The sequence below is a fragment of the Paenibacillus sp. CMM36 genome, from assembly GCF_053570945.1.
This window is the reverse complement of record NZ_JBSEDY010000007.1, coordinates 115343-173013: the sequence shown is the minus strand read 5'-3', so window position 1 is coordinate 173013 and position 57671 is coordinate 115343. Positions and strand designations below refer to the sequence as shown.

46 protein-coding genes and 1 riboswitch (3 of these 47 only partly in view) are annotated in these 57671 nt (G+C 46.8%); of the genes, 9 read left to right on the top strand and 37 right to left on the bottom strand.

Features of this window, described 5'->3' with window-relative positions:
• The 6 genes from ACWA2B_RS15860 to ACWA2B_RS15835 all read right to left on the bottom strand — a co-directional run.
• Nucleotides 1–469, bottom strand: the 5' portion of a protein-coding gene (locus ACWA2B_RS15860; protein WP_250270555.1) for a PP2C family protein-serine/threonine phosphatase. The gene continues 362 nt to the left of window position 1, outside the view; only the first 469 of its 831 coding nucleotides appear in the window; it begins with the start codon at nt 467–469; its stop codon lies beyond the left edge, outside the window.
• A 35-nt stretch (nt 470–504) separates the two neighbouring features.
• Nucleotides 505–1032, bottom strand: a complete 528-nt coding sequence (locus tag ACWA2B_RS15855) for an FHA domain-containing protein (protein ID WP_028542470.1) — start codon at nt 1030–1032, stop codon at nt 505–507.
• Between the two features lie 67 nt (nt 1033–1099).
• The gene (locus ACWA2B_RS15850) at nt 1100–1648 is read right to left on the bottom strand and encodes an FHA domain-containing protein (RefSeq protein ID WP_029515681.1); all 549 of its coding nucleotides are present in this window, start codon (nt 1646–1648) and stop codon (nt 1100–1102) included.
• A gap of 32 nt (nt 1649–1680) precedes the next feature.
• The gene (locus ACWA2B_RS15845) at nt 1681–2130 is read right to left on the bottom strand and encodes a DnaJ domain-containing protein (protein WP_449292381.1); all 450 of its coding nucleotides are present in this window, start codon (nt 2128–2130) and stop codon (nt 1681–1683) included.
• A 130-nt stretch (nt 2131–2260) separates the two neighbouring features.
• Complete coding sequence (locus ACWA2B_RS15840) at nt 2261–2686, bottom strand: hypothetical protein (protein WP_013311475.1); 426 nt, start codon at nt 2684–2686, stop codon at nt 2261–2263.
• 119 nt (nt 2687–2805) lie between these two features.
• The gene (locus tag ACWA2B_RS15835) at nt 2806–4974 is read right to left on the bottom strand and encodes a hypothetical protein (RefSeq protein WP_023989860.1); all 2169 of its coding nucleotides are present in this window, start codon (nt 4972–4974) and stop codon (nt 2806–2808) included.
• Between the two features lie 639 nt (nt 4975–5613).
• On the opposite strand from ACWA2B_RS15835, the gene ACWA2B_RS15830 reads away from it, so the two are divergent.
• Complete coding sequence (locus tag ACWA2B_RS15830) at nt 5614–7701, top strand: vWA domain-containing protein (RefSeq protein ID WP_449292380.1); 2088 nt, start codon at nt 5614–5616, stop codon at nt 7699–7701.
• A 43-nt stretch (nt 7702–7744) separates the two neighbouring features.
• On the opposite strand, the gene ACWA2B_RS15825 is transcribed toward ACWA2B_RS15830, so the two are convergent.
• From ACWA2B_RS15825 to gcvH, 15 genes are all read right to left on the bottom strand, one after another.
• Nucleotides 7745–8656 carry a serine/threonine protein kinase gene (locus ACWA2B_RS15825; RefSeq protein WP_029515684.1) on the bottom strand — a complete coding sequence of 304 codons (912 nt, stop codon included), beginning with the start codon at nt 8654–8656 and terminating at the stop codon, nt 7745–7747.
• Between the two features lie 177 nt (nt 8657–8833).
• On the bottom strand, nt 8834–10087 hold the full coding sequence (locus ACWA2B_RS15820) for an L-lactate MFS transporter (RefSeq protein WP_029515685.1): 1254 nt from the start codon (nt 10085–10087) through the stop codon (nt 8834–8836).
• A gap of 190 nt (nt 10088–10277) precedes the next feature.
• Nucleotides 10278–11042 carry a LytR/AlgR family response regulator transcription factor gene (locus tag ACWA2B_RS15815; protein WP_029515686.1) on the bottom strand — a complete coding sequence of 255 codons (765 nt, stop codon included), beginning with the start codon at nt 11040–11042 and terminating at the stop codon, nt 10278–10280.
• Nucleotides 11039–12700, bottom strand: coding sequence for an ECF transporter S component (locus ACWA2B_RS15810; RefSeq protein WP_449292379.1), 1662 nt, complete (start codon nt 12698–12700; stop codon nt 11039–11041). The genes ACWA2B_RS15815 and ACWA2B_RS15810 overlap by 4 nt, the downstream gene beginning before the upstream one ends.
• A gap of 36 nt (nt 12701–12736) precedes the next feature.
• Nucleotides 12737–12985, bottom strand: a complete 249-nt coding sequence (locus ACWA2B_RS15805; RefSeq protein WP_449292378.1) for a hypothetical protein — start codon at nt 12983–12985, stop codon at nt 12737–12739.
• A 189-nt stretch (nt 12986–13174) separates the two neighbouring features.
• Nucleotides 13175–14671, bottom strand: coding sequence for a methyl-accepting chemotaxis protein (locus tag ACWA2B_RS15800; protein ID WP_029515689.1), 1497 nt, complete (start codon nt 14669–14671; stop codon nt 13175–13177).
• A gap of 284 nt (nt 14672–14955) precedes the next feature.
• Entirely contained in the window at nt 14956–15597 is a 642-nt protein-coding gene (locus ACWA2B_RS15795; protein WP_029515690.1) for a 50S ribosomal protein L25, read from the bottom strand.
• A gap of 232 nt (nt 15598–15829) precedes the next feature.
• Nucleotides 15830–18364: a type I pullulanase gene (gene pulA, locus ACWA2B_RS15790; protein ID WP_449292377.1), complete on the bottom strand. Its 2535-nt coding sequence runs from the start codon at nt 18362–18364 to the stop codon at nt 15830–15832.
• 255 nt (nt 18365–18619) lie between these two features.
• The gene (locus ACWA2B_RS15785) at nt 18620–20275 is read right to left on the bottom strand and encodes an amino acid ABC transporter ATP-binding/permease protein (protein WP_449292376.1); all 1656 of its coding nucleotides are present in this window, start codon (nt 20273–20275) and stop codon (nt 18620–18622) included.
• On the bottom strand, nt 20268–22421 hold the full coding sequence (locus ACWA2B_RS15780) for a DUF454 family protein (RefSeq protein ID WP_208332641.1): 2154 nt from the start codon (nt 22419–22421) through the stop codon (nt 20268–20270). The genes ACWA2B_RS15785 and ACWA2B_RS15780 overlap by 8 nt, the downstream gene beginning before the upstream one ends.
• 214 nt (nt 22422–22635) lie before the next feature.
• Nucleotides 22636–23781 (bottom strand): mannitol-1-phosphate 5-dehydrogenase, encoded by a 1146-nt coding sequence (locus tag ACWA2B_RS15775; protein ID WP_165149649.1) that lies wholly within the window; start codon nt 23779–23781, stop codon nt 22636–22638.
• Entirely contained in the window at nt 23778–24212 is a 435-nt protein-coding gene (locus tag ACWA2B_RS15770; RefSeq protein WP_165149651.1) for a PTS sugar transporter subunit IIA, read from the bottom strand. The genes ACWA2B_RS15775 and ACWA2B_RS15770 overlap by 4 nt, the downstream gene beginning before the upstream one ends.
• Nucleotides 24209–26287, bottom strand: coding sequence for a BglG family transcription antiterminator (locus ACWA2B_RS15765; RefSeq protein ID WP_449292375.1), 2079 nt, complete (start codon nt 26285–26287; stop codon nt 24209–24211). Before ACWA2B_RS15765 ends, ACWA2B_RS15770 begins: the two co-directional genes overlap by 4 nt.
• Before the next feature lie 81 nt (nt 26288–26368).
• Complete coding sequence (locus ACWA2B_RS15760; RefSeq protein ID WP_340956525.1) at nt 26369–27847, bottom strand: PTS mannitol transporter subunit IICB; 1479 nt, start codon at nt 27845–27847, stop codon at nt 26369–26371.
• Nucleotides 27848–28274: 427 nt separating this feature from the next.
• Complete coding sequence (gcvH, locus tag ACWA2B_RS15755; RefSeq protein WP_069012484.1) at nt 28275–28667, bottom strand: glycine cleavage system protein GcvH; 393 nt, start codon at nt 28665–28667, stop codon at nt 28275–28277.
• A gap of 392 nt (nt 28668–29059) precedes the next feature.
• Nucleotides 29060–29159, top strand: a riboswitch (glycine riboswitch).
• Between the two features lie 176 nt (nt 29160–29335).
• Here gcvH and gcvT point away from each other — a divergent pair.
• The 3 genes from gcvT (at nt 29336) to gcvPB (ending at nt 33411) form a co-directional block, all read left to right on the top strand.
• Entirely contained in the window at nt 29336–30436 is a 1101-nt protein-coding gene (gene gcvT, locus ACWA2B_RS15750; RefSeq protein ID WP_340886200.1) for a glycine cleavage system aminomethyltransferase GcvT, read from the top strand.
• A 126-nt stretch (nt 30437–30562) separates the two neighbouring features.
• Nucleotides 30563–31918: an aminomethyl-transferring glycine dehydrogenase subunit GcvPA gene (gcvPA, locus tag ACWA2B_RS15745; RefSeq protein WP_342425132.1), complete on the top strand. Its 1356-nt coding sequence runs from the start codon at nt 30563–30565 to the stop codon at nt 31916–31918.
• Nucleotides 31915–33411: an aminomethyl-transferring glycine dehydrogenase subunit GcvPB gene (gene gcvPB, locus ACWA2B_RS15740; RefSeq protein ID WP_342425133.1), complete on the top strand. Its 1497-nt coding sequence runs from the start codon at nt 31915–31917 to the stop codon at nt 33409–33411. The genes gcvPA and gcvPB overlap by 4 nt, the downstream gene beginning before the upstream one ends.
• A 118-nt stretch (nt 33412–33529) precedes the next feature.
• On the opposite strand, the gene ptsP is transcribed toward gcvPB, so the two are convergent.
• The 10 genes from ptsP to ACWA2B_RS15690 form a co-directional block, all read right to left on the bottom strand.
• Complete coding sequence (ptsP, locus tag ACWA2B_RS15735; protein ID WP_029515702.1) at nt 33530–35242, bottom strand: phosphoenolpyruvate--protein phosphotransferase; 1713 nt, start codon at nt 35240–35242, stop codon at nt 33530–33532.
• Entirely contained in the window at nt 35235–35510 is a 276-nt protein-coding gene (locus ACWA2B_RS15730; protein ID WP_013372579.1) for an HPr family phosphocarrier protein, read from the bottom strand. Before ACWA2B_RS15730 ends, ptsP begins: the two co-directional genes overlap by 8 nt.
• Before the next feature lie 110 nt (nt 35511–35620).
• Nucleotides 35621–37666 (bottom strand): glucose-specific PTS transporter subunit IIBC, encoded by a 2046-nt coding sequence (gene ptsG, locus ACWA2B_RS15725; RefSeq protein WP_029515703.1) that lies wholly within the window; start codon nt 37664–37666, stop codon nt 35621–35623.
• Between the two features lie 238 nt (nt 37667–37904).
• Entirely contained in the window at nt 37905–38780 is an 876-nt protein-coding gene (glcT, locus tag ACWA2B_RS15720) for a glucose PTS transporter transcription antiterminator GlcT (RefSeq protein ID WP_029515704.1), read from the bottom strand.
• 189 nt (nt 38781–38969) lie between these two features.
• The gene (locus ACWA2B_RS15715) at nt 38970–40505 is read right to left on the bottom strand and encodes a flotillin family protein (protein ID WP_039272892.1); all 1536 of its coding nucleotides are present in this window, start codon (nt 40503–40505) and stop codon (nt 38970–38972) included.
• A gap of 48 nt (nt 40506–40553) precedes the next feature.
• The gene (locus ACWA2B_RS15710) at nt 40554–41072 is read right to left on the bottom strand and encodes a membrane protease regulatory membrane protein (protein ID WP_029515706.1); all 519 of its coding nucleotides are present in this window, start codon (nt 41070–41072) and stop codon (nt 40554–40556) included.
• A 174-nt stretch (nt 41073–41246) separates the two neighbouring features.
• Nucleotides 41247–42410, bottom strand: a complete 1164-nt coding sequence (locus ACWA2B_RS15705) for an iron-containing alcohol dehydrogenase (RefSeq protein ID WP_069012479.1) — start codon at nt 42408–42410, stop codon at nt 41247–41249.
• Between the two features lie 184 nt (nt 42411–42594).
• Nucleotides 42595–44238 carry a UDP-glucose--hexose-1-phosphate uridylyltransferase gene (locus tag ACWA2B_RS15700; RefSeq protein ID WP_165149657.1) on the bottom strand — a complete coding sequence of 548 codons (1644 nt, stop codon included), beginning with the start codon at nt 44236–44238 and terminating at the stop codon, nt 42595–42597.
• 17 nt (nt 44239–44255) lie between these two features.
• The gene (galE, locus tag ACWA2B_RS15695) at nt 44256–45245 is read right to left on the bottom strand and encodes a UDP-glucose 4-epimerase GalE (protein WP_029515709.1); all 990 of its coding nucleotides are present in this window, start codon (nt 45243–45245) and stop codon (nt 44256–44258) included.
• A gap of 1 nt (nt 45246) precedes the next feature.
• Nucleotides 45247–46425, bottom strand: a complete 1179-nt coding sequence (locus tag ACWA2B_RS15690) for a galactokinase (protein WP_029515710.1) — start codon at nt 46423–46425, stop codon at nt 45247–45249.
• Nucleotides 46426–46644: 219 nt separating this feature from the next.
• Here ACWA2B_RS15690 and ACWA2B_RS15685 point away from each other — a divergent pair, with 219 nt between their 5' ends.
• A complete protein-coding gene (locus ACWA2B_RS15685; protein ID WP_069012478.1) occupies nt 46645–47511 on the top strand; it encodes an AraC family transcriptional regulator in 867 nt (288 codons plus the stop codon).
• Nucleotides 47512–47637: 126 nt separating this feature from the next.
• Here the strand turns inward: ACWA2B_RS15685 and mgrA are convergent, their stop codons facing one another.
• The 4 genes from mgrA to ACWA2B_RS15665 form a co-directional block, all read right to left on the bottom strand.
• Nucleotides 47638–48636 (bottom strand): L-glyceraldehyde 3-phosphate reductase, encoded by a 999-nt coding sequence (gene mgrA, locus ACWA2B_RS15680; protein ID WP_039272878.1) that lies wholly within the window; start codon nt 48634–48636, stop codon nt 47638–47640.
• 84 nt (nt 48637–48720) lie between these two features.
• Nucleotides 48721–49461 carry an NAD-dependent protein deacylase gene (locus ACWA2B_RS15675; protein WP_039272876.1) on the bottom strand — a complete coding sequence of 247 codons (741 nt, stop codon included), beginning with the start codon at nt 49459–49461 and terminating at the stop codon, nt 48721–48723.
• A complete protein-coding gene (locus ACWA2B_RS15670; protein ID WP_069012477.1) occupies nt 49458–50228 on the bottom strand; it encodes an HAD family hydrolase in 771 nt (256 codons plus the stop codon). Before ACWA2B_RS15670 ends, ACWA2B_RS15675 begins: the two co-directional genes overlap by 4 nt.
• A 14-nt stretch (nt 50229–50242) precedes the next feature.
• Entirely contained in the window at nt 50243–51049 is an 807-nt protein-coding gene (locus ACWA2B_RS15665; RefSeq protein WP_039272872.1) for an alpha/beta fold hydrolase, read from the bottom strand.
• Nucleotides 51050–51362: 313 nt separating this feature from the next.
• Here ACWA2B_RS15665 and ACWA2B_RS15660 point away from each other — a divergent pair, with 313 nt between their 5' ends.
• From ACWA2B_RS15660 to ilvD, 3 genes are all read left to right on the top strand, one after another.
• On the top strand, nt 51363–52397 hold the full coding sequence (locus ACWA2B_RS15660) for an acyltransferase family protein (RefSeq protein ID WP_069012476.1): 1035 nt from the start codon (nt 51363–51365) through the stop codon (nt 52395–52397).
• Between the two features lie 176 nt (nt 52398–52573).
• Nucleotides 52574–52822 carry a KGG domain-containing protein gene (locus tag ACWA2B_RS15655; RefSeq protein ID WP_165149659.1) on the top strand — a complete coding sequence of 83 codons (249 nt, stop codon included), beginning with the start codon at nt 52574–52576 and terminating at the stop codon, nt 52820–52822.
• 345 nt (nt 52823–53167) lie between these two features.
• The gene (gene ilvD, locus ACWA2B_RS15650) at nt 53168–54856 is read left to right on the top strand and encodes a dihydroxy-acid dehydratase (protein ID WP_341039864.1); all 1689 of its coding nucleotides are present in this window, start codon (nt 53168–53170) and stop codon (nt 54854–54856) included.
• 99 nt (nt 54857–54955) lie between these two features.
• On the opposite strand, the gene ACWA2B_RS15645 is transcribed toward ilvD, so the two are convergent.
• A complete protein-coding gene (locus ACWA2B_RS15645) occupies nt 54956–56341 on the bottom strand; it encodes a polysaccharide deacetylase family protein (protein WP_449292374.1) in 1386 nt (461 codons plus the stop codon).
• Nucleotides 56342–56520: 179 nt separating this feature from the next.
• On the opposite strand from ACWA2B_RS15645, the gene ACWA2B_RS15640 reads away from it, so the two are divergent.
• Nucleotides 56521–57671, top strand: partial view of an AI-2E family transporter gene (locus ACWA2B_RS15640; protein WP_069012474.1) — the 5' portion only. 4 nt of this gene lie beyond the right edge of the window; the window shows 1151 of its 1155 coding nt (coding positions 1–1151); the start codon lies at nt 56521–56523; its stop codon lies off the right edge, out of view.
• On the bottom strand, nt 57663–57671 hold the 3' end of the coding sequence (locus tag ACWA2B_RS15635; RefSeq protein ID WP_318627535.1) for a peptidoglycan D,D-transpeptidase FtsI family protein. The gene runs 1767 nt beyond the window's last position; 9 of the gene's 1776 nt are visible here — the last part of the coding sequence; its start codon lies beyond the right edge, outside the window; the stop codon is at nt 57663–57665. The two genes, ACWA2B_RS15640 and ACWA2B_RS15635, sit on opposite strands and share 13 nt — an antisense overlap.

Here is a 57671-nt window from a genome sequence, read left to right as displayed (position 1 = left end):
AATGACCATTACGGTAAATCGTAATCAGGCTGTCGCCCACCGCTCCGTAATACAGCTGATAGCCGCACACAATGACCGCAGCCAGCGTCGTTCCTCCGCCCTGTCCATTCAAATTTTGCAAAATGCCGCGATTGCTTTGAGTTGCCGCTTCTGCAAAATATCCGTTCAAATTCGTTGCATCTTCCAGCTTGGCAAATGCCTTTGTAAAAGTCGTCACAGCCAAGGTACTGGACATACGTCCATTGGCCAGTCCACTAATACCGTCTGCGACAACAGCCAGCGTACCGACAGGTGTCGTCATACTGGAGAAATAATCATCCTGCTCGCTCCGGCTCCCGATCGTTTGACCATTTCCGATTTCAATTCCACTTACGGTACGGCTGCCGGAACTTCGCGTCAGTCGTATACGGATCATGAGAAGAACAGCGAATAGTACCGCAGCTCCACTTACAACAAAATAAGGCTGCATATCGTTACCTCCCTGCACCATTGCCCAATTCCATCCTAGTTTTCGTTATCCCACTCAAAATGGGCGCCACACAGCGGGATAAAGATAAATTTGCTGTGTCCCAGCTGAATCACGTCATAGGCAGCCAGCTCTGCTGGTGAATATACCGCCTCGTTATTGTGGTACGCCAAACCCGATGAATCGCCTGGCAGCAAGTAAAAGTTGCGTTTCTTCGGATCATACACAATAACCGCATGATTTCTGCGAGAAATCGTGTTGTCCCCGATAATGCGGACATGCATTTCCTCTGCGCGCCCGATAAAGTTCTTCTCCGCCATAATGCGATAGTCCTGACCCACCTGTGCTCCTTCGATGCATACCAGCCATCCAGTTACCGGATGAATCCCCACCGTCTCACCCAAATACGGCATTGTTTTGTCATTATCTCCCGCGACGTTTGTTTTCGCTGCTGGCTCCGCGCTCTTGGGTGCAGCTATATTTACTACCGTGTTGCAATAAGGACACGTATTTCCGTGCTTTCGTGTACTGAACATGTGTCCGTTCGGGCATCTTGTCAAACTCATAGTCGGTTCCTTCCCCCATTGTCATGATTGTCTTTTCAGCGATCTGAGGATTTTGCAGCATCCTCATCTATTTAACGAGCACCCTTGTATTGGCAATATATAACAAGTCACCTGAGTAAATCCGGTATGGCTCACCGCTTTCCAATTTCTTGGTTACACTTTCGTTGGCAGACCGCAAACCTGTACCATTACCGGAATCCACATCTTCCACAAACCAGTCGCTGTTCACCCGGTTGAGTACCGCATGTTCCACACTTACCAGGGAGGCATAATCTGTACCTGCCAAATCAATATCCGCCTCCGAACGTGACGTCGTTTTGCCGATTAAGAGCGACGTTTCGCCTTCGATATACCATTCTTTAATGGACTCGCCCTCTTCATCAATCAACACCAGCTTGGCAATCCGCTGACGTTGTGCCCTTGACTTGGCCACAGGTACAACGGACACCAGATTGCGCAGTATGTATACAAGCACGCCGATTCCAATACCTGTCGCGACCACGGTTTTCAAACCGCTGTAGCCTGTACGATTAAACACATAAAAGGCGATCGCCAGCATCAGCCCGAACATGGCAACATCTATGATGAAAACCCATCTGTTCTGCGCCGTTTTCACTGCTTGCTTCCCCCATTTCTATCCTGAAATCATCATTTTTTACGAATACCAAAAAATTGGTTAAACATCGCTGAGGTATCCGTCGGATCACCGGATTTTTTCGTTTTTTTCCCTGGTGAGCCTTCCTTCGTTTTCGGATGAAAACCAAAAAATTGCTCAAAATCAGTTCCTATATCAGCCGGATTGAATCCTCTGGCTGCCGTACGCGCACCGCCGGAAGATGTATCCCCTCTCCCTCTCTCTTGCTGTTTCCCGCCAGCTCCCTCGGTTTTTCGGATGAGCTCGGCATCGTATGCCTGCCGCAATGCTTCGTCACGCAATGTATTGTAAGCCTCGTGAATCAGCTTGAACTTGCGCGTTGCTTCCTCGCTTCCCTGGTTGGTATCAGGATGATACTTTTTGGCCAGTTTACGGTAAGCCTGCTTAATCTCTGCCTCCGAAGCATCCCGGCTGACACCGAGCAGCTCATAGTAGTTAGTCATTGTGTGATGTTCCCCTCTCCGAAAAAAATAAATATTAAGAGACCCGTAGGCCTCTTAATATTTATCCACCCTGCACTTGTGTGCCGGGTGAGTGTGTGTTTAAGCTGCACTTAACGTGAAGACGTTAAGCTTAAACCGGATATCCGCCGTCGATTGTAGCCAGCTCGGTTTTGTCTTTCTTTTGTTTGATGTAGAGTGTAAATGCACCTACACCTTCTGTGTCGCCGAAATGCTCGTTGTAGTCTACAACGAAAGCATTCGGGAAGTGGATTTTACGCACAACTTGATCAGCTGCGATAACTTCCAATGTTACTTTACGGTAGCTGTCTGCTTTTTCAGCAGGAACCAGAGACCACAAAGCCAGTTTCAGCGTGTCATCCGCGCTGTCACCGTCTACTGCTGTGATGATTTTGCCGCTGATGCGCAGCGTGGAGCCTACGTCAGTGGAGCGTGCATTGGAATCGTCCGGTGTATCGGTGTCATAAATAACCGTTTGGATGTTATCCAAGCCCAGCTCAATTGTTTCTTGTCCTTCTACTTTCAATCTGAATCCCATGTGTGTTGCCTCCTTGAAATTAGGTAATATGATGGCGGAAGAAGCAGAGCTTCTTCGCGATTTATGTATAAAGGCGGTTCTAGAAAGAAACGCCTCTAACATCTTTCGTAGGACTCGGATCATGATTTGACCGAGCTGGTTCCTTTAGTGATCATGACTTCCAGGTTCTTCACATTACCATTGAAGACCAGGTCGATATGGCACATATTGCTTTTCTCATCAATAATGAAGCTCATATCGTCTCCGTCCTGAATGATCGAGTTAACAGATCCTCTGCTGCTCAGCCACTTGCTCTTCTGACTGCTCGGATTGTTACTGAAGAAACGGACGATATTCTCGTGTTTGAAGTCCCCTGTCTGGTAGCGCAAAATACGTTCAATATACGTGCTGACCAGCGTCTTGTAGATGGAGTCAAAACCGTCCTCGGACATCGCCATGCTTCTCGCCTTGTAGACGGTAATCCGGCGGATATCCTTATCCTGGATCTGTGCATTCTCCGACGAAAATACAAAGCCGAAGTTTTTACGGTTGATGGCATCCTTGATCGTGTTAGTGAAACCGGTGATCTCCTTGGCCATCGTCGTTACCGTGCGCAGACTGTTGTCTCCTGCTTCGATGTCGAAGCGTACGCCAGGGAAGTTCTTATTGACCGTTTTGAACGTCTCACGCAGGTATTCAGGACACTGATAGGAAGCAACCAAGCCGGCGGCAACGTAGGCTGCACCTACATAAACGCCCTCGATCCACAGCTTGAGAATATCCTCTTTCTCCTTAGAGAGCTGTACACCATCTTCGGTCTGTAGCATTTTGCTGTCGATAATGACACCCGATTTGTCCTTCGGAATAATCGTAAAGTTCGGTACACAAGGAATTGCAAATTCGCTATATTCTCTGCGAACGAGACTGGCGCATTTATCGACATATTTATCGATGCCTGCTGTTGCCATACTGTTGAAAGTCGTTTCTTCACCGGATTCAAAATTAAAGAACATTTGAATTTTGTAATCTTTCACGACTTGCAGCAACATCGAGAGCGATTCCATAGAATTTCCGCCCTGCTTAACGACCTTCTCGTTGCCCTTGAAGCGTTCACGTGAAACCTTTACCTTACCGGCTGCTTCCAGCTCGACGGATGGAACGATACCGAACCAGATCGTGTCGCTGAATTCATTCTTAGCATTCACAGTGTTCAGGTACGTTTCCAGGCGCGGAATATTGCTACTTTTTACCAGCATGTCCAGCTTGTTGTTCGCCACCAGCATTGTCGGCAGCATGCCTTTGCTCTTCGTTGCATATTGATCGAAGAACATTTTGACACCGAGAATTTTTTCCACAAGCGGCTTAACCGCCTTTACGAAATCGTCCTTGGCATTTTTATAGAACTCCAGATACGTGTTGTAGTTCTGAACCTCAACTGCTGTATCCACCTTGGTCTGAACAGCTGGCAGTGGCACAAACGTGCGAACTACCAAATCCTTCACATAATCAGAAGGCGTATCTGTGATAGAGTTATAATCTTCTTCGAATACTTGAGAGAGATCGCCAGTGCTGTTCTCATCCAACAACATCAGCTCAGTGCTGTCGCTCTTCGGCGCTTCAATAATTTTCAGTTCGCCGCTTTCCCCAATGGAGAGCATGCCCACCTGGATCAGTTCACCGGAGTTTTCCTCTTGCGCGCCACCGAGCAGAAGGCGGGTTTTGATGTCCTCAATTGCCAGTGGAAGCATAGCCATAACGTTGTTGTAGTTTTGACTCGCTTCCTCGAACATGCCATTCAGCTTGTCCCCCATGTCGAGTTTCTTCGGGTCACCATCATCCAGCTTGTCGTATTCACCGTACATATAGTGAATTTCTTTGCGGACTTGGCGAATATCATCCATGACCTTTTTCGGTGAAATCATATCCAGCAGATTTTCAAATTTGAAATCTACATTAGTGATTCCTTGACTCCGCTTGGTATCGATGAGCGTAAACAACATTTTCAGAAAGTCATTACTTTGATTTACACGAATTTCAGAAATGCTATCCTCATCAATTCCTTCTGGCTTTTTAAGGGTGTAGACGACTTTTTGATTGGCCGCGTTAAAAAACGAATACACGGTCGGCGAAAACTTATCCAAAAATTCGTCAAAGCTGCGCACCAGAAGGTGCTGATTAATTTCCTTGATCTTCTCATCGCTCAAGCTGTCAATACCCTTCACATCACCTACTATGGTGATCAGGTCCAGCTTTTCCGGGTTAATCTCTTCAAAAAGCATTGTCCGGTTGGTTTGATAAATGATTTCCATCGCTGTCGGCAAATGAATAAAGTATGAGTTATAGGTCCATTGCTCCATATACGGACACGGGATGTCCAATTTGAAACGGACGAATACTCATTTTTAGTTCTTTTGCCTCCTCCCCCCTACTTAACATTTAAATTCGTCAAAGGATTGAGCTTATACCACATTTACGGTACAGGCATGTAACCTCGAAAATCGGTCCGAAGCGTTATTCGGCTTTTAACGACAAAGGATGCAAATGAGATGTGTTTCTAGAATTACAAAGTCAGATAACACAGAAATTTTAAATTTATGATTTCGTATTCCTAACTTCAATCCCAATTTTTGCCGTTGATACGAGAGCTATCATACAAAGCACCCTTCAGTTTTGTCAATTTCTGTAGTCTCAGATTGAAACAGGGCATTTTGACTCATTTTATGCGTGAATACGTAATTTTCATGATATGTTAGACCTGTTTCTTCAGGGAAATATTCACAAATGGAACTCAATTACCGATAGAAGTCCATTGGATATTTCTGATAAGCGTAAAAGAATCAAATTCATGGCTAATGTGAGGTTTATCAGCTGTTTTGATCCTTTATCCCTTATATCCCAAGGATTAGGAGAGTTGATCCCCCATGTTGGCCTCGGCGATGGAGGAGCTTATGTTCAGAATAAGGAAACTAGGAATTACCGTTTTCATGACTTTTGTACTATTTTTACAAATGGGCTTAAATGGGGGCATTTGCACTGTAAATCAGGCTAATGCAGCATCTTTAGGTGCTGTCCCGATCGAGGGTTATGATGCCGTTTTTGTATTGGATACCAGTTATTCCATGAGGGATACCGATCCTGAGGGCATTGCCGCCGAAGTCATCAATATGTTTATGGATTTGAGTGATGCAGACCGCACACGCGTCGGATTCGTTGCCTACAATCACCACGTGGTCGCCTCGAAACCATTGACTTCGATTGCCGTAGCAGCACAAAAATCCCAGATCCAGCAGGAAATCAGAACACTTAACCGTTCCGGTTATACGGATTTGGGACTTGGGTTGCGCAAAGGCTCAGAGCTTCTAGCGGCAGGAGCATCCCAAGGGCGTCAGCCTTTTATGATTCTATTGTCCGATGGAGAGACTGATTTTGGTGCCTCCTCTGGTTCCCGATCCAAAGGTGACTCCAATAACGATGTATCCTCTGTCATCAAATCTGCACAGACCAAAGGATATCCGGTGTACACGATTGGTCTGAACCATGATGGCACAGTGAACCGACAAGAACTCGAACGGATCGCTTCTCAAACGGGTGGAGCTTCTTTTATTACGAGTAGTGCCGAGGATCTGCCGGAAATTCTGAACCGTATTTTCGCCAGTCAAATTCGCTCCAAGCTCGTTCCAATTGCTGCAATTACGACCACTGGCGAGATGCAGGAATTAACTGTAACTCTACCTGATTCCAGTATGGAGGAAGCTAATCTGGTGCTTTTGTCGGAGCATCCCCTTCTGGAAACACAGCTATATTCCAATTCAGAAAATGTCCGCAGGTACAAGTCGAGCCGATATGCGATTTTAAAAATCGAGCATCCACAGGCAGGCAAAGTGAAGTTGAAACTACGGGGCATACGCGGGGATTTGGTGAAAATCAATTTACTTGGCAGCTACCGACTGGAAGCCGAAGCAACCATAGGAGGAAAGCAAGCATCGGCAACTCATGGCGACAAGCCTGTGCAGTTGCTGAAAGGTCAAGCCACACCGTTTCAAGCTCAGCTCCTGTTACCCGACAGTCAAAAGCTTACGGATGAAGCCGTATATACGTCTCTCCAAGCCCATATTATTGTTACTCCAAAGGGGGGCACAGCCAAAAAGGTGCCTATGACCTATAAGTCAGGAGCCTTCCATACCGAATATGCGTTCCCTCAAACCGGGGATTATACATGGCAGCTATCTCTGGATAGTCCGCAATGGTACCGTAAGGGAACTGTACATAAAGTTCACGCGGCCAATGCAGCGCCACAGGTCTTAAAAGACCTGACGATTCACCTGGTGAAAGAAGACGGTGATTCCCGTCGAAGTGTATCGGATTTTATTGTTGACCCGAATCATGACAAGCTGAACTATAAGTTGGATTCAGAAGCCTCTGGGGATGCGATCCATGCTGAGATTAACGGTAATGATCTGCTGCTATCCGAGCTCCGCACAGGTGACTCTCAGCTAAAGATTACTGCCACCGATCCGGAAGGAGCATCCAGCAGCGCTACACTAACCGTTACCGTACAATCTCGGTATACAGCCATTAAATGGACAGTAGCCATCAGTATCGTGGTAGCCGCTCTTCTGTATTGGTTCTTGCGGCCGAAGCCGCAGTTTGCCGGAAGAATCGAAGGATATTTTCTCGCTACAGCAAGTGGGCAGGAGATTCCGGTAAAATCCTGGCCGCTCACCTCCTTTCCGGGTCGTAAGGTCAGCTTGCAGGAGTTGTTCCGTACGCTTGACGTTCACGAACCGTTGCCAGAAGCGGAACGGATCCTATTTTCCGCAGGTAAAAAAGGGAGCCTGATCGTGAAACATGATACACGCTGTGCCTTACAGCATGGAAAGATCAGATTAGCTCGCAACAAAAAAGCGGTCATGGAGTACAGTGACAAACTGTACATTACATTCGAGGATGGTGTCACTGAAATCGAGCTGCGATACAAAGCGATTAAACCAAATACTTCAGTGTACACCGACCATATCCAAGCTCCGACAGGATAATGTCGGTCACAACGTAAAAAAAGAGAAGCGCCGTCTCTTACGATTAACGAACCGTAAGAGTAGGGCGCTTCCCTTTTTTTATCCAATATTCCGCACGTAGTGCGGCTTTAAACCATCGAAGTGAGCGGCAGCGCTTGTTAGCCTGTACCTCCAGACCACGCCGAATGACATACGGCAGCAGAGAAAGTCCCGCATTTTCAATCTGAATCCGCTCAGCATGATCTGCAAATAATCGGCCTGGCACATCTGGCGGAGGTGTTCCTTTTCGGCAATAATACAGCGTAGCGGCCAAACTATAGATATCCGACACAGGTCCCTGCTGCGAACGATTAGAGTAAAATTCCAGCGGAGAATAGCCCGCCGTGGTGAAAATCGGATGCTCTTTGCCTTCAAAATGCACAGCCGAACCAAAATCAATCAGCTTGACGTTGCCATTTTCCCCAATCATAATGTTGCCCGGCTTAATATCCCGATGAATAATTCCTTTGTCATGAATGTACTCCATGGCATCAATTAAAGGTAGCAGCGTATGGTACAAAAAAGTGGGGTCATACGTTGGCGCAGCCTCTTCTTTCATCATTCGATCCAGTGTCTTGCCTGCACAGTATTCCATGACCAGATAGGCAGTTCCATTTTCCTCAAAGTGATCTATATAACCGACAATTCCCGGGTGACTTAACTCCTTCAACATTTGCCCTTCACGCAAAAAATAATGCATAAACTCCACGTATTTGGATTGCATAGAAGCACCGCAAGTGACCGTTTTTCGATCCATCCCCCGCAAAGCCAGTGCATTCGGAAAAAATTCCTTCACAATGACCTTTTCTCGGTTATCCAACAGCCTTGCCGTATACACGATGGCCAGCTCACTGCGGGACAAGGCGCTTCGAATTTGATATGTATTTCGCAGCTTCGTATTGCGGGCAAGCAGATTCCCGCTTGTATCCACGATCATGACTCGTCCTCCTGTCAGGTTCTTAGCTTATGTCTTTTGTATATATCGGCTTATTACACATCTTTTTATTATACCGTAAAATAGATTATTGGAAAAACAAATAACCTGCCATAATCTCCCACAGAGAAATGATGACAGGTCTTTTGGCATTCATCTGGTCCTTTTTTCTCAAATCCTTTAACCCAGTTTTGTTCCGGGCTTCATGCTACGCACACTGTTCGTATTTTTCTTCCGTTCACTGCGCAGTTTGCCTTTACCTTGTTCCGGAGTGCGAATGGTGAGGGCAATTAGGAACGATACGACACACAGCACCGCAATCGTGGTAAAGGTCGGGATGAATCCGCCGAGCAAGGCTGCGATAAATGATCCCGCCAGCGCACCGAGGCCAAAGCCTTGATACACAATACCATAGTTTTTGCTTTGATTTTTCAGACCGAAGAAATCAGCTACGATGGCAGGAAAGACTGTAATGTTGCCGCCGAAGCAAAAAGCAATTCCTGCTACACAGGCAAAGAACAAACCATAATTCAGCGGTAATAGACTCAGCACTGTAACTGCAACCGCCGTTGTTAATAGAGCACCCGCTACTACTTTCAGACGACCTACTTTATCCGATAGCGCACCTAAAATGATCCGACCTGCCGTATTGAAAATAGCGACCATAGCGACCGCATTCGCGGCTGTTGCTACATCTAGGCCGGCCATCCGTACGCCGATATCTTTGACGACTCCAATCAGGTATAGACCACTCATACAAGCGGTAAAGAACATGACGAACAGCAGGTATGCCTGCTTGGTGCGCAGCATTTCTTTAACGGTGTAGTCCCGCTGTACAACCCCATTTTGTACCGAAGGCTTGTTCACGACTACAGCTTCTTTTACCAGGAAAGAACCACCCACAATCATGATCAGCACGATCATTCCCCAATATAAGAACGCTTGCGATACACCAACGGACTGAATCAACGAACCATTAATATACTTGAATATAAGACTGCCTGTTCCATATGCCCCAACCGAAATACCGGAAATAAGTCCTTTTTTCTCAGGAAACCATTTAATCAGATTAGAAAGTGATGTAATATATGCCGTTCCATCCGCAAAACCTACGACAATACCCGCCAAAATATATAGCAGGGATAACGAAGTTACCTGTGAACTGAGCATGAGCCCTGCTCCTAACACGACACCTGCACACAAAATCAAACGACGTAGTCCCCATTTATCCTGTAGTTTGCCTGCGAATAAGGTAGCAAACGCCAGTGCAAAACTGGTAATTGAAAATGTAATGGCAACCGAACTGAGGTTCCAGCCAAAGCGGTCCACCAACGGTTGATTAAATAAACTCCATGTGTAAATGGTTCCTAATCCCATCTGGACAATGATTGTTCCAAGTACGACAAGCCAACGATTTCCGCTGTTTGTTTTCATTTCAATCTCCTCTTTTCATTCCGGCTCTACAGCGTCAATTTGTGATTATGATAACCGGGAATCCAGTATACTTTGCGCCTGAGGAGGAGCAAGTCTGTAAGGATTCTCTCTACACGGGTTATTATAACCCTGCATGTCAGCCAGAAATCGTTTGAGGAATGAAATGCACATATAGCGGAATGAAATGCCTTTAAAGTCGCATAATTTGCCGAAATTCCTTGGCCTTGCTACGGCTTACTGGAATTTCAGCCTCTAGTCCACGCAAACGCAGGAGATACGTATGATTAAACCAAGGTACAATTTCACGGATCTGCGACAGATTAACTGTGTACGATCGGTGACAGCGGAAAAAGTCCTGCTGCGGCAACCGGCTATGAAATTCTGAAATGCTCATCGGCATCGTATATTCTTCGTGCCTAGTAAAGACACGGGTCACCTTTTCCTGCGCACACGCATAGTAAATATCGTTCGCATCCGTTACGATGATTTTGTCATTTTTCAGCAGATTAATACGACCTGGCGCAGCAACGGTGCTGGCTTCAGCAGCTCGGGGTTGCGCCGTCTGGACAGGCTCCTGTATTGGAACGTTCTGCTGCTCATAAGCATTTTCCAGCTTACGCAGCATAGATGCGATCCGTTTTTCATCATAGGGTTTGAGGATGTAGTCGAACGCCTCCAGTTCAAAAGCCTGCGCCGCATGTTCTTTATAGGCGGTCGTAAAAATAATATAGGGCTTTTTGGCAAATTTGCTAATGTTCTGTGCCAGCAGCATCCCGTCCAATGAAGGAATATTAATGTCCAGAAAGATCGCATCCGTCTCCTGATCTTGCAGAAACCGAAACACATCTAGCCCATCCTCGAAACTATCGGTCACCTCAATGTTGCTATGAGTCTGAATAAGATACTCCAGCTCTTCACGCGCCGGAAGTTCATCTTCTACAATTATGGCCTTCATGACTTCTCCTTTGGTATGTCAAAATAAACTTCGGTGCCCGGCTCATGCTTGAGAATAATAACTCCTTCGCCGTACATAAGCTTGAGTCGTCTGTGCACATTGTACAAGCCGATCTGTTTAGCCGGAACCCGATCATGATACAGGTTATCCACAACATCATCGCGTATACCCACCCCGGTATCTGCCACAGAAATACGCACCTTTTCTCCACGATCCTTTACAGAAATGGTTACTGTACCTGCCCCCTTTTTCTTGAGGATTCCATGATTAATCGCATTCTCAACCAGGGGCTGGATAATAAGGCTTGGAATACGCACAGACACCTCATCCATTACATACTCTACCCGAAGCCGGTTGCCGAAGCGTGCTTTTTCAATTTCTACGTAATCAGACACCTGCTGAAGCTCCTTATGAATTTCAATCAAATCATCATTCAGCTCCAAATTATAGCGCAGATAACCCGATAAATTAATGATCAGCTCTCGTGCCTTATCCGGCTTGGTGCGTGTCGTCGAGGCAATGGCGTTCAGCGCGTTGAACAGAAAATGAGGATTGATCTTAGTCTGGAGTGCCTTTAACTCGGCCTTATTCGCCGCTTCCTTAATTTGCTCCACACGCGATACTTCCATTAACGTGGAAATGATTTGAGACAAGCCAATCGCCATCGTCTGCAACGGATACGTGATTTTATAAGCTTTGCGATAATAAATCTTCAACGTTCCGGTTACTTCTCCGCGCTCCTCTAACGGGATAATGAGCAGGGACTGGATTTGGGGTGTTTTATCGTCTGCAATATGATTGCGGATCGTGATTTTACCGCTGCGGATCGTCGATTTAGTCACATCGCTAATGATCTCATCTCCGATGTGATAACGCTCTTCGCCAAAACCGACATAGGCCAGCACATCTCTGGTATCCGTAATCGCCACCGCGTCTGCCTTGATGTCTTCTTTTATGATCGAGCAAATCGTATGCAAGGATTCGGCATTAATGGAGCGAAAATAAGGTAACGTCTTATTGGCAATATCCAGTGCCAGCTTGGCCTGTCTGGCCGCGATATTCTCCTTTTCCCCCTCCACACTCTGGATCAACAGAACGATTAAACCGATACTGACTTCTCCGATAATCATCGGTAGACCAATCTTGGAAACGATGTCCACTCCAAGGCTATGGGGTTGTGCCATCACCATAATGAGCAGCATCGTCAACGCTTCGCAGACCATACCTGCGGCGATACCGACCAGCCATCTCTTGGAACGATTGACCCGGCGGCCGATGTATCCTGACACCACACCTGCCAGAATACTCGTAATCAGACACGGAATCGAGGTCACTCCCCCGATATCAATCAGATAACGATGGATACCCGATATAATACCTGTAACGATCCCAACCCAGGGTCCAAACAAAATACCGCCTGCCATAATTGCTATGATTCGAACGTTAACAAGCGAACCTTCAACTTCAATCCCGGTGTAGGTGCCGAACAGTGCAAACATGCAAAAAATCAATGTTAGTATGGCCAGCTCTGCCGGAGAATGACTGTTCTTTTGCAAGGTTTCCTTAAATCGGGGGATACGTGTAATAAAAAATAAACAAATCAGTAACAACGCTGCGCGCTCAAATAGCTGCATCAGCATTTCCAACAAGGCGTTCACCTGCGTTCCTCCCAAATAAAAACGAATATGCTTATGTTATCGTGTACGTCGTTCATACACACCATACCCAAGTATCATCAAGCCACATACGAATAAAATAATAACAAATATATTGTCAATAAAACTCGGCATATCAGGTTCTGACATAGAAATGCCCGAACTATTCAATTTAACAGGTACGGAATTCGCAGCCCATTGAATGACCGCTATAAAGCGCTCCATCGTATATATCACTCCGCTACCCAATAGGCTCAACACGCCGAATAACAAATATTTAAGCTCCATAAGAATTTATCCCCCCTTAGTTACAAAGCATTTAAACTGCCACAAATTATACCATCAACTTCCATCTAATTATAGCTTCTAGAAATCGCCTCTTCTTCATTTCCCTTCTTCAAACGCAGAAAAAAACCGGAGAGTACCGCTTGATAGCGATACTCCCCGGCTCTCTAGTCCGATGAAGAAGCTTGTCGGTTATTTGCTTTTGCTGATTTCGGTAGGACTGTTGTACTCCTTCTGATCATGTACCAGTTCTTTTAATTGGATAATCAACGCCTCTAGCTCACTAAACCCGGTCACCATATTGGAGGTTATATTTCGTTGTTCCTCTACTCCAGCCAAAATTTGTTCTGATGCTGCACTCGCCTGTTCCGTTACACTTGAAAATTCCGTCATCTCTTGAACAACCTGAGATGAATACTGCTGCATGCTATTCGTACTGTTTTCCACATCCACGGCCTGCATCAGCACTTTATTGGCGTTTTGCAGGATGTCTTCCAGTACAATTTCGGTCGAATGTGCCGATTCCATACTTTGCTGTAGCCTGTGCTGTCCCATGTCAAATTGGCTTACGACAGAATCCATCTGAGTTCTCAGTTGAGTCAAAATAGCTTCCATCGCCACCGAGGTGTTCCCTACCATTTCAGCCAAATTACGCACTTCGCCAGCTACGATGGCAAATCCTTTTCCATGCTCTCCCGCTCTGGCGGCCTCAATGGATGCATTCAAGGACAGCAAATTAGTTTGTTTCGAGATTTGAGTAATATCTTTAAGCATGGCAGACATGTTATCACTTTGTACTCTAAACTCGTCCAGTTCTTCTTTGGTACGACTCATGACTTGACCCAAATCCTTAATTTGAGACGTCAATGCAAGCAGTTGACTGCTCCCTCTGTCCCCGGCATTTTTCGTATCTTCGGAAAGCTGCTTCAGTTCTCGGGAATGATCAGCTACCTCTCGCACGTGCTGGTCAGATTGAGCCAAGTTATCCGTAACCTCGGTGATATTCGAAGCTTGCATTTCTACCCCTTTGGCAACCTCCTGAAATCCGATAGCGACTTCATTTGTCACGCTGCCCGTCGCATCTACTTGATTCCTGAATCGTTCTGTAAAGCTATGCAATCCAGCCACTGCTTGTCTAACTTGCTCAAACAGAAATTCAATTCGTTGCCTTGTAGCATCGATATCTTTATTTTGCTCTTCACTTTTCTTAAACTGCTTTTGATTTAACACCGATACCACTAACAGTAGCAAACCAATGAGTAAAACAATAATAAACTCATGCACATAGCGCAAAGAACCGGTAGCCGGGGGAATTGGGGGCGTACCGATTGTTATTTGCACAAATATATTACAGAGATTTAAGGTCATAGCTACCAGAAAATACCGGTAAGACGGATACAGCAAAAACAAAGAGCAAATTAATATGGTGGTCCCTACCTCGACGTTAGATAAGTTCAAAAATATACACATTAATACGCTAAAAAACGTAGTAATCCACGGAATAAGGCGGATTCCTTTCTTTTTCACATTCAGGATCGTTAAAACTGCCGCGACTACAAATCCTACACCATTAGATACCCACATCGAGGGATTAGATAATGCCGGGACGATGCCGCTCAAGGCCATAATCCAAAAAATAATGATCACCAATTTGTTTCTTTGCCACAACAATTCACTCGTTCTGTCCATGATTGTGTACGCGCTCCTTAGAATATATATTAGGTATTTATAAAATAAAAATGTAAATACCATACTTTATATATCGTCATATCAGAACACGTAGTGAATGAAAATCATGCAAACACTCCACATTCCCTTTAATCGTCAAATTACAACAGGACAACTCTTAAAGGGAAAGAGTATGTAATTGTAAATAAATGAATGCAAAGAATCGCCCCCCTGACAGGGAGCGATTTTGAATTCATTTTTGATGATCTTTGCAATTGGAAAAGGTTCATGTACCACTGATAATATTAGGATTCCTTGTTTTCAGAAGCCTCTTCAGCGCCTTCGGTTGCCGCTGCATCACCTTCCACAGCAGCATTTTCTACTTCAACTGCACGTGGAACGATAATAGAAGCAAGCAGTTCTTCTTCAGGGACGTGCAGTGTTACTCCTTTAGGGAGTTTCAAGTCGCTAGCGCTCAGCTTGTCGCCAACATCCAGCGCGGATACATCCACCTCAATGGTAGATGGCAAATCAGCCGGAAGACCTTCGACCTCAACTTCCGTTTCCTGAACTTGCAGAATACCGCCTGTTTTTGTACCTGCAGGTGTACCCTGATAATCAATAGAAACACGCACGCGAAGCGGTTTGTTTTTGGAGATTTTCAGAAAGTCGGCATGCAACCATTGGTTATCACGCTGTTGATAATCTTTAATAATAACTGGAATGGTTTCTCCACCCTCTACTGTGAGGTTAAACACCTCTGAACGTCCGGTTTTGACTACTTTATTAAATTCCTTGGCATCGACATGTACAGGGGTTCCTTCAAGCTCAGAGCCGTAAACCACAGCTGGAATCCGTCCTTTTAACCTCAATCCACGAATGGCCGAACCCTTCTTCTCTGTTCTCGGCTGGGCGGTCAGTTGAATACTTCCTCCATTAGAACTCATGATATACAACCTCCTTCAGGTTACCTTACAAATGATTTTCCTCCAAGAATCTTGCCTGTTTACCAGTCGTACTACAGGATGTAAGCCAGCTAGCTGGCAAAACTAAACAAGTCCATAATTCTATTTTACCCCTTTTTTCTGAAACTGACACACGTTTGCATAAAAAAATAGCATTTCTCGAAATGATCGAAAAATGCTATTTTTGTGTATATACGCAACCAAGCACGCAAGTCTAACCGGCCCGATTATCATTTACCAGTAACAAATATTCTTCTCTGCCACTATGAATCAGTACCTGCATCACAGACTGGTTCTGGTCTATATCAATATATCGATCTGCCTCAACATCCTTGGCATCCCAGTGATTAAGCCGGACAATGTAGCCAATTCGCTGTATATCAGGAGCCACCTGAATACGCGCTATTGCACGACCGTCATCCAAATCCCGAAATTCGACATGTCCGTCGCGATGCCCAGTTCCCCATACCCATACGTTCCAGCCAGTGTATTGCCGATCCGTACGCTCGTAGATCAGTTCAATCGTACGAAATGGAGCGACTTCATTATCGTTTCCAAGCTGCACATCTGTCAAAGCCATGGCTGTACCTGCAATTTCTTGATCTGTTCCCTCATCCGAGTCTTCCAATTCGTTCTCCGCCTGACGATTAGCCTGATCTTGTTCAGTCAAAAAGGAGACTCGTGCAGGTTCTTCCTGATCATATAACACCATCATTGACCAGCGCGATACAGTTACACGATGGCCTACGACTTCATACCGTGTCTCATTACCAGCCCCGTGTGCGTCCACGACCACATGCCAACGATCCGATTCCGCAGGCAATACTATCGTCTGCTCCGTATCCGAGCCGTTATAAATCACCACAATATGATTCCAGGCATCGCCGTTAGCATGGTGCCTCAAAGCAAAGGCCACCACATGCCCACTGCTTTGCAGCACTTCCATGTGCTGCTCCACCAGCTCACGTTGGTCCATTCGGAATGCTGGGTGGCTGCGTCGCAAAGCAATTAAGCCTTGGTAGTAATCAAACACGGGGCGAAACCTCGCCTTGTTATCCCAATGAATGGCATTGACCACATCTGAGCTCCGGTAACTATTGTGGTCTCCATATTTGGAGCGCAACAGTTCATCCCCTGCATGAATAAAAGGAATACCTTGAGATGTGAGTACCATGCCGTTGGCCAACAGGGACTTGCGCACGGTTTCGTCCTCTAGCAGGTTATTTTCATCCAGTTCCCCATACGGATCTGCTTCGGCAACAGCATGTTCAGGTGTCCTCCCATCCTGTGGCTTCCCCTGCTCCCATTGTGGAAAACGACAGTGCTCCCGCAAATGTCTTACCGTCAAAATTTTATCCCACAGATTGAGATTATCGTGGGCAGTTACATAATTGACGGTCTCCGATGGCTGAGCTGTGAAATCATGAATAGCCCCAAAAGCACCTTTGAGCACCTGCTCCTCCTGATGTTCTGCCCCCGTGGCAAACCCGCTTCCAGTACCGTCGCTATCCCCCTTAATAGCAGAACGGTAGTTGTCGTTAAAAACAGCAAAGCCTTTGTCCCGTTGTGTTCCTTTTAGCGTAAGCAAGGGTTGTGGAGATTCTCCTCCCGTCCAAGGCTCACCATAGATCAGCAGATCTGGACGCACTTCAGAGCGAAGTTCTTGCGTAAGCTGCACCACGGTTGGTGTATCAATCAGACCCATCAGATCAAATCGAAAGCCGTCTATATGATATTCCTCTGCCCAATAGCGTAGTGAATCCTTGATATACTTGCGCACCATCGGACGTTCGGTTGCCACCTCATTGCCTACACCTGATCCATTGGTGAGCTGCCCTTGTTCATCCGTGCGGTAATAATATCCAGGTACAACAGGCTCAAATGGCCCCTGTTCCACCGAATACGTATGGTTGTATACAACGTCCATAATGACACCGATGCCGGCAGAATGCAAAGACTGTACCAGCAGTTTCAGCTCTCGTATACGTGCCTCCGGATCAGCCGGATTGGAAGAATAAGACCCCTCCGGCACATTATAATGCTGGGGATCATAGCCCCAGTTATATTCAGTATCTAATTCCGCAAAGTCATTCACCGTATGAAAATCAGCTACTGGAAGCAAATGAACATGTGTAATGCCCAGTTCCAGCAGATGATCCAGCCCGATACTGTTCCCCTCAGGATCCTTCAATCCCGTATACGTAAAGGCCTCAAACCGTCCCTGAGCAGCAGATAAGTCTTTTTTCCCTGTATTAAAATGGGTATCCATCGAAAAATCACGCACATGAACCTCATAGAGAATGGCATCCGTCGGCCGCTTAAGGGTAGGCCCCGCATCCAATTCCCATCCATCCGGGTTGGTTTGAGCCAAATCAATGATCGCTGTACGTTGCCCGTTGGCTGATACCGCTGTGGCATATGGATCGGCAGCATAATGAACAGTGTTGTCCGCCCACTCCAGCCTGTACATGTAATAATATTTGTTCCAGTCACCTTCCAGCTCTATAGACCATACCCCTTGATCATCACGGATCATGAGAAATTCCTGACCCCCGCCGTGCTCCTGAACGTTCCCCTCCTGATCGTACGCCCCCGCATCGCTATACAACGCTATATGGACCTGCTTCGCAGTCGGGGCCCATACCTTGAACTTGGTGCCCGCAGGCGTATAAGTAAGACCCAAATCATAGCCTTCATATATGGGATATTTTGTGTGCTCAAGCTCCTTAAGCTGATTGAAATCTGACATTTCTGTTCACCACCCATTTCTGTACATCGGCTTACAGCCTCTGTTCATCCATCATTTATGATGTTTATGACTTGTCAATATACCTTAGGATTTTATAAAATCTTTACCTAATAGGCTATCAAAATAAGACAAGCTTGAAAAGCTGGATGATTTAAACAAGGATGACGCTTCCATTTCAACACACACTCCATTTTATGACAATACCATGAACAGGCTACAACTTTTGCCCTTAGGATATAACAATAGTTAGAAAAGTCAGGACAGTCTTCGATTATCCATTTGAAAAATATCATCAGCAATCCGCATGGTAGAACTTCGGTGCGAAACAAGGACAATCGTTTTATCTTGCTGCTGTTCCTTTAACGATTTTAAAATAATCGCCTCGTTCAGGCTGTCCAAATTGCTGGTAGGCTCGTCGAGCAGTAAGAGAGGCGTATCATGGACAAAGGCTCTGGCCAGCCCCAAGCGTTGACGTTCTCCACCAGACAGCCTGTCCCCCAATTCTCCAACTCGGCTGTCATACCCCTGAGGCAAGGTCATAATAAAATCGTGCACGGATGCCTTACGTGCTGCTTCCACCACCTGCTCATGTGTAGCATCAGGCTTTCCGATTTTGATATTAGCTGCAATGGAATCATCAAACAGGAACGTATGCTGGTCGACATAGCTCTGTAAGCCTCTCAAATGTCGGGTTCCAATTTCCTTCAAATCGTGTCCGGATAGCAAAATTTCACCTTGCTGCGGGTCCCTAAATCGCATCAGCAACTTCAGCAGTGTAGACTTGCCAGAGCCGCTTTTACCCTGAATGCCTAAAATCCGCTTATGCGGTATCATGAGACTTACATCATTCAGCACCGTTTGACCATCGTATGAAAAAGTCACCTTGTCTACTCGTGCCCCAGTAAAGGCGACACTCATCCCGTCGATATTTTCCTCTACCTCCGGAGTTTCCTCCAATAGACTCAACACTCGTTCCCCGCTCGCCAGCGTTTGAAGCAAATTGTTGGACAGATTGCTCAGTGCGATGACCGGACCAAATGAACTAAACAGGGCAATGACAGAAATCAGCATACCTGTAAAGTCAACCTGACCATTAGACATACCGTACAATCCAGCCAGCAGCATCAAGAATGAGAATCCAACTACAGCCGCATCTGTGATGGCTCTTGTGATGCCTTCATGATGCTTTAAGTCCTTCTGCTTGGCATCCAACTGATCCGTACGACGGTTAATCTCATTTAATCGTTGTTCCCCTTGCCCATATTGCACAATTTCCTTCATCCCACGTAAGCTGTCCAAAAAATAACTGCTCAGCTGGCCGAAGCTGCTCCGGTATTCCATCCCTTGGCGCTTGCCCATACGTGTCGTAAGTAGGGGAATAAACAAACCGACGGTTATGTAAGCAAGCGCAGCAAGCCAGCCTAGCAGAGGCTCATAAGAACCGATAAAAAACACCATGAGCAGTGAGGTGATGATGCCAATCATAACAGGAGCTATCGTATGCGCATAAAATACTTCCAGCAACTCAATATCACTTGTAATGAGTGAGATCAGATTTCCCTTGTCCTTGCCTTCCAATTTGGCTGGAGCGAGTCTTCGCAGGGCTTGAAGCATCTTGTCACGTAGTACAGCCAGCAGCTTGAAAGCGAGATAGTGACCACTCATTTGCTCGCCATAACGGAATACCCCGCGCAGTACGGCGCAAACCACGATCGTTGTCAGCAAAAACGATAGGGTGTAGCCTGTCGTGATGCCCGTTGCTGTAAGCAGAGCCAGGGCTCCAAACACTATAATGCCAATAGCACAAACAAAACCAAGCACTCCTGTAACAATCGTGATGAGCAGCACAGGTAAAAGAGGTCCCGCCAGTACCAATAATTGGCCCATGATCCGTAATCCGTGTCTACGCATATACAGCCCCTCCTTTTCCAAACTGCTCTACCCGGTGTTGACTGAGATACATCTCCGCATAATGCCCCTGCTGGCTCAACAGCTCATGGTGCGTCCCGGATTCTGCCACCAAACCGTTTTGCAGCACATAGATACAGTCGGATTGGACTACGTTTTCCAGTCTGTGAGAGATAAGAATCACTGTTTTTTGACCTGCCAGCGCATGTATAACCTCCATAATGCCTTCCTCACTTTCACTGTCAATGTTAGAGGTGGCCTCGTCAAAAATGTAGACACGACTATCATGTAGCAATGCTCTGGCTAGTGCTAGCCTCTGGCGCTGTCCTCCTGACAGATTGGCTCCCTGCTCTTCCAGTTCTGCTTCCAGACCTCCTTCTGAGAGGATAAAATCATACAGCTTCACTTGTCGCAAAGCTTCCAGCATGTGTTGCTCATCCGCGTGCTCATTGCCCATTTTTAAATTTGCTTCCACGGTGCCTTTAAAAATATAGCTGTTAAAACCGATCCAGGTCATATGACGCATGCGGCTTTCTTCCGAAATATCGGTAAGCTCGGTTCCTCCAATCGTCAGGCTTCCTCGATACCCCTCGTGATGCCCAACAATCAATCCGGCTACCGTACTTTTACCAGAGCCTGATTCCCCAACAATGGATACAAAGCTGCCCTGGGGAATATCCATGGATACATTTCGTAAGGTATCTCTTTCGTCGTAGGCGAAACTCACCTGTTCCAGACGAATATCTGTGGTTTCTATGCTTTTTTGTCCTTGGATAAGGTCCTCTGTGCTCAACATTTGGAATATTTTGTCACTTGCAGCCATTCCGTTCATGGCGATATGAAAGTAAGAACCCAGAAGACGCAGAGGAATAAAAAATTCTGCCGACAGCAAAACAATGATGATTGCTCCTGCCAAGCCAATTCGTCCAGAAGAATATTCGCTTACCGCGACCAGTACACCCGCAGCGGCACCACCAAATGCGATAAGATCCATAATGGCCACGGAGTTAAGCTGCATAGTCAGCACTTTCATCGTCATTTTGCGAAAATCTTCAGCTGCTGTGTTCATTTCCTGATGTTTATCCTGGTCTGTTCCGTACATTTTGAGCGTAGTCAGACCTTGCACATTCTCCAAAAAGCTGTGGCCCAAATTGACGTAACTACCCCAATATTTCCGAAAAAGCTTTTTAGCCATCCTCATAATGACAATGATCGACACTGGAATTAAGGGAACGCAGATCAATAGTATAATGGCTGCTTTGAAGCTGACAAAAGAGAGGGTAATGAATAACGTTACGGGGGCAAGCAGACTGTAAAATAGCTGAGGCATATATCTACCGAAATAGGTTTCAAGCTGCTCTACCCCTTCTACAGCAACCTGAATAACCCCCGAGGTGGAGGTATGATCTGTATATGCGGGCCCTATCTTCAGCAACTTGCTGTAAATTTGCGAGCGCAGCGTTTTTTTAGCATTTACCGAAGCACGATAGGATAACATACTGGCTGCATAATTGCTCAGGCAGCGAACTGCAATAGCAGCAATAACAATGACCGTCATAGATAGAATCAGCTTGCGAGTCACTTGTCCTTCCCATGCCTGCTGCATAACAAAGGCCATAGACAACACAGCGGCTATACTCCCCAAAAGACCGATCCACTGCACAAGCACACCCCATACGATATATTTTCGAGAATGTTCCACTAGACCGAGCAGACGGCTGTCGACCATTTTAGACTTTTTTTTTGGAGTAGGTGCAGGTGAAGATGATGGTGTTATTTTTGCTGCAGCGTTTCTCACTGTTCCGATTCGGAATATAAAGTAATAATATTTAAAAAGGATGACCAAGACGATGAGCGTTTTGCCCCACACATTAGGGGTGAAAATAAAGCCTATAATCAGCATCGTTGACGCTAAGCCCAATGTCGTGATTTTCGTAGACAGCTTCAACGACCTTGTTTGAACAAAACTCTCTAGATGCTTTTGGTACAGAGAGGTATTCGAAAACCACTGGTGAATCCTTTCGGACCCCCGCATAAAGAAAAAGGTCGCGAGCAGCAGAAACGGTGTAGTCGGTAGCAACGGTAGCACTACACCAATAACTCCAAGCGCTAAAAATAAAAACCCTAAGGTAATATAGATCGGTTTCACTATAATCCTCCCTAATAGTTATAATAGTAATGGTTTCATTTTATAGATAATGATAATCATTATCAATATAAACAATTTAAGCAGGTTGTTATGTGATGTAAATCACGCATATAAAAATCCTCTTGAAGCACATCTCTACAGAACACGCTAGTGTTGATGTGGATGCTTTGTCTTCAAGAGGATTATCGAAATTTAATGTTAGTAATCCGTTGTTTTATGAATTTATAATATCATATTGCTCCAATATCTGCCGATGTAACGGGTGGTCTGCGGTTATGGAAGTATAACGCGTCAGCGCCACACCCAGCCCTTCGTTGCGGATCACCTGCTGAAGCTCGACTGCCTCGGGGTCTTCCGTAATATCAAATTTACAGGCAGCAGCCATTCCTAACGCCAGATGATCCGTCGGAATGCCATACTCCTGCGCTTGGAGCGCGGGACGTACAAGACGGTCATTGGGAGACAGCTTGCGTAATGGTGAACGTCCGACCCGAGTAACATCGTCTATTAGATTAGGGTTGCGGAAGCGATCCAAAATTTTAGAGATGTACTTCCTATGCTCCTCTTGATCCAAACCGAAGCGCTTCACAAGCACCGCTCCCGTTTCCTCCAGTGACCCTTGTATCGAATCCACCACCTTGCTATCCTTCATGGCCTCCTGAATGGTAGCATAACCTGCGGTATAACCAAGATAAGCTGCCACGCAATGTCCCGTATTTACCGTGAACAGCTTTCGTTCAATGTAAGGCTCTAGATCCTGCACGTACAGGATACCTTCGATTTCTTCATGCTCAGATGCCATTTGCGAACGATCCACCACCCACTCATAAAAAGGCTCTACCTGCACATGTAACGGGTCCTCGTGTTGCTGGATCGGCACAATCCGGTCTACGGCAGCATTTGGAAAATACACCGAAGCCTCAGCCTTGGCACGGGTCGCCTCATCCAATAGCGCAAAAACATGCTCTTTCAGTTGCGCACTGCCTCCGATTGCATTTTCACAGGCAATCACATGCAGCGGCCTCGCTCCTCGCTCTACCCGCCGCTTGATGCCCTCCGCAATGCCTGCTGCAATGTGCTTGAGGATGCTGACACCTACTGCGGTCGTTACCAGATCAGCGTGGTCTACCGCATCGGCTACAGCCGCTGCATCCTTGCCGTCAATCGCCGTCACATTCATGACCAGCTCCGTATCCTTTGTATCATTGGCTAACTCTACGGTGTATTGTTTACGACGGCGTAACTCGGATACAAGGGTGTCATTGACATCTGAAAAGACAACCTCATAGCCTGCACGCGACAGAATCAATCCGATAAAGCCGCGACCGATATTTCCTGCTCCAAAGTGGACGGCTCTCATAGCTCCAGCTCACTTTCGAACAGATCTATAATTTCCTGTGGGGTCACCGCGTTGCGAAGTTTCTCCATGTTTTCTTCCTCTGCACACACCACAGCAATACTCGTCAAAATCTCCATATGATCGCCGCCTTGTGCTGCAATGCCGATTACCATGTATGCTTTTTCTTCCCCAAAATCTACGCCTTGCGGAAACTGAACGATGGAGATGCCTGTGGATTGAATAAGCGTCTTGGATTCCTTGGTGCCATGTGGAATAGCCAGCCCGTTCCCGATATAGGTGGACACGATCTCCTCGCGTTCCAGCATCTTGTCAATGTACTCACTTGAAATATGTCCTGCATCCAGCAGGATTTGTCCAGCCATACGAATCGCCTCATATTTGTCTTTGGCGGTTGCATTCATTTTTACTTTGTCTATCGTCATAATACTCACGGTAGGTTCCTCCCTGTCCCTAATTTACTGTGGAAAAATCCAGCTAGCTCACTCGATATATAATTGACAATATGATCCCTGCTACCGTGTTCCAGTAGCGTAACCATGTCTTCCTGCAAGAGTAATGCACTAATCTCGCTCAATACCTCCAAGCTTTCTCTCGGCAGCTCACGAGGTCCCAACATGAGCAGCACGCATTCTACCTGTTCGCCTGTATCCGCCAACAGCGGCTCTGCCAGCTTATACAAGGTAAGCGAAGGTTTGCGAATATAGTGGCTACGCGTATGAACTAAAGCAATGGAGGTATCAGAGATCACCTGACTACCTTGGCGCTCTCTTTCCATGAGTTGTGCAGCAACCGCAGAAGGCTCTGTAACATTCCCCCGCCCCGCCTCCAACATGCATATAGCCTCTACGGTCGCCGCCATATCCATGCCCTGATTTTCCAGCGGGTACACTTGAAATTGCTGTACAATGTGTACAATTTCATCGAGACTTTTCCGCAGACCGGTAAGCCACTCCATGTCCTGACCGGGCTGAACGACGTGTTCCTGCTGATGGTCATCAGGATGATTGAGTGTAATATGCTGGATAAATTGACGCAGGCGATCACTCTCCTCCTGCGTCAGCAGCGGGCTGATCTTAAGATAGCGATCTGGTTCAAGCGGTAGCTCTACTGTCGAAATGATCAGATCATAATCCTCCTTGGGGATCCGCGCCGCCTCGTACCATGAGGCCCTATCCACAATTTTGATCTGTGGCAGCTCTTTGGCGAGCCTTGTTGCCAGAAGTCTGGATGAACCAATGCCGCTCGTGCAGACTACGATGGCCCGCACCTCCCGCCGCAATTGTCGCAGCCGCTCCAGCGAAGCGCCGAAATGCATGACGAGAAATCCGATCTCTTCATCAGGGACTTTCATTTCTGTCATGTCCGCCGCAGCCTTTTTCACTGAGTCGAATAAGCTGCTGTAATCCTTGCGGATTTGCTGAAGGAGGGGATTACGAATCGACTTGCCTTCCTTCAAACGTTTGAATACCGGAGCCATATGGGCAATCAGTCCTTCACGCAGAACACGGTCCTCTTCCAATGGCGTGCCTGTTTCTTCCTCCACACGACGAATCAACTCATGAACCGACTCCAGCAGTACAAGATCATCGAGCGGCAGCAGCCGGGTAGAATGATCCTCGGCATCACGGAACAGCAGCCTGAAATAAGATCGTTCCGGGTCCGGAAAGTTAATATCCAGCGCCGCTGACAATTCTGCGCATATGCGTTCTACCATAGCTGTACGCAGCATGATATTCTCATCCGAATCTGTTTTTAAATAGGAGAGAAGAGGATCCATAACATACCCGAGTCGTAGACGTGCCAGCGAAACGCAAATCTGAATCAGCAACTCCATATATTTGCTTTCCACCATGTTTTCCAGCCACTTTTCATGGGGCTGCCAGAGGGCCTTTTCCACGATCAGCAAGTTCCCTCTGCCAATCATCTCCAGCAATTTGTCGGAGACACGAGTCACAGAACGAACCTCTCCCTGGCTGGAAAACAGATCAGATTCATCCAAATGTTCGAGGGCCAGCTCGGAAATCGCCCGTCTTTTGTCTATCTCCCGTCCGGTAATCTCGACACCATATCCCCGTCTGCGGACAAGCACGAGCCCTCGATCTCCGATCCAGTCTTGTAATTCGTCCAGATCATGACTGACCGTAGTTACCGTGACTTTCAGATCTGAAGCCAGCGCCAGCAGCTTGATCGGCTCCCGTGTATCCAGCAGCATGCAGAGAACCACGATCTTTCTCTCCTCAGCCGAATATTCGTCTGGATTCGTATACAGCAATTGCTTTCGCAGGCATACAAGCTGAGCTGGGTCTGCATCTATACAGATACCAATCCCTGACTTTTTCTCCAGCTTCACCTCATGAGTTGCCAGCCAATGCTCGACTGCGCCCAGTTCCCGATGAACCGTCCTTGTGCTGACATTGATCTTCGTGGCAATTTCCCCGGCAGTAACCTCTTTGGACTGCTCCAGAAGATATTCCACGATGTCACGTTGTCGTTTCGTAATATTCATAAGCGCATACCGTTCCTTCCCAAGCTCATCCCTCCAGCAGGAGACGTACACTGCATACAGTCCGCCTGACTATGACGGGGATTAAGAATCGGATTTCAGACGTTCAACCAGCGCTTCGTATTCAGGACTCTTCAGAAAATTGTCAATGGAAATGTGTTCAGCATTCGGGACTACTGTTTTAGCCCGGTCTGTCAACGTTTTTTGCGTAATGACAATATCCGCATCCTGTGGAATTTCACTGATTGCCGTATTCGTAACTGTTACGCCTACGCCCGCCTGCTTCATTTTTTTGCGTAAAATCGAGGCACCCATCGCGCTTGAACCCATACCTGCATCACAGGAAAAGACAATCTTGTTCACTTCGGATTTATCCTTGAGCGTTCGATCTGCGACAATCTCGGCAGCACGATCAGATTCGTGGTTATCTTCCATTACAGTGGCGTTAGCACTGGCACTCTTGCTTTGATTTTTCATATCTTTCAGGCGAGATGCAGCTTCCTCCAGCCCCTCTTCTTGTTGCTTACCTGTCTTGAGTAACACTGCTGCAACAGCAAAGGATACGACCGCAGCAGCGATCACCCCGCTCAGCATTGGCAAATATCCACCTTTTGGCGTCATTAGAAAATAGGCGATGATACTACCCGGTGAAGGAGCAGCAACCAGTCCGGCACCTGTCAACATGAAACAGAAGGTTCCCACAACACCGCCAGCTATAGCTGCAAGAATCAGAATCGGCTTCATCAAAATATAAGGGAAATAAATTTCATGAATCCCGCCGAAAAAATGAATGATGACTGCGCCAGGAGCTGACGACTTCGCAGAGCCTTTGCCGAACAGACAGTAGGCCAGCAAAATACCAAGCCCCGGCCCAGGGTTGGATTCCAGCATGAACAGTACGGATTTGCCTGTTCTTGCAGCTTCCTCCAACGCAATCGGACTCAATACTCCGTGATTCAGCGCGTTGTTTAAAAATAATACTTTTCCGGGCTCAATAATGAGGTTGACAAGCGGCAATAGCCCCGCGTTCACGAGGAACTGTACCCCTGCCGACAACACTTGACTGATCATTTGTACAACCGGGCCGATCGCCACATGGGCAAGCAGTGCTAGAATGGCACCGATAATCCCGGCCGAAAAATTATTGACCAGCATTTCAAAGCCTGATCTGACTTTGCCTTCAATGGCCTTGTCGAACTTCTTCAATATCCACGCAGCCAGCGGACCAGCTACCATCGCGCCCAGGAACATCGGGATATCGGCTCCTACTATGACACCCATCGTCATGATGGCACCGATCACACCTCCACGCTGTCCGTGAATCATCGTGCCCCCTGTATAACCAATCAGCAGCGGCAACAAATAATTTTTCATCGGATCAACCAACTGTGCAAAACCTTCGTTCGGGAACCATCCGGTCGGAATAAAGAGTGCCGTAATCAACCCCCACGCAATAAAGGCTCCCATATTGGGCATAACCATACCGCTAAGAAAACGGCCAAAACGCTGTACGGCGACACGAGTGCCTCCTTTTGAACTTGGCTTTGCGTCCAATGTACTCATATTCAAATCCTCCTTGTAGGTAAGCATCACTACCTTTTCTTAAAATTCATACTAAATGACAGCGCTATCTTCATCAACGAAATGAAAACGTACTTTCGTCATGAACGTTGATGACAACATTTAAATTTAAATTATCCAGGAAGATATTATACCTGCATAATTCTTCTTAATATGACCTGTAGCTATAGAAATTAGTCGAAAAACCGCGCTGGATTATGTATGATTCCTATATGGGGACAACCCACTATATCAGAACAACACACGTAATTACGTTTTCATAAAAAAGACAAAAAAATAGCCGCTACGTCAAATCATAGCGACTATTTTATACAAAAATCGAGCAAACTAACGATGCTCTTATTCAATTAAAAATCAATATAAAATTCCGAATAACACGCTATTATTTCATGCTGCATTGCTCTATTTATTACTCCGAAATCAACTGCTCATACTGATCCGCCGACAGTAGTTTGCCCAATGATTCCTCCACATCTTTATCCATCTCTACTTCTACCATCCAACCTTTGTCATATGGAGATTCATTCACTAGCTCAGGTGTACCTTCCAGCGCTTCATTCACTTTTAATATGGTTCCCGTCACCGGAGCAAAAAGGTCGGATACCGTCTTCACCGATTCAATCGTACCGATCTCCGCTCCCTGCTCAATCGTTACTCCCGCCTCAGGTAATTCTACAAAAACAATATCACCCAGTTGGTGCTGTGCAAAGTCTGTAATACCAATCCGCACCGTTCCATTCTCTGTCCGCTGAACCCACTCATGTTCGTCTGTATACCAAAGTTGCTGCTTCACTTCACCCATTCTGTTCCCCTCACTTCCATATGAATAAAATCGCATTTGCTCACCTGTATTAGACAGGTTAAGATTATGACAATAAGAACACTCATGTCAATAATACTAACAAAAATACTTCATATTACCTCCTATAGTGCTCTATATAAAAATATAATAATTTATAACAAACGCTTACATATCCTTATTTATATATTAAATGTTTTTTCTATTGTTTTTGATGACATTTTTATTGACATTTTGAATGAATTTGCGTATTAATGGGTTATAGCAAATACTTTGGGAAACACCCGACAACTGCAAACGCGGATGAACGCAGAGGGAGAGACTGCCAAAAAGATTCGCATAGCTGTTGCCGCTTGTGAGACAGTTGTGCACGCGAATCGGATCAAGTTGTTATCTGCAAAGCCAGGTAATATACTGCTGATCCCGAAGGTAGCGCCGAAGGAGTAAGCCTGCATTGCAGGTGAATCTCTCAGGCAAAAGGACCTCTGCCGGACGCATCTCTGGAGAGCATTCGCTATTGGAGCGGATCACCCAAGAGGAAACCCGGTACATACCGGGGTAACTTTCTGGTATCAAGGACAGAGCTGAAAAAAGAGTATAGACTGCTGTCTATACGTTTTTTTCGGCCTGTCTTTTTTGTTTAGCCGATTACACCGGATAGGAGTGGAAACATGACTAATTTGCGAAAAACACCGCTATATTCATCCTACGGGACGCAGTCTGGGGTTCGTTGTATTGACTTTGGAGGCTGGGAGCTCCCCGTTCAGTTTAGCGGCATTCAAAAGGAGCATGAGGCCGTCCGGCAACGTGCGGGTTTATTCGATGTATCGCATATGGGTGAGTTTTTGGTTGAAGGCAAAGAGGCCGAAGCTTTTCTACAAAGGGTGACCACGAATGATGTCAGCCAGTTGGAACCAGGTCAGGCACAATATTCACTCCTGTGTTACCCCGATGGAGGTGTAGTAGACGACCTGCTTGTTTACTGCAAAGGACCGGAACGCTACATGCTCGTTGTGAACGCCTCCAACATTGATAAGGATTGGGATTGGTTACTTCGTCATGTGCCTGCATCCGTTCACATGGAGAATGTGTCTGATGCAATAGCATTGCTGGCATTGCAGGGACCGGAAGCAGCACGTATTGCCGCAGCCGTGGCAGATACGGATATTACGAATCTGGCATCTTTCCACTTTCATGAGAACGTGCCATTGTTCGGAGCAAAAGCACTCGTCTCACGAACCGGATATACGGGCGAAGACGGTTTTGAATTTTACGTACCTGCCGCGGAAGCACCCGCCGTATGGGAGGGTTTGCTTCGTTCCGGTGAGTCGTATGGGCTGATTCCCGCTGGACTTGGTGCTCGGGATACACTACGCTTTGAGGCTCGGTTGCCGCTATACGGACAGGAGTTATCTGCCACAATTTCACCACTCGAAGCCGGTCTGGGTTTCTTCGTCAAGCTGAATAAAGGAGATTTTATCGGTAGAGAAGCACTTCAGCGTCAAAAAGAACAAGGGGTTCCTCGTAAATTGATCGGGCTAGAAATGATGGACCGCGGTATCCCACGCGCCCATTATCCGGTATTCGCAGAAGGACAACACATCGGTGAGGTCACAACGGGGACTCAGTCGCCCTCCTTGAAGCGTAATCTGGGCCTCGCCTTGGTGGACAGTCGTTTTAGCGCCCTCTCCACACCACTGGAGGTTGAGATTCGTGGCAAACGCCTGCGTGCCGAGGTGGTGGCAGCCCCCTTTTATAAGCGCCCACGCTGATCTTAAACTCTCCTTATTTCTATAAAGCAAACATGTCAGATATGTATTTCCGGGTTTTCATCTCACACTTTTTTATTAGCTCATTTACGGATTTAAAATTTTGCTTTTCGAAAGGAGCCAGAACCTATGAAGCAGCATCGTTATCTCCCTATGACTGAACAGGATCAAACCGAAATGCTGCGTGTGGTCGGTGTATCATCCATTGATGATTTATTCAGTGACATTCCAGAGGCCATTCGATATCAAGGGGAACTCCCTCTTTCTTCTCGACTCGATGAGAAAGCCTTAACCCGTCACTTGACCGAGCTGGCCGGACACAATGCCAATACAGACACACATGCCAGCTTTCTTGGCGCAGGAATTTATGATCATCATATTCCGTCCGTCATCCAGCACATCACTTCACGCTCAGAATTCTACACTGCCTACACCCCCTATCAGCCGGAAGTAAGCCAAGGCGAGCTACAAGCCATTTTCGAGTTTCAATCGTATATTTGCGAATTGACGGGCATGGCTGTAGCTAATGCCAGCATGTACGACGGAGCGACTGCACTGGCGGAAGCGGGCTCACTGTCCGCCGCAGCTACCCGCCGTAAACAGCTTATCGTATCGAGGTCCGTCCATCCAGAGGCACGTCAGGTATTGGCAACCTATGCACGCGGATTGAATTTGGACATCGTGGAGATCGGCTGTTCGGACGGTGTAACGGATGCTGATGCGTTAGCGGCGGCCGTATCGGAACAGACCGCGGCTGTTTTGGTCCAAAGCCCCAACTTTTTCGGAGCCGTGGAAAATCTACAGCCGATGGCTGACCTCATCCATGCACACAAAGGTCTTTTGGTCGTCAGTGCCAACCCACTGGCACTTGGCTTGCTGGAGACACCCGGCAAACAGGGCGCGGATATTGTGGTAGGAGACGCGCAGCCACTTGGCATCTCCTCTTCTCTCGGCGGTCCGACCTGTGGATACTTTGCCGTTTCTCAGGCACATATGCGCCGTATCCCCGGCCGTATTGTGGGTCAGACCACTGATCGCAATGGTAAACGCGGCTTCGTGCTGACCTTGCAAGCGCGCGAACAGCATATCCGCCGCGAAAAGGCCACCTCTAACATTTGTTCCAATCAAGCGTTGCTAGCTTTATCTGCATCTGTGTACTTGTCCGTCATGGGGAGACAGGGCATCCAGGAAGTAGCCGAGCTGAATTTGCATAAAAGCCGCTATGCGTTAGAACAATTGCTGAGCTTGAAAGGCGTAACTGCCTCATTTCACGCACCGACCTTTAACGAGTTTGCCCTTAGGCTGCCTGAAGGTACGGATGTGAGCAAACTTCAGGACAATCTGTTAGCTGCTGGATTTATCGCAGGCTATGATTTGGGCCGGGACTATCCGGAACTTGCGGGTCACATGCTGATTGCCGTGACGGAGCAAAGAACCAAAGAAGAGATCGACCAATTTGTACACACCTTGGAGGGATTGCTATGACACACACCGGACCGGACCAGAAACAAGAGCTGTTGAAGGAACACGATCAAGCGCTCATTTTTGAATTGAGCCGTCCGGGTCGCATCGCTTATTCCCTTCCCGAGTGCGACGTTCCTCGTCGCCCGGTGGCAGAGCTTTTGCCGGATTATGCGCTGCGCAGCGAACCTGCGGCATTACCCGAGGTATACGAAGTAGATGTTATTCGCCATTATACCGCCCTGTCCCAGCGCAACTTCGGCGTCGACAACGGATTTTATCCGCTTGGCTCGTGTACGATGAAATACAATCCAAAAGTGAATGAGGATGTCGCCCGTTACGCAGGCTTCGCTAAAATTCATCCATATCAGCCGGAGAATAGCATCCAGGGGGCTATGGAGCTGCTGCATACGCTCCAAAACGATCTGGCTGCGTTGACCGGCATGGATGCCGTCACGCTCCAGCCCGCTGCTGGCGCCCATGGCGAATGGACCGGGCTGATGATGATTCGCTCGTACCACGAGGCACGTGGTGAGCGACGTACCAAGGTGCTCGTGCCGGATTCCTCGCACGGTACGAACCCCGCCAGTGCAACCGTCGCGGGCTTCGAAACAATCACCCTTCCCTCCACCCCTGAGGGGCTGGTGGATCTGGACGCGCTCCGCCAAGCGGTAGGCAACGACACCGCTGCGCTCATGCTGACCAATCCGAACACGCTGGGCTTGTTCGAGAAGCAAATTACTGACATTGCCGCGATCGTGCATGACGCAGGTGGTCTGCTCTACTATGACGGGGCAAACTCCAACGCCATCATGGGGATTACCCGCCCCGGGGACATGGGCTTCGATGTGGTGCATCTCAATTTGCACAAAACGATGAGTACTCCGCACGGTGGAGGCGGCCCTGGCGCTGGACCCGTCGGCGTAAAGCAGCGGCTGATACCCTATTTGCCCAAGCCGTTTGTCGTACGTGATCCGCAGGGTGTGTACCGCTGGGATCGGGAGCAGGGAGATTCTATTGGGCGGGTCAAAGCCTTTTACGGAAACTTCGGCATTCTCGTCCGAGCCTATGCCTATATCCGCAGCTACGGTCCTGATGGCTTGAAGCGAGTGTCCGAATGCGCTGTACTCAATGCCAATTATATGATGCATCGGCTCGCTCCACATTTTGATCTGCCCTACCCTGGACATTGCAAACACGAATTCGTGATGTCGGGGCGAGGCTTGAAAAAATTTGGAGTGCGCACGCTTGATGTAGCCAAACGGCTGCTTGATTTCGGCTACCATCCACCTACAATTTACTTTCCGCTGAATGTAGAGGAGTGCATCATGATCGAGCCCACGGAAACGGAAAGTAAGGAAACACTTGATGCTTTTGTCGACACTATGATTCATATTGCGCGGGAAGCAGAAGAGAACCCTGAGCTGGTGCTCAATGCACCATATACTACTCCAGTCACACGATTGGACGAAACTACCGCAGCCCGCAAACCTGTACTGAATTGCTCATGCAGTTAAAACAAATTCTACTTAAAGCATGCAAAAAAGCCGGTATCTAATTAGATACCGGCTGCTGTATGTACACAGCAATTTTTTGTTGGAAAAAGATATAACCTTTGAAATGTAATACCCTTCCTTAGCCTTCGATGCTTTGAACCAATTCAACAACCTGTTCTGCTGTTTGCATGTCCAGAGCTTTTGTAGCCAGTTTTTCCATGTCCGCACGGGACAACTTGGAAATTTGACTACGTGCTGGCAGAATGGAAGTGGCGCTCATACTGAACTCATCAAGTCCGAGACCCAGCAGCAACGGAATTGCTGTTGTATCTCCTGCCATTTCGCCACACATACCAACCCAACGTCCTTCACGGTGAGCAGCATCAATAACCATTTTCACCAGACGCAGAATGGATGGATTGTATGGTTGATACAGGTAAGAAACCCGCTCGTTCATGCGATCCGCTGCCATTGTGTATTGAATCAGATCGTTTGTACCGATACTGAAGAAATCTACTTCTTTTGCGAATTGGTCAGCCAATACCGCTGTAGAAGGAATTTCTACCATGATGCCCAGTTGAATTTCTTCGGATACGGATACACCCTCAGCTACCAACTTTTCCTTTTCTTCCAACAAAACAGCTTTAGCTTCACGGAATTCGTTCAGCGTAGCAATCATTGGGAACATGATGCGCAAGTTACCATGCACACTCGCACGCAACAAAGCACGCAATTGAGTGCGGAAAATATCCTGGCGATCCAGACACAGGCGAATAGCACGGAATCCGAGGAACGGATTCATTTCTTTCGGCAGGTCCAGATAAGGAAGTTCTTTGTCACCACCGATATCCAAAGTACGGACTACAACCGGTTTACCTTCCATTCTTTCCAGAACGGTTTTGTACGCTGTATACTGTACTTCTTCGGATGGAAGCTTATCGCGTCCCATGTACAAGAACTCCGTACGGTACAAGCCAACGCCTTCACCACCGTTGTCCAGGACACCAGCTACATCATTAGGCGTACCAATATTGGCTGCCAGTTCGACATGGACACCATCGACAGAAACCGTAGCTTCGCCGCGCAGCTTGCGCCACTCTTCGCGTTGCTTGTCGTATGCCACTTGTTTAGCACGGTATTCTGCAACAATCTCTTCGGTAGGGTTCACGAATACGTGACCATCCAAACCATCAACGATAATCAAATCGCCGCTTTTAGCTTGAGACAATATATTTTTCGTTCCCACAACTGCAGGAATTTCAAGTGAGCGAGCCATAATAGCCGAATGCGAAGTACGTCCGCCGATATTCGTTGCAAAACCTTTAACAAATTCACGGTTCAGCTGAGCTGTGTCGGAAGGTGTCAAATCTTCTGCAAGCACAATCGTTTCTTCGGCAATTTCTGCAGGACTAACAAAATGAACACCAAGCAGGTGATTCAGGATCCGCTTGGTTACATCACGCATGTCCGATGCGCGTTCTTGCAAATAGGCACTTTTCATGTTTTCAAACATGGAAATGAACTGTGTAGCTACTTCATTCAAAGCATAGTCAGCATTAAGCTGCTCGTCTCTGATTTTAGCTTTAACCGGATCGATCAATTCAGGGTCATTCAAAATGAGCAGGTGAGATGCAAAAATTTCTGCTTTTTTCTCTCCCAGTTCCTTAAGCGTTTTCTCCTTAATCGATTCCAATTCGGTTTGAGATTGTGCCAAAGCCGCATCCAATCTTGCGATTTCAGCTTCAACATCACCAACCGCGCGTCTCTCTACAGCGTAATTCGGATGCTCCAAGATAAACGCCCGGGCAATGGCTATGCCTGCCGAAGCGGCAATCCCAGAAATCTTAAGCATGAACTTCGCCCAGCCCTTCGTTGACGATTACATTTTCAAGAGCTTTCAGTGCTTCGGCAGCTTCAGCGCCTTCGCAGATAATGTTAATAGTATCGCCTTGTTCCAGACCCAGAGACAATACACCCAGAATGGATTTCAAAGTTACTTTTTTACCGTTAGCTTCGGCAAAAGATTCAGCACCGCTGAATTTGTTAGCTGTATTTACCAGCGCAGTTGCAGGACGTGCATGGATACCGTCTTCATCCGTAATTCTAAAAGTTGTTTGCATAATTTGTTCCTCCCACTTTCCTAAAGATAATATTTGTTTACACGCAGTATACCGAATAATTGATCAGACGGCCTAAGCCGCCTAATCAACTAATCCGAAACACATAGAGTTTATTTTATCGTAATTATACCATCTTCGCCAGCCTTCAATACTCCAGTTTTGTTTAAAGTTACCGAAGAACCTTCAGGAAGGTTAGTAAAAATGACAGGTGAGATGATGGATTTAGCGTTTGCCTTCACGTATTCCAGGTCTACTTTCATAATAGGCTGGCCAGCTGACACAAGATCGCCTTCGTTCACCAAAACGTCAAATCCTTGACCTTTAAGCTTCACTGTATTCACCCCGATATGAACAAGCACTTCTTTACCGCCATCGGATTGGATACCAACCGCATGCTTGCTCGGGAATACATTGAATACTTTGCCGTAAACAGGGGACACAATCGTTCCATCATTTGGCACGACCGCAAAGCCGTCACCTGTCATACGTTCTGCAAATACCGGATCGGGAACCGTCGAGATATCAACCAATTCGCCGTTAACAGGCATTACAATATCTTCTACAATAATGGTTTGTTGTTCTTCTCCAGCTTCCTTCTCCTCTTGTGGAGCAGGTTGCGCCGGAGCTGGTGCAGGTGTACGTCCAGCCATGATATCAGCCATTTGAGATTTAATGGTGTCGGAACGTGTGCCGAAAATTGCCTGTACATTGTTACCGACTTCAAGGACACCCGATGCGCCAAGTTGTTTCAGACGAGCTTTGTCAACGTTTGATTTCTCATTAACCTCGATCCGAAGACGTGTGATACAAGCATCCAGATGCTTGATATTCGATGAACCGCCGAAAGCTGCCAAAATGTTGTGTGGGAGCTCATCACTACTACCAGTTGCTGCGCCATCCACATTTTCTGTGGCTTCTTCACGCCCTGGTGTTTTCAAGTTGAATTTCCGTATGATGAATCGGAATCCGAAGTAATAAATAACTGCCAAAATCAGACCGACGATGATTACATACCACCAAGGCGTACGGGTTGGAATAATCCCGAAAATCAGGAAGTCAATAAATCCGCCTGAGAAGGTCATACCGATTTTGACATGTAAAATTTGCATGGTCATAAATGACAGACCTGCGAATATACAGTGTACTGCAAACAGCAGTGGAGCTACGAACAGGAAGGAAAATTCCAGTGGCTCCGTAATACCTGTCAAGAACGAAGTCAATGCTGCTGAACCCATAATACCTGCTACATATTTTTTGTGTTCTGGTCTTGCTTCATGGTACATCGCAAGCGCTGCTGCTGGCAAACCGAACATCATGAATGGGAATTTACCCACTTGGAACGTACTTGCTGTCAAAGCCACTCCGTCGCGAAGCTGGCTGAAGAAGATCTGCTGGTCACCGTGAACGGTTTGACCTGCTTTGTTAACATATTCACCAAACTCAAACCAGAACGGTGAATACCAAATGTGATGCAAACCAAATGGAATCAGCGCGCGTTCGATAACCCCGAACAGGAACGCCGACAAAGTCGGGTTGGAATACACCATAAAGTGAGATACTGCGTTAAGTCCTTGTTGAACTGGAGGCCAGATCAGAACCAGTGCTAGTCCGACAATAAGTGAGGATACCGCCGTTGCAATTGGAACGAAACGCTTACCCGCGAAAAAGCCCAGATACGAAGGAAGCTCAATTTTGAAAAAGCGGTTGTACATGGCTGCGGCCAGTATACCGATGATTATCCCGCCGAACACCCCGGTTTGAAGCGTTGGAATTCCCAACACGTTCGCATAACCCGGTATTTTTTGAGCAATCAGACCAGGTGTGACACCCACGGCTGTACCCAGAGTAATGTTCATAACGAGGTAACCGATGATGGCAGCCAAACCTGCTACACCTTCACCGCCCGCCAGACCGACGGCTACGCCGACTGCGAACAACAGTGCCAGATTATCAAAAACGATTTGTCCGGCATTCATCATGATCGTCGCAACCGATTGAACCCAGCCCGCATTTAATGCCGGAATGTACTGGAGAAAATCAGGATTGACCAGCATGTTACCGATACCCAATAAAAGCCCCGCAGCTGGCAAAATCGCTACAGGAAGCATTAATGCTTTACCGACACGCTGTAAAACGCCGAAAAGCTTTTTAAACATACCTTCCACATCCTTCTCTGAAATTTAGAACAGAGGCAAAACAACAAAAAAGGCATGAGCCGATTTAAGTATGTTTGAAAACAACCTTGGGATATAGCTTACCCCAGTAGGCTGTAAACAATCATAACTTAAAGCAACTCATGCCTGATCGAATCAGTAACACGTTAAATGTTCAGTTGTTGTCTTCCTCATTGCAGAATTGATTATAGCACCCCGCTAAATGCGAGGCAATACTTTTTTATTCCGGTTTTATCACTTTTTGTTGCTCCCCCTGCTCTTTGCGTTGGGACAACCGCTGCAGATGCATTGTCAAATAACTAACCTCAGCCGGATAAACAGGTTTACGTAGCCTTTTTTCCATAATCTTCGTCAGTTTCCAGGACAGCATATACATTTCTGGATATTCTTCATTCAAAAGCTTGTCCAATCGATAAATTTCCTGCACAATCTCTCCCCGGCGCACACGTTCAATCGCAAACCTCAGATGAGTCAGCAGTCGAGAATAATCAAGGGATTGGAGAGGAATTCGATAATCCAGTGTCGTCTCGACAACCTGAACCATATCAGCAATCAGACGAGAATCCTTCCTAACCTCGGAAATATGCTGGTTTGTCATGGCGCTATAAATATGCAGGGCCACGAATCCGATTTCATCTTCTCCCAGATCTACATTCATCTTATCCCTGATTAAAGCAACAGCCTGCTCAGCCATCTTGTATTCCTGAGGATATATTTCCCTAGTCTCATACAAAAACGGATTATGAATCGTAATTCCCTGTTTATGACGGTTGATGGAAAAAGCGATATGGTCAGTTAAAGCAATCAGAATGTGCTCATTTAGAGGCTTCTTTGCTTGAAGCTGAACAAGATGAAGCACCTCACCGATGACCTCGATGAGCTTTTCATCCAGCTCAGGAAGCAACCGTTTGTATTGCTCCTGTTCTTCATGGCTTTTTAATATAAATAATTTTTCAACTGAATCCAACGGCATAAGATCGCCGGGTCTGCGATTGAAACCGATTCCTTTTCCAATCACGACAACCTCATCATGCTCGGGGTGCATTCCTATAATCACATTGTTATTCAGCGCTTTGGCCACTTTTAGGCTGCTCACATCCGCACCTCTTTTATCAGAACCTTGATCCTAAGAATTATAGCATGAAGCTCAGAGGAATCCACGTTAAAGTACCAAATATTCGGCTAAAGGTCAATAAAAAGAAAACGCTTTTCATCACATTGCCGGAAAATGCTGTGATGAAAAGCGGTCTTTTGGTTAGGGATAGAAGCTCCCAAAGACTTATCGTTATTCTTTATCTGTTAGTGCTGCCTCCACCGAGGCTGGAAGAGGCTGCTTGTTCGCTTCACCGGAGGACGGCACGGAATGAAGGCCTTTTTTCCCAGTGGTCAGCCCCTTGATTAACTGCTCCACATCAATACCAGATACACTTTTCAGCATCTCGGGCGCCGTAGCCATCAATTCGGTGACATAATTGCTGACACGCGCTGCTCCTTCTCCTTTTCCCGTATCAACTACGGTGAGTTTATCGATGGACGCAATCGGTTCGGCAATACGTCCAGCCAGCTCAGGCAGCATTTTTACGATAATATCGAGCACGGCAGCCTCTCCAAACTTCTGGAACGCCTCCGCCAGTTTTTCCTTGGCCTCCGCTTCTGCAAGTCCACGCAAACGGATGACATCTGCGTCTGCCGTACCTTTGGCGCGTTCGGCATCCGCTTCTGCTTGCCCGTTTAGACGTTTTTGTTCAGCTGACGCTTTAGCCTGTGTCTCAATCGAGTATTGCAGTGATTCAGCCTCACGCATTTTACGCGATTTATCTGCTTCCGCCGCTTGTTCGACCGCATACCGATCGGCTTCTGCCTTCTTTTTCACTTCCGCATCATATTGCTTTTCACGTACCTGTATTTCCTTGGATTGAAGGTCAATTTCCCGTTCTTTGCGCACCAGCTCGACCTTCATCTGCTCCTCGACGGCAGTCTGCTTGGCACGGGCCTCCTGGATGTGATAAGCCTGATCGGCTTCTGCCTTCGCTGTATCCTGTTCTTTTTTAAACGAAGCCACTTTCAGTTCTTTCTCTTTGGCTGCCTCGGCAATGTTGGTATCTCGCAGCAGTTCGGCCTTCTGGCCTTCCTGTTCCGCACGCGCCTTCTGAATCCGGGCATCCCGCACAGCTTCGGCTTCCGCAATCTCAGCATCCCGTTTCACAGCGGCAATTCTCGGCTTACCAAGCGCATCCAGATATCCGTGCTTATCACGCACATCTTTGATGGTGAATGAAACAATTTGCAAGCCCATTTTTTTTAGATCACGAGCAGCCACGCCCTGTACTTCCTGCGCAAACCGATCCCGATTACGATATACTTCCTCCACTGTCATCGAGCCGAGGATTGCGCGTAAATGCCCTTCCAGCACTTCCTGAGCCTCTCCCCTAAGAGCCTCCAGTGGCTTCCCGATGAACTGCTCGGCTGCTGTAGCCACATCTTCAATAGAACTGCCGACCTTGATGATCGCCACACCATCCGCAATCACGGGAACTCCTTGCTCCGTATACACTTCCGGTGTGGTTACGTCCAGTTTATGGGACAACAGAGAGATGAATTCGGACTGCTGGAAAATAGGCCAAATGAAGGCCCCCCCGCCGCGTACAATTTTAATTTTACGTCCAGAGTCATCCTCGGAAATATTTTTATTTCCCAGAAAAGAACCCGTCACGATCATCCCTTCATCCGGCCCTACCGTTTTGTAGCGGGCCCAAAAAGCGATCCCTAATATGACGATAACGATAACAACAATCCCAGGGACCAGCACAATATCTTGCAAATTTGACACTCCCGATCACGCTCCCTTCAAGTTAAGCGATTGCGCCGTCTAGGTGTCCAGGTACGCTACGCGGACGACGCCCTCTGCGACCTCAACCACGACGATACGGGTTCCCGCAGCAAGCGGTTTGTGATCAAAGCTCGATGCTGTATGTATGGTGTTGCCTGCACCCAAGCGGATCATAACCTCCCCGTAACCAACCTCAGGAACAGGAATGGTGACCTCACCAATCCGGCCAGTCAGCTCACGCATGGAGAAGCCGCTGGATACCTCCGAATTCGCCATGGGTTTGATAAACGCAAAGAACACGAGTATTCCGATGACAAACGAAATCCCTAAAGCAAGCACGACGACCCATCCCGTGCTCAGCCCGGTATACTTTGTCAGCAGTACTCCAGCTCCGCCAAAAGCGGTCATGGCTCCAAGTAAAACGACAGGTCTGAACCAATCAAGGCCCGGCAGCTCCAATGCACCATCCAGCCAACTACCGAGTACATCCCCGATCAGCACACTGACCACGGTAAAGATAGCGCCCCCTGCCAATAGCCACCAAAATATGGTTTCCATGCGACTCCTCCTTCCATGTACCTTTTCAGTCTGGTTTCCAGTCTATAACTATGTTTACGTATTCAACCTAAAAAAGTTTCAAAATTTTCCTCCAATATCCCAAATCAAACCCAAAAAAGCACGTTCGTACGTCTAATGACGCACAAACGTGCTTTAAATGATACAAATGTCGTTTTACAGGGATGCTTTGTAAATTTCGACTACATCTTCGCGATTGAGCTTGTTAAAGCCACCAAAAGATCCGAATTTCACAGCTTTATCAGCCATAACATCGATTTTGGACGCATCAATCTCGTAATCAGCCAGACGGCTTGGTGCACCAATCGAGTTCCAGAAATCACGCAACGCCTGAATACCTTCCAGCGCCACTTCCTCATCACTCTTGCCTTCTGGGTTTACATGGAACACATTGACAGCCAGTTGTTTGAAGCGTTCAGGCTTCACATGCAGATTGTGTTTCATCCAGTTCGGGAACAGAATAGCCAGTCCTCCACCATGTGGAATATCATAAACAGCAGACACCGCATGCTCGATATTGTGAGTAGCCCAGTCACCTGTCAGCCCCATGTTCAGGAAGCCGTTCAGCGCCATCGTACCACAATACATAATTGTTTCACGCAGCTCGTAGTTTTCCAGATCGTTGACCAGACCTGGAGCCGCGTCCATTACCGTACGCAAAATCGTTTCGCACCAGCCAAGTTGGACCGGAGTATTGGATTCCAGATGGAAATAATGCTCCAGCGTGTGTGACATCATATCTACGATTCCGTAAACCGTTTGATTTTGCGGCAGTGAGTATGTGTTCACTGGATCAAGAATAGAAAACGCAGGGAACGCAAATACGCTGCCCCAGCCCAATTTTTCCTGTGTTTTTTCATTTGTAATAACAGAACCCGCATTCATTTCAGAACCAGTGGCTGCCATAGTTAAAACCGTACCTAATGGCAATGCTGCCTGTGGTGCCGCTTTACGCTCTGCAAAATCCCACATGTCGCCATCATATTTTGCACCAACAGCAATGGCTTTGGAACAATCCAGCACACTACCGCCTCCTACAGCCAGAACGAGGTCGATTTGATGTGTTTTACACAATTCCACGCCTTTATGTACTGTAGATAAGCGAGGATTCGGTTCCACACCAGCCAGTTCCGTTACCTCTGCACCGATTTCACCAAGCAAACCTATTACATTATCATACAAGCCGCTGCGCTTAATGCTGCCGCCGCCATATACAAGCAATACACGTTTACCATATTTAGGAACTTCACGCTTGAGAGCCTCCAATTGTCCTTTACCGAAGATCAATTGTGTAGGATTATAAAATTCGAATGCTTTCATCGCAAACGCTCGCCTCCAATAGTTCTAAAGTTTAATATTAAGAAACTACTCTATTATAACCTTTTCGGTTACAGGAAACAAATCTGCTTTGTTTTCAGAAAAAAACCACACTCCTTGAGGAGCATGGTTCCATGTCATATCTTGGGAGGGTTCTCGTAGTATAGTATGTGCTTCGCAAGCAATTTTATTCTCCCAAAGTATATCCCAATTGTTTCATAAAACGACCAAAGGCCTGCTGTCCGGACGGATTCCGTTTATATACTCCTGCATGCTCTAAAATTTCACTGAATTTCAGTCCAACCTCATTTTGTATGGTACGAACAGCCGTCTCCTTGTCAGGCAAACGACCGAACCGAGTGTTTAACTGGTAAATCCAGTCTGCATGCTTAAACAGCGGATGTCCTTCTTGCTGTACAGCCACAGCCAGTTTGTCATCCCCACACAAAATATCTGCAATTCCATCCAGTTCATCCTTGAGCCGCCCCGGTAATATGGCAAGTCCCATAACTTCGATCAGACCGATATTTTCCTTCTTGATGTGATGCATCTCGCGGTGAGGATGAAAAATACCTTCCGGGTACTCTTCACTCGTTCGGTTGTTGCGCAGTACGAGATCCATCTGATACCTGCCTTCGGAATCACGGCGCACAATCGGCGTCACAGTATTATGCGGAATCGTTTCCCCCTCTTGCTCTGTATGAGAGAGGACATCAGCTACAGGATCACTATAAGCTTTCCAGGCTTCAAAAGCAGCATTTCCCGCTTCCAACAGCGCCTCGGCATCTGTTGACGTAAAACGGATGACCGACATCGGCCAATTTACAATCCCTGCTGTAACCTGCGGGAACGCTTCATTATGGTATACGCCGTCCACACCCGCTTTTTCAATTGGGAATGTATGACGACCACCCTGAAAATGATCATGGGTCAGAATCGATCCGCCGACAATCGGCAGATCCGCATTGGAGCCAATAAAATAATGCGGAAACGCTTTCGTAAAGGCCAGTAATCGGCGCAGTGTATCCTTCGTGAGCTTCATCGGTACATGATTATGATGGAACACGATGCAATGCTCGTTGTAATACACATAGGGTGAATATTGAAAAAACCACGGTTCCCCATTCAATTCCACCGGAATGATACGCAAATTTTGACGGGACGGATGATTTACTCTTCCTGCATATCCAACGTTTTCACGGCATAATTGACACTTGGGATAAACAGGCGGCGGCAAAAGCTTCGCCATCGCAATTTCCTTGGGACTTTTTTCTGGCTTGGACAAATTAATCGTAATTTCCATATCTCCGTAAGATGTCGACTGATTCCAGTACACATTGCTGGCAACCCGATCCATTCGGATGTAGTTCGAATCGATAGATAATTGATAAAAAGCATCTGTCGCCGCCTCTATGCCACGTTCAGTCTTCGTTTGATGAAAGTCACGGATAACTTCAGATGGTCTCGCCATCAGTAGGCCCATAATTTTGGAATCCAGCAAATCACGATACGTATCTGTGTTTTCGGGGATAAGGCCTATGGCAAAACCATAATCTATCAATACATTAAGCACAGGCTGGAGGGCTTCAGGGGCCATAATGCCCCCTACATCCCTACCTGAATAAGGCTCGGAAAAACCAAACTGATCCAATAACAAATTACGGCTGTAATCTGTGTCTTGCGGACCGATCAAGCCCTTATTTTGTGCGAATGCAACCAGTTGCTCCACCGCATATAGAGCCGACTGCTGTACAGTTTCGTCGATGTCATGGGCCAGATGCCGGGAATGTTCCCGGCCTTGGCCTTTATCTGCAGATTGGCGCTCGCTCATATGTCATCGTCTCCCGTCTATTCGTCGCCGTAGCCGTGAGGGTGCGACTGATGCCATCCCCATGCTCCGCTAATAATATCCTCCAGTTGGGTACGCGCTGGACTCCAGCCCAACACCGAACGAGCCTTGTCAGAAGATGCAACCAATATCGCTGGATCGCCTGCGCGGCGAGGTTCTGTCACAACTGGAATCTCGAGCCCGGTGACCTTGCGTGCTGTCTCAATTACTTCTTTCACAGAGAAGCCCTGTCCGTTGCCCAGATTGAACACGTTGCTGTCATTGCCTTCGCGCAAATAATTTACTGCACGCACATGAGCATCCGCCAGATCACTTACGTGAATGTAATCCCGAACACATGTGCCGTCAGGTGTCGCATAGTCCTCACCAAACACAGCGATGTGTGGACGCTGTTTCAAGGCTGTCTGGAGCACCAATGGGATCAGATGACTTTCTGGTCGGTGATCTTCGCCGATCTTGCCGCTCTCATGCGCACCAGCCGCATTAAAATACCGTAAAGACACATATTTGATGCCTAAAACTTTATCAAACCACGACATCATGCGCTCCATCATCAGCTTTGTTTCACCATACACGTTGGTTGGCTCTGTACGGTCACCCTCTTCAATCGGCACCTTTTCCGGTTCGCCGTAGGTAGCCGCAGTAGAGGAAAATACAATTCGGCGCACTCCGGCATCTTTCATCGCCTCCAACAAGCTCAGCGTGCCAAATACATTGTTGTCGTAATATTTACCAGGATTTTGCATACTTTCTCCAACCAGCGAGTTGGCTGCAAAATGGATAACTGCATCGATACTATTTTCAGAGAACAGTTTGGACAGTAATTCTTTATCCCTCAAATCCCCTTCATACAACTTGCCCCCAAGCAACGCTGCTTTGTGCCCTGTTTGCAAATTATCCAGCACCACAACTTCTTCTCCCAGATTCAACAATTCTGCTACGGTATGTGAACCGATATATCCAGCTCCACCTGTTACTAAAATGGCCATGTTATTCGTCCTCCTTCAGTTCTTTAACTCCGTCTCCTGCCTTGCATACATAAAAGCTGGCTTCCAGCCCTGTGCGGGTCTGATAAGCTTCGCCGACTTCCTTCACAAAACGTTCAACATCGTCCTCATGAACCAACGAAACCGTACACCCTCCAAATCCAGCTCCCGTCATACGAGCACCCAACGTGCCAGGAATGCGTCGGGCTTCTTCAACCATGACGTCCAGCTCCGTGCAGCTGACCTCATACAAATCGCGTAATGAATCATGAGAAGCATTCATTAACTGACCAAAAGCTGCAAGTTCATTCGCCGCGAGAGCATCGACAGAGGCCAATACACGAGCGTTTTCCTCCACCACATGCTGTGCCCGCCGACGCACTGTTTCGTCCGTGATGTGGTGCTGAAGCTCTCCGAAACGCGTCTCATCCAGCTGAGCGAGGTATTCCAGTGACGGCTCCTGCTGCTGCAAAATGGACAGTGCTTCGGCACATTGGCTACGACGCTCGTTATAGGCCGAGTCCACCAAACCGCGACGCTTATTTGTATTGCCGATCACCAACTTATAATCTCCCGTACGGAATGGAACTTTGCGGTAATCCAACGTATCGCACATCAGTAGAATTGCATGATCAGCTGCTCCGTTCGCTACAGCGAACTGGTCCATAATGCCGCAATTGACACCAACGTAATTGTTTTCTGCTCGCTGGGACAACAAAGCGATTTCGACCGTATCTGTTTTCTGTTTTTCAATAGTGAGGAACGCGTATCCTGTAACAACCTCAATGGAGGCTGAAGAGGATAATCCAGCACCGTTCGGTATTTCTCCGTGATAGAGCAGGTCATATCCCTTAGACGGATAAACTCCCTTATCAGCTAGCTCTACCAACACGCCCACCGGATAGTCCACCCACTCATCCGTTTTGTTTTTACCTATTTCTCCGCGGGAGATAGATACTTCATACGACAGGTTTGTCGAAGCAAAATGAATCTCATCATCATTACGCGCACGAAGGATCAGCGTCGTTCCAAATTCCAGCGCAGCCGGGAGTACATAACCACCATTATAGTCGATATGCTCTCCAATCAGATTGACACGTCCAGGTGCATGAAATATCCGCAGTTCATTGCTGCTTTCACCATATTTTTTAATAAAATGTTTCTTTAATTCAGTAGAGTTCATATCCGCATCCACCTCGTATACCGTTAGTAAAGGCCACCTGATTTCCCTGTAACATCTTAATCAGGTTGACATCTCTTATGATTTCAGTATAAATGAAAGCGTCACACAATGTAATGCATCCATGTGTTTAAGCTATGGATAAATGTGACTTGGATATGTACAATGTAAGTATACCGCATACGCTAAACTATTCACAAATGCAGGAAGGATGACCCTATTTTGCAAACGCATTCATATAGTTATGCTGTCGCCTCTAATCCAGTGTTTTATGAAAATAGCCCACTGCATGTGCTTTTTGCAGGAGAGAGCCAAACCAAATCCGGTCATGCCGTAGGGCCGAAAATCTATGATTACTATCTGCTCCACTTTGTAGAATCGGGCAAAGGCATCTTCCGAACGGAACAGCACACATATCAGCTTGAAGTAAACGATTTTTTCCTTATCCATCCTGGTCAGCTGGTGAGCTATACCTCTGATGAAGAGGAACCGTGGCGTTATCGTTGGTCTGCGTTTACTGGACACCATACTGAGCAGGTGGTGCAGGAGGCAGGGTTGCGTGTTCACCAGCCTGTCTTCCATGCTTCCGATCAAAGTCCAATCCCCGGTTATTTGAAGCAAATGCAATTGGCCTTTTATAGCAGAAAATCTAGTTCTCATTTATCAGCCTTGGGCTATTTGTATCTGATTATGGGGGAAGCAGGCAATTACCTGAGCGACTGGACTGATCCGTCCGGGGCGGATTCACAAATTCAACGTACAGTCAAGCAGATGGTGCAATATATGTCCACTCAGTACGCACATCCCGTTTCCATTGAGCAAATGTCTGAAGGACTTGGTTATAACCGTGCGTATTTGTCACGGATATTCAAAAAGGAAACGGGCATCTCCCCCGTCACCTATCTGCTTAAGCTAAGAATTGACAAATCACGTCAACTGCTGCGTGAGCGTCCTGAACTATCGGTAGAGCAAGTGGCCGCTTCGGTCGGACTAACTGATGCCTTATATTTCTCACGTCAATTCAAGCGCTTCTGTGGTCAGTCTCCAACCGAGTACCGAAGCAAGGTTAAGCAGTATCCACAGTCGTAAAACAGACTTAAACAGCCCGCATCCTTTAAACGGATACGGGCTGTTAATTTATATTGTATAAGAGAACACGAAATTAGGCCGATGACTACAAATTAACTTTCGCCATTAGGCTGTGCCGCCGCCCTGTCAGTTCCCGGCATTCAGAATCGAATCAATCCGATCCAGTTCCTCCTGAGAAAAGTCCAGATTGGATAAAGTAGCAACATTTTCTTCAATTTGGCTTACACGGCTTGCCCCAATCAAGACAGAGGTCAGACGTTCGCCGCGCAGAGCCCAGGCCAGCGAGAATTGAGCCAAACTTTGTCCGCGTGCAGCAGCCATCTGATTCAGGGCGCGTACCTTGCGAAGTGTCTCTGGCGTCACATGGTTCTCATTCAGGAAAACCGATGTACTCGCTGCACGTGAATCCTCAGGAATTCCGTTCAAATATTTATTGGTCAGCAATCCCTGCGCCAGCGGGCAAAAGGCAATGCTGCCTACCCCGTTTTCGTCCAGTACATCTTGTAATCCATTTTCAATCCAGCGGTCAAGCAAGGAGTATTTCGGCTGATGAATCAGAAGCGGTGTTCCCAGTTCCTTCAGAATGCGAGCTGCTTCCGCTGTTTGCTCCGCACTATAATTGGACACACCCACATACAGCGCTTTGCCAGAACGTACGATATGATCCAGTGCTCCCATCGTTTCTTCCAGCGGCGTATCAGGATCAAATCGGTGAGAGTAGAATATATCGACATAGTCCAGCCCCATCCGCTTCAGGCTCTGATCCAGACTAGATATCATATACTTGCGAGATCCCCAGTCTCCATAAGGCCCTGCCCACATATTGTAGCCCGCTTTGGTGGAGATGACCAACTCATCCCGGTACGGTTTCATATCACTGGCTAAAACTTGTCCAAAAAATTCCTCAGCTGATCCCGCAGGAGGGCCATAGTTATTAGCTAAATCAAAATGCGTAATTCCCAGATCAAAGGAGCGGGTAATCATGCTACGGCCATTCTCCGCGTTGTTAATCCCGCCAAAATTGTGCCACAAGCCCAGCGAAATAGCGGGCAGTTTTAGACCTGATCTCCCTGTACGGTTATATTTCATACTTTCATAACGATCTTCGCCAGCTAAATAAACCATGCTATCCCAGCCTCTCTCGAAACATTGTAATGTCCATCACAACATCATCATAGCGCTTTTATCCAGGCGTTGACAAGAAAACGATTACAAACCTAATTGATGAGCAAGTTTTTCCATAACTTTACCGATTGGATCAGTGATTAAAAGATCCGCCTTATGATCATACGAGGTCGGATCTGTATTCAACAGCACCGTATGTTTACCACGAAAATAAGTAATCAAGCCCGCAGCGGGATGTACTGTCAGCGACGTTCCTCCAATTAACAGCAGATCAGCCTGTGAAATAGCCTGAACGGATTGAATAATGGTATCCTGATTCAGCTCCTCCTCATATAAAACGACATCCGGTTTGATAATTCCTCCATCTATCGGACATTTGGGTACAACCTCAGAGCTGTTCATCACTTCATCTAGACTGTAAAAGCGTCCACATTCCATACAGTGGTTGCGATGTACCGAGCCATGAAGTTCTAGTACATTCACACTACCTGCAGCCTGATGTAAACCGTCAATATTTTGGGTCACAACCGCTTTTAGACGGCCTTGTTTTTCCAATGACGCGAGGAAATGATGACAACCGTTCGGCTCCGCATCGGGATGCAGCATTTTGCTGCGATAGAAGTCGAAGAACACCTCAGGATGCTTCACAAAAAATGAACGGCTCAGCATAACCTCAGGGGAATAAGGCAATTTCTCCTCACTTTGATACAGGCCTGCTGCCGAACGAAAATCCGGAATACCGCTTTCCGTCGATGTGCCTGCTCCGCCGAAAAAAACAACATTCTGCGATTGCTGTATCCATTCCGCCAACGTATTAACTTTCATACCCTACGCACCTCCAGTTCTTCATATCCACGAACAACCTTATCCGCATCCAGTAAATGACCAGAACGTTCTGCTTCTGGCGCAAATCCAATAGCGAGCCGCACTCCGGCACGCTTGCCCATCTGCATGTCCCCATTACTGTCTCCGATGACTACCACGTCCGCCGGCGACAATCCTAGTAATGCGCAGGCTTTTTCAGCCATTTCCGGGTCAGGCTTACCGTATGTAACCCTATCATGTCCGATAATCTCGTCAAAATAAGATGTCAGCCCCATCCACTCCAAATGCTCCTGTGCAGCCTCGGTACTGTCAGAGGTCACAACTGCCAGCTTCAGCCCGGCATGGCGGCTTTGCTCCAGCAATGTCCGCAATCCTGGAAACACCTTCGCTGCCCGATGTCGCCGAATATCAGCCATCGCCGTTTTATTAAAGTCGCGGACAAGCCGCACAGCCTCATTCCACGGTACACCAGCAGTATAAAGCTGCCAAGCCAGTACCCCTGTACTTTCGTCCACCGTCCCCACGGCCAGCGGGCCAGAAGGATCGTAACCGATCACACGCCCCTCCTGATCGTGAACAGTACCTAGAACGGTACCTTTTTCCACCGTAAAACCGGCACCCGCCACGGCAAGATGCTGCTCCATCATATCCAGTATAGAACGAGCCCAGGGGCCCCACAACTGAATAAAATCCAGCAACGTTCCATCTTTATCCAATAGAATACCACGGCATGGGTACCGCTCCCCCTGCACGATCAGCTCAGACATGCAGCATACCTCCTTTACTGATTCTTAGGAGCCACATCCACACTTTCTTTCATCCAGTCCTGTAAAGCCGTTACCGTCTGATTCCATTGCTCGACAGCGCTAATTTTTGCAGGATTATCCCCTTTTTGGGCACCATAACTGCCGAATTGAGCATGATTACCCCCTTCGACTGTAAAATACAGCGTGTTGGCTGGTAAATAAGTTCTACCACTTTGGACATTTTCCATCTGGACGACTCCATCATCACTTCCCAGTAGAGAAATAACAGGCAGATTTTTATCCTTTAAATTTCCTTTGTTATCCGGGTAGGAGGCAAGGAAAAATACACCTTTGACCTGATCAGGATGCGCAGCTGCATATCGGGCCGCCATCACTCCACCTAACGAATGGCCTCCAATAACAAACGCTTCTTTCGGATATGCCTTTAGCACTTCATTCGCTAGATCCGGGGAGATCAATGCAAGGTTGAGTGGCATTTTTGCAATAATCACATGATGACCCTTTTCCGCCAGACGGCGTGCCAAAGGCGCATAGCTTTCGGGCTTCACCAACGCCCCTGGATACAAAATGACTCCAGCTCCGCTTCTTTTTACAGGCTCAAAACCAACCCAATGTTCTTGTTCATTTACTTTCACAGCATCCGCTACTTCGGCTAATGCAGCCGCCGCCGTCTCGTCAGGCTGATAAGGCGTAAATACCTTCCATGCTCCCCACCCTGCTATCAGTGCAATAATAATCAGGATGCCTAAGAGAACTTTCCATATTCTCCGAGGACCACGTGTCCCATATGAATTGTATGATCTTCTTGTTCTTCTTCTCATTGTAAAAGTCCCTTTCGTCTTTCGTACCTCGTAATTCGTAATTTGAATATAAAATGTGCCGCTGTATTCTCAGCGTAACTATAGCCTTGTTAGGGTAACATCGTTGCACATACAGGGTCAAATCAGCATACATTTCCAGGTATTAGCCCGTCTTTGTCTGGTGTTCAAGCTTTCGCCACACAATAAGGTTATGATAACGCTTACTATTGTGAATAAAATCACAATTATAAAGTCCAGAGTATCGTACCTTGTTCCTTGTAAAGAATTATTTTTTAAATAGTTTATTCGGCAGAAGCCGCTCGGAGGGAAACACATGACGACAAGCCATGATGTACAAGGGGAAAGCTTCTTTCTCAATTTGCGATTTCTGTTGATCATATGCGTATTTGCAGGAAATGCTCTGGAGCCTCTAGTCGGTTCATTTCATATTGCTCAACAATGGTTCAGCTGGATATTCATGTTTCATATGCCGTTGTTTGTACTCGTTACAGGCTACTTTGCCCAAACATCTTTGACCGGATCTGCAGGCCGAAAAGTTCTGCTTCAGATTGGTATGCAATATCTTATTTTTCAATCGCTCTATTCGATCTTGGATGTTGCGCTCTTCCACGTTCCCCATATCCATCATTCGTTCTTTGCTCCTTATTTGCTACTCTGGTTCCTTGCCAGCCATATCTGTTGGAGACTGCTAATGCTGTCTTTTCAGAAAATACCACCTGTCCTCCAATTGGGTATATCCGTGCTGCTCGGTATCCTCGTCGGGTATCTCCCTGTGGATGGTATATGGCTGAGCGTATGCAGAACCTTTGTTTATTTGCCTTACTTTGTAGCAGGTTATCATTTGAATTATGCGGACGTTCGGCGGTTCTTCACAGCTCCAGTCCGCATAATCGCTGGCTTTATATCTCTTCTGCTTATGGTACTGGCGGGAACGTCGTATTTCGACATCCCGGCAGGCTGGCTGTATGGCAATATGACTTACGGTGAATTGGGCCATACCGAATGGTACGCAGGAATTTACCGCATCGGCATTTATGGAGTTCAATGGATAGCATCCATGGCGTTCCTAAGCTTTGTTCCAGCTGTCACAGGACGTATAACCGAGATGGGAAGACGGACACTATATGTCTTTTTACTGCATGGCTTGATCGTCCGTACCGTCGTTGCGAAGGGAGTCTACGAATATATAGACACTCCAGTGGAAGTCATGTTGATTGTGGTGTGTGCTGCTGGTCTGTGCTGTATGTTGACCATGCCTTGGGTTCGAACTGCAACACGACCTCTGATTGAGCCACAGGTAGAGTGGATGCTAAGGCCAGCTCCTTATCCTTTTAGACGGTCCGCGTAATTTTTTTATCCATTTTTTATTTAACATTGAACACGCCACAACCCACTTACAGACCAACATGTGAGCAAGTCTACCCCCTCTTTACTCCACTTGGAGCCTGTTTCATACAGGCGTGACGTGGTAAGTAAAGGATGCGCGCAACAAAAAACAACTTTTTTATTAAGGAGTGATTTGTAATGGCACGTAATCAAAATCAGGGGAAAATGAGTCGCGAAGAGGCAGGTCGTATGGGTGGAGAAGCTACTTCCAAGAAGCACAATAAGGAATTTTATCAGGAGATTGGTAAAAAAGGCGGGGAAGCAACTGCAAACTCTCACGATAAAGAATTTTATCAGGAAATCGGCAAAAAGGGCGGCGATGCTACAGCTGAGTCGCATGACAAAGATTTCTACAGAGACATCGGTCGTAAAGGCGGCAGAAATTAAGGTGTAATGTCCTCTTCCGCCCTCCTTTAACATAAAAACAAGCTTGAGCCCATCCGCTTTATTGCGGAATGGGCCCTTTCATATTTTACCTGATACGCAAACCTATCAGTATACATATTTCTAATAGAATCACATTCTAACCTCCTCTAAATGCAATATATAGACAAATAAAACTGGTCATATCTATATATTGTTGATTACAGAACACTTCTTGTACTTTTTCAAAATCTTCATATATGTAGAAAAAAGCTCACATCTATGATAGACTCTTTAGAAAACATCTGCGCTATTACGGCGTCCATTGAACGCCATACTATTTTTATACTTTGGGGGGAAACCAGCATCATGACAGCTAAGACGAAAATGCGTTCCGATATGATTAAAAAAGGCTTTGACCGCGCTCCTCACCGCAGCTTGCTGCGCGCAGCGGGTGTCAAGGAGGAAGATTTTGACAAACCGTTTATTGCGGTATGTAACTCGTATATTGATATCGTACCAGGCCACGTCCATTTGCAGGAGTTTGGCAAAATTGTCAAGCAAGCCATTCGTGACGCAGGCGGTGTACCTTTCGAGTTTAACACCATCGGTGTAGACGACGGCATTGCCATGGGCCACATCGGTATGCGTTATTCTCTGCCCAGTCGCGAAATTATAGCTGACTCTCTGGAAACTGTCGTGTCCGCTCACTGGTTTGACGGCATGGTTTGTATTCCTAACTGTGATAAAATTACCCCTGGCATGATGATGGGCGCATTGCGCGTTAACATTCCAACTATTTTCGTCAGCGGCGGCCCTATGAAAGCTGGTAAAGACAAGAACGGACGCTCTATTTCCCTGACCTCCGTCTTCGAAGGCGTAGGTGCATATCAGGCTGGTAAAATCGATGATCAAAGCTTGCTTGAATTAGAACAATATGGCTGTCCGACATGTGGCTCCTGTTCAGGGATGTTCACAGCGAATTCCATGAACTGTCTCGCAGAAGCGATGGGTCTGGCTATGCCGGGTAACGGCACCATTCTTGCAGTAGCAGAAGAACGTAAAGAATTCGTTAAACAATCTGCACGCCAATTGATGGAATTGATTAAGCTGGATCTTAAACCACGTGATATCGTGACTAAAGAAGCTATTGATAATGCATTTGCATTGGATATGGCAATGGGCGGTTCCACGAATACAGTATTGCATACATTGGCACTTGCCCATGAAGCAGAAGTTGACTACCCTATCGAACGTATTAATGAAGTCGCAAACCGCGTACCTCATTTGTCCAAATTGGCACCTGCTTCCGACTATCATATTGAGGATGTTCATAATGCAGGCGGCGTAAGCGCAGTGTTGAATGAATTGTTGAAGAAACCGGGCGCACTGCATGGAGACTGTATTACTGTAACCGGAAAAACCATTCGTGAAAACGTAGAGGGTCAGGAAATTCTGGACACTAACGTCATCCACAAACTGGACAACCCTTATTCCGAACGCGGCGGTCTGGCTGTATTATTCGGTAATCTGGCACCGCAAGGCTCCATCATTAAAGTCGGTGCAGTTGATGCTTCGGTTGGTGGCTATCACAAGGGTCCTGCTATCTGCTTTGATTCACAGGAAGATGCACTGGCAGGTATCGCCAACGGTAAAATTAATGAAGGACACGTTGTTGTTATTCGTTATGAAGGTCCAAAGGGCGGACCTGGTATGCCTGAAATGCTCGCTCCAACTTCACAAATCGTGGGCATGGGGCTTGGTGCCAAGGTGGGTCTGATTACAGACGGGCGTTTCTCAGGTGCTTCCCGTGGTATCTCCATCGGTCATATTTCCCCCGAAGCTGCAGAAGGCGGACCTATCGCTTTTGTTGAGGACGGCGATATCATCGAGCTGGACTTGAACAATCGTAAGATTGAGCTCCAGATTACGGACGAAGAATTCGAACGTCGTCGCGCCAACTGGAAAGGCTTTGAGCCGAAGGTGAAAACGGGTTACCTGGCGCGTTATTCCAAGCTGGTGACGAACGCAAGTAACGGCGGAATTATGAAAATCTAAATGCTTTGCTAAGATAGGACTACTTTATGAACGGCTAAAAAGCCTCTCGATCCCTAACAAAGGATCGAGAGGCTTTTTTATTAGGTCATCAGGGTTAGCCTATTCAGTCAGCTCGCTGTTGAGTGCATGGACATCATCTCTCTGAGCTGCTTGCTCAAGAGCTTCGTTTGAGCGGTGTGAGTCTCCCTGATGAAAACGTTCAAACAAGGTATCCAGTGGCATCACAATTATTTTCGGTACCATTACATCTTTTTTTTCACTCAATTTCTCTAAGCCCGAAGGATGGATAACACGAAATAACAGCTTAAGATATACAGTGGACACATGCTTAAACAATCCTTTGGGAAGCTCTCGAACTTGAAATCCCAACTTCTCTGGTCCCCGATGAATCATACTTACTGCATAGATCGCCTTTACACCTTTCATTTCAGAATCATGTACAATGCGTTGGGTCAGATCAGGAAGTTGTTTTTTTACAATCCGAATTAATTGAATAGCTAGATGTACCATCGACTTTGCCGTCGAACCCAATTGGAACAACTTTTTATTATCAAAATGAAGTTCGATTACCGGGTCCCCTTTTTTTAGCCACCTGCTGTTCTCCATATTTACATTTGGCCCATGATAGATACGGCGACGATAATAAAAGATCGTATCCTCCTGACTTACGGGACGAAGACGAAACAAAACATGAAATAGACGCTCATACTGAAGCCATCCAAATACCAGCGTTCTTTTATACCAACCCATACTGGACATCTCGGAGGCAGTAGGTTGATTGACAGACTGACGGCAAAACAATGTATCCACCCGCACGCTGCGTAATTGTCGTTCTTGGGCGACCCTCAGTAGCTTCTCCAGTGCGATTAGCATATTCTGTGGCGCTTCCGCGTCTGCCCCCAATGTCGTACCACAGTCATGGAGCAGCATCACCTCGCCACCCCTTAGCTTTTTAAGCATTCTCTCTGCCAATTGTTTCGCTCCAATGCTTGCCTTCCAGTCCCCGAACATGGAAGACCATAATACGATTCGACGACCATTGGTGTTGGAAATATCAAAGAAGTTCACTATCCCCCAAGGTGGGCGATAAAAGGTCGTTCCCTCGCCAGTTACTCGACGAATGACTGACTCTGTCTGGGCAATTTGTCTTCTAACAGTAACAGGCCGCATAAGCCAATTCGATTTGTGCACATAATTATGAATACCAATTAGATGACCTTCATCATGCATGCGTTTCAGAAGCTCAGGGTGTTTTTCTGCATTTATCCCAACAACAAAAAAAGTAGCTTTGGCATCAAAACGCTTCAGTAAATCAAGCAGCTGCGATGTATACACTGGATCAGGGCCATCATCAAAGGTGAGCGCATATTCTTGTTCACTTTTGCCGCGCCTGAACACCCGGAAACCAAATATACGACTAACCAGCGCCGGAATAAAAGCATAAAAAGTTGAAATGTAAAACATCCATAACAGCAAAGTCTGCACGTTTTATCCCCACTTTTCTATTCTGAACTCCCCAAGCAGGCTTCCTGAGGAAAACTCACTTACTTATATGTTATCACAATGACGTAAACATGCCGAGATTTCACTACTTCATATGGTCAGCATTGAGGTCCAATTTAGTGTACAATAAATAAAAATCTAAAAGGAGTCGTTGTATCCATATGCTTCCATTGTACAAAAAATATTGGCGTACCGTTTTTGATATCGGTTTGATCGTATTAACCGTGTATTTAATTATGTTCGTATCCAGCAAACTGTATCAACTTGCCGCACCTGTGTTCCTTTCGTTCGTCGTGTTCTGGTGCATTGAACCTGCTGCCCGTTATTTTCATCGAAAAGGAATGAAAAAACCTTTTGCCTCCGCACTCTCCGTATTGCTGTTTATTATCCTTTTACTTGCTATTTTTTTCGGATTGGGTCTGATTCTGGTTACGCAATTTACGAAAGTCGCGCAAAACCTCCCACAGTATACTCAGATTATCCAAGCGGAATTCACGCGGTATCTTCATCTTTCTCAAGATAAAATCGCTGCTTTACCTCCGGGTGTTACCGAACGTGTGAATGAATATTTTGCGACTGCCACCACCATTGCTACGAAATGGGCACAGCTAGGCTTATCCTTTTTCATACAGTTCCTCAGTTCTTTCACTGTTTTTATGGGCAACTTTGCCATTGCAATCATTTTAGCGTTCTTTTTAAGTATGGAAATTAATCTTTGGAAGAGCATTGCCCGTAGTAAAACACCCAAGACACTAAAAACTGCTTATCTTTTTCTGAAAAACCACGTACTTAAAGCTATCTCCGCTTTTCTCAAGGCTCAAGCTCTACTGGTAGGGATTACCTTTGTTCTCGTATTTATAGGTTTACTCATTTTGCAAGTGGATAATGCCCTCTCATTGGCGCTCGTGGCAGCTTTGTTTGATATCCTGCCCTTGTTGGGTGTGCCTGTTATTTTTATTCCGTGGGCAGTGTATCTGTTCATCACAGGCAATACCGGCCTGGCTGTAGGCCTGCTTATTGTCATGGCTGTCACGGTGATCGTCCGCCAGCTGGCAGAGCCTAAAATCACTGGTAATTCCATCGGTGTTTCATCTGCCTATCTGATGCTTTCCTTTGCCATTATATCGTTGTCCATCTTTGGACTAGCCGGCTTAATTCTGTCACCCATTCTGATCATTTTGCTCAAAGAATTGTGGCAGCAAGGCTATCTGCAGCAATGGATTCGGTTTCCGACAGAGGAATTTGACGAGCCTCCGTTTATCGTTAAAATACAGGAGGAGGATCGTGAAGCTACTCGTGGTACTCAAGAGGA

Excerpts from the sequence above, each read along its gene's own strand:
- ACWA2B_RS15855 (WP_028542470.1), bottom strand. The coding sequence starts at position 1,032 with ATGAGTTTGACAAGATGCCCGAACGGACACATGTTCAGTACACGAAAG.
- ACWA2B_RS15845 (WP_449292381.1), bottom strand. The coding sequence starts at position 2,130 with ATGACTAACTACTATGAGCTGCTCGGTGTCAGCCGGGATGCTTCGGAG.
- ACWA2B_RS15840 (WP_013311475.1), bottom strand. The coding sequence starts at position 2,686 with ATGGGATTCAGATTGAAAGTAGAAGGACAAGAAACAATTGAGCTGGGC.
- ACWA2B_RS15835 (WP_023989860.1), bottom strand. The coding sequence starts at position 4,974 with ATGGAAATCATTTATCAAACCAACCGGACAATGCTTTTTGAAGAGATT.
- ACWA2B_RS15830 (WP_449292380.1), top strand. The coding sequence starts at position 5,614 with ATGTTCAGAATAAGGAAACTAGGAATTACCGTTTTCATGACTTTTGTA.
- ACWA2B_RS15825 (WP_029515684.1), bottom strand. The coding sequence starts at position 8,656 with ATGATCGTGGATACAAGCGGGAATCTGCTTGCCCGCAATACGAAGCTG.
- ACWA2B_RS15820 (WP_029515685.1), bottom strand. The coding sequence starts at position 10,087 with ATGAAAACAAACAGCGGAAATCGTTGGCTTGTCGTACTTGGAACAATC.
- ACWA2B_RS15815 (WP_029515686.1), bottom strand. The coding sequence starts at position 11,042 with ATGAAGGCCATAATTGTAGAAGATGAACTTCCGGCGCGTGAAGAGCTG.
- ACWA2B_RS15805 (WP_449292378.1), bottom strand. The coding sequence starts at position 12,985 with ATGGAGCTTAAATATTTGTTATTCGGCGTGTTGAGCCTATTGGGTAGC.
- ACWA2B_RS15800 (WP_029515689.1), bottom strand. The coding sequence starts at position 14,671 with ATGGACAGAACGAGTGAATTGTTGTGGCAAAGAAACAAATTGGTGATC.
- ACWA2B_RS15795 (WP_029515690.1), bottom strand. The coding sequence starts at position 15,597 with ATGAGTTCTAATGGAGGAAGTATTCAACTGACCGCCCAGCCGAGAACA.
- pulA (WP_449292377.1), bottom strand. The coding sequence starts at position 18,364 with ATGTCAGATTTCAATCAGCTTAAGGAGCTTGAGCACACAAAATATCCC.
- ACWA2B_RS15785 (WP_449292376.1), bottom strand. The coding sequence starts at position 20,275 with ATGCGTAGACACGGATTACGGATCATGGGCCAATTATTGGTACTGGCG.
- ACWA2B_RS15775 (WP_165149649.1), bottom strand. The coding sequence starts at position 23,781 with ATGAGAGCCGTCCACTTTGGAGCAGGAAATATCGGTCGCGGCTTTATC.
- ACWA2B_RS15765 (WP_449292375.1), bottom strand. The coding sequence starts at position 26,287 with ATGAATATTACGAAACGACAACGTGACATCGTGGAATATCTTCTGGAG.
- ACWA2B_RS15760 (WP_340956525.1), bottom strand. The coding sequence starts at position 27,847 with ATGAGTACATTGGACGCAAAGCCAAGTTCAAAAGGAGGCACTCGTGTC.
- gcvH (WP_069012484.1), bottom strand. The coding sequence starts at position 28,667 with ATGGGTGAAGTGAAGCAGCAACTTTGGTATACAGACGAACATGAGTGG.
- gcvT (WP_340886200.1), top strand. The coding sequence starts at position 29,336 with ATGACTAATTTGCGAAAAACACCGCTATATTCATCCTACGGGACGCAG.
- gcvPA (WP_342425132.1), top strand. The coding sequence starts at position 30,563 with ATGAAGCAGCATCGTTATCTCCCTATGACTGAACAGGATCAAACCGAA.
- gcvPB (WP_342425133.1), top strand. The coding sequence starts at position 31,915 with ATGACACACACCGGACCGGACCAGAAACAAGAGCTGTTGAAGGAACAC.
- ptsP (WP_029515702.1), bottom strand. The coding sequence starts at position 35,242 with ATGCTTAAGATTTCTGGGATTGCCGCTTCGGCAGGCATAGCCATTGCC.
- ACWA2B_RS15730 (WP_013372579.1), bottom strand. The coding sequence starts at position 35,510 with ATGCAAACAACTTTTAGAATTACGGATGAAGACGGTATCCATGCACGT.
- ptsG (WP_029515703.1), bottom strand. The coding sequence starts at position 37,666 with ATGTTTAAAAAGCTTTTCGGCGTTTTACAGCGTGTCGGTAAAGCATTA.
- ACWA2B_RS15710 (WP_029515706.1), bottom strand. The coding sequence starts at position 41,072 with ATGGAAACCATATTTTGGTGGCTATTGGCAGGGGGCGCTATCTTTACC.
- ACWA2B_RS15705 (WP_069012479.1), bottom strand. The coding sequence starts at position 42,410 with ATGAAAGCATTCGAATTTTATAATCCTACACAATTGATCTTCGGTAAA.
- ACWA2B_RS15700 (WP_165149657.1), bottom strand. The coding sequence starts at position 44,238 with ATGAGCGAGCGCCAATCTGCAGATAAAGGCCAAGGCCGGGAACATTCC.
- galE (WP_029515709.1), bottom strand. The coding sequence starts at position 45,245 with ATGGCCATTTTAGTAACAGGTGGAGCTGGATATATCGGTTCACATACC.
- ACWA2B_RS15690 (WP_029515710.1), bottom strand. The coding sequence starts at position 46,425 with ATGAACTCTACTGAATTAAAGAAACATTTTATTAAAAAATATGGTGAA.
- mgrA (WP_039272878.1), bottom strand. The coding sequence starts at position 48,636 with ATGGTTTATTTAGCTGGCGAAGATCGTTATGAAAGTATGAAATATAAC.
- ACWA2B_RS15675 (WP_039272876.1), bottom strand. The coding sequence starts at position 49,461 with ATGAAAGTTAATACGTTGGCGGAATGGATACAGCAATCGCAGAATGTT.
- ACWA2B_RS15670 (WP_069012477.1), bottom strand. The coding sequence starts at position 50,228 with ATGTCTGAGCTGATCGTGCAGGGGGAGCGGTACCCATGCCGTGGTATT.
- ACWA2B_RS15665 (WP_039272872.1), bottom strand. The coding sequence starts at position 51,049 with ATGAGAAGAAGAACAAGAAGATCATACAATTCATATGGGACACGTGGT.
- ACWA2B_RS15660 (WP_069012476.1), top strand. The coding sequence starts at position 51,363 with ATGACGACAAGCCATGATGTACAAGGGGAAAGCTTCTTTCTCAATTTG.
- ACWA2B_RS15655 (WP_165149659.1), top strand. The coding sequence starts at position 52,574 with ATGGCACGTAATCAAAATCAGGGGAAAATGAGTCGCGAAGAGGCAGGT.
- ilvD (WP_341039864.1), top strand. The coding sequence starts at position 53,168 with ATGACAGCTAAGACGAAAATGCGTTCCGATATGATTAAAAAAGGCTTT.